The following is a 55,470-nucleotide window of genomic DNA, read 5'->3' as shown; positions in this document are numbered from 1 at the left end:
TGCGTCGTCGGCGATGACATCAGCATGGCCGCCGCCGGCAGTGTCGGCGGCGTGGCCGCCCGCGTGGCCGCCAACCTCGATGCGGGTTGCGACCTCGTACTCGCCTGTTTTCCCGATGTCGTTCCCGAGGCGATCGCGGCGGTGCAGCACCGTCGCCCTTCACCGGTCGAACGTATCGCCCCGCTGCGCGGTGCGATCGGTTCCACCTGGGAAGGCCTCGTCCACAATCCCCAGCGCGATCGATTCATCGCGCGCGTGACCGCCCTGGAGCCCTGACCCGATCATGACCACCACCACCGCCTCGCTCGACCATGCGCTTGCGCACTCCGACATCCTCTTCAATCGCGAACAGCTCGACACCGAGATCGCCCGCATGGGCCGCGAGATCGACCACGCGCTCGACGGCGAAGTGCCGGTGTTCCTCACCGTGATGCACGGCGCGCTGGTGTTCGCCGGGCAGCTGGCGCTGTCGATACGCACGGACCTCGAGTTCGACTACGTGCACGCCACGCGTTACCGCGGGGAAACCAGCGGCAGCGACCTGCACTGGCTGCGTCGTCCGGAAGTGCCGCTGCACGAGCGCACGGTGCTGCTGGTGGACGACATCCTCGATGAAGGCCATACGCTGAAGGCCGTGCGCGATGCGTGCGTGGAGATGGGCGCGAAGCGGGTGTTGCTGGCCGTGCTTTGCACCAAGCGCCACGATCGCCGCGCGCATGGCATCGAGGCCGATTTCAACGGCGTGGACCTGCCCGATCGCTACGTGTTCGGGTACGGCATGGATTACCACGAGCAGGCGCGTAACCTGCCGGCCATCCACGCGTTGAAGGACTGATTCCGATGAGCATCGACCTCGCCGTGATCGGTGGCAGTGGCCTCTATCAGTTCGAAGGCCTGGAAAACACCGAGCGGCACGCCGTGCAGACACCGTTCGGCCCGGCCTCGGGTGACGTCGTGACGGGCGACTTCCGCGGCAGGCGGCTCGCCTTCCTCGCCCGTCATGGGGAGAGCCACACCGTACCGCCGCATCGGGTGAACTACCGCGCCAACCTGTGGGCCCTGCACGCGTTGGGCGCGCGGCGCGTGGTGGCCGTCAACGCCGTGGGCGGCATCCGCGACGACATGGGTCCGCGAACGCTGGTGGTGCCCGACCAGATCATCGACTACACGCACGGCCGCTACACCAGCTTCAACGATGTCGAGGGTGCCGAGGTACGGCATATCGATTTCAGCGAGCCCTACAGTACCGCGCTGCGCCAGGCCCTGCTGGCCGCGGCGCGTGCCGAGGGCCTGGCGATCATCGATGGCGGTTGCCACGGCGTGACCCAAGGGCCGCGCCTGGAAACGCGTGCGGAGATCGCGCGGATGAAGCGGGACGGCTGCGACCTGGTCGGCATGACCGGCATGCCCGAGGCCGTGCTTGCCCGCGAGCTGGACCTGGAATTCGCCTGCCTGGCCCTGGTGGCCAACTTCGCCGCCGGTGCCGGCGACGAGGCGGAGATCAGCATCGAGGAAATCTTCGCCCACCTGGCCGCTGCTACGGCCAACGTTCCGCCTATCCTGGGGCGTTTGCTGGCAGTCTTGTAGGTACTTCGCGGACATCGTCCGCTCCTACATGGCGGATTGCGGACATCGTCCGCTCTTACATCGCGGATGGCGGACATCGTCTGATCCTGCACCTCGTATCGCGGACATCGTCCGCTCCTACATGGCGCCATGTAGGAGCGGACGATGTCCGCGATACGCGAACCCCACGCCCGTTGCCATCCTGCGGTGCCATGACGTACGCCAAAACCAGGCATGACGCTGCGGCCGATGCCGTGCGTCGCCCTGCGGCAACGTTGCGCGCGGGCTGCGGTGCATAGCCGACGCGATAGCCCACCGTTGACCCGCAGCGGGCAGGGCGTGACTGGCTCACGCTAGGTCCATGAAACCTCACTGCCACGGCGCTTCACTGATTGAATCACTGACTGCCTTGTCGGTGTTTGCCGTCGGCAGCGCGGCCAGCGGGGCGTGGTTCCATGCGTCGATGGCCATGGATGCGGCGGCATCGCGCACGATGGCCACCGTGACTGCCATCGCCGATCTGCGCGAGCGCATGCGCGCCAATCCGCTCGGTGTGTCAGGTGGTTCCTACAACGCCACCACGCCATCGATCGCCGATTGCGCGGCTGGCTGCACGCCTGTCCAGCTTGCCGCCGACGACCTCGCCCGGTTCCGTGCCAGCCTGCGTCGGCACGTCGGATCGTCCACGGTGTCTGTCGTCCGTTGCGAGGACATCTCGGGCTGCGTCGTGCGTGTCACGCTCGGCCGCCATGTCGTCGCCGCCACATCGTTCCGGCCGTGAGCCAGCACGGGTCTAGCCTCGTGGAACTGCTGGTCTCGCTCGCCGTGGCGGGCATGGTGGCAGCGGTCGTCGCGACGGGGGCAGGGGCGGCCGGTATGGCGTCGCGTCGTCATCTCGATCGGGTCCAGCGCGAGGATGCCGCGCGTATGGCGCTGGCCGTGCTCGCGGAGGATCTTGCCAACTCGTCCCGGTGGCTTGCCTGCACGGAGGCAAGGGACTGCGATGTCACCGTCAGGCATCGCCCGTATCGGTCGTATCTGCTGCACACGGACGTCGCGGACTGGTTGGTCGGTGACGGGCTGCGACGGTGCGTGAAGCAGTGCGAGTCACTGCTCGAGGGGATCGTTCGCCTCGATGTCGTGGCCGACCTGCCCGATGCTGCCGGGCAGGTGAGACGCCTTCCGTTCCAGGAACGTCACAGGGACACGGCACGCCTGCTGGAGGTAGGCGTGGTCCTCGCCGATGGCACGCGTTTTTCTCGCGTCGTGGCGAAACGCCAATGAAGCGTCCGCGTGGTTGCGTACTGGTCTTCGTCTTGGTCATGCTGGCCGCTCTCAGCCTGATCGGTGCAGGCTTGTCACGCGGTGCGGCCTCGCGGCGCCTGGCCGCCGCCGAATACCGGGACCGCGTCTGCGTCGCTGACGGATATGACCGGGCTCGCTGGCAGGAGGATGTCGCCGCATGCGACCATCGGTAAAGGCGCAACCGGCGCGTCGTCGTACATGAGGGTTCCATGGATCGCAGACGGTTTCTTCAGGGGGCGACGGTCGCTTCGGGCATGGCGTTGACTGCCAAGGGTTTGGCGGCGGATGTGGCGGGTACGGCGAAGCAGTCTCCGGCCGGCGGCACACTGCCGCGCGTGTGCTCCACCTGGGACTTCGGCGTGGCCGCCAACCAGGCCGCGTGGAAGGTGCTTGCCGCCGGCGGTCGCTCGCTCGATGCAGTCGAAGCCGGCGCACGCGTGCCCGAGGCCGACCTGCGCAACCACAGCGTGGGTCGCGCCGGCTACCCCGACCGCGACGGCAAGGTCACGCTCGATGCCAGCATCATGGACGAGAACGGCAACTGCGGCGCCGTCGCGGCCATCGAGCACATCGCGCACCCCATCTCCGTCGCGCGCCGCGTCATGGAGCGCACGCCGCACGTGCTGCTGGTCGGCGACGGCGCACTGCAATTCGCGCTCGAGCAGGGCTTTCCCCGCGAGGAACTGCTTACGCCCGAGTCGGACAAGGCCTGGCACGAGTGGCTGAAGTCGGCGAAGTACAAGCCGGTGGCCAACAGCGAAGTGAAGAGTTACAACGCCGGTCCAGGCGGCACGCCGGGCGACGCCAGCAATCACGACACCATCGGCATGCTGGCCATCGATGCCAAGGGCAATCTTTCCGGGGCCTGCACCACCAGCGGCATGGCGTGGAAGCTGCACGGCCGTGTCGGCGACAGCCCGATCATCGGCGCAGGCCTGTATGTCGACAACGACGTCGGCGGAGCCACCTCCACCGGCGTGGGCGAGGAAGTCATCCGTAATGTCGGCAGCTTCCTGGTCGTCGAACTGATGCGCCAGGGCCGCTCACCGGAGGACGCCTGCCGCGAGGCCGTGGAACGTATCCTCCGGCGCAAGCCGCAGGCGAAGGATCTCCAGGTCGGGTTCCTCGCGCTGGACAAGAAGGGCAACGTCGGCGCGTGGTCGATCCAGAAGGGGTTCTCTTACGCGGTGTGCGACGCAGCGAAGCAAGATGCCCTTTATCCCGGCAAGAGCACCTACTGAGATGGCCTTGCTCGAAGTGGCAGCCAATTCCGTCGCCTCGGCGTTCGCCGCACAGGAAGGCGGCGCCGGGCGCATCGAACTGTGCGCCAGCCTGGACGAGGGTGGCGTAACCCCCTCGCACGGCACCATCGTCCTCGCGCGCGAGGGCCTGACCATCCCGCTTTATGTCCTCATCCGGCCGCGCGGGGGCGACTTCCTCTACGAGAACATCGAGATCGAGTGCATGCTCGACGACATCGAGCACTGCCGCGACCTGGGCTGCGACGGCGTCGTCGTGGGGGCACTGACCGCGGAGGGCGACGTGGATACCGAGGCGTGCGCCTTGTTCGTGCGTGCGGCGGGCAGGATGGGTGTCACCTTCCATCGTGCCTTCGACCTGGTGCCCGATCGCCGGGAAGCCCTGGAAACCATCATCGATCTCGGCTTCGAGCGGGTGCTCACATCAGGCGGCATGCAGAGTGCCGTGGCGGGCGCGTCGTCGATCGCCAAGCTGGTTACGCAGGCCGGCGATCGCATCGTGGTGATGCCCGGTGCAGGCATCGAGCCAGGTAACGCCGCCAACCTGCGGGCGGCGACGCGTGCGCGGGAATTCCATGCGTCGGCGAAGCAGCGCCTGCCTTCCGGCATGCGGTCGCCGACCGACGCACTGGGCATGGGCGCAGGCGAGACGCGTACCGACGTGGACACGGTAAGGGCCATCGTCACCGCGCTGGCGTAGGAGCCCACGATGTGGGCGGGCGAAGGAGCCCACGATGTGGGCGAACCCTCAGCCCACCTACAGCGAACGAGGCCATGCACAACATCTCCAGGCCAGCGCTCTAGACCTTGACCGGCAAAAGTCCACCCGGCGTCACCGCGACGATGCGGCGGCCGGGCGCGGGTGGCGTCTCGTGCAGGCCGGTGAGGGTGCCGAAGGCGGGCAGCATGCCGACGTGGCGGTCGAAGACGAAGGCGGGCAGGCGATGCTTGCGCCAGCCGTCGCGCACCACGACGCCTGGGTGCACGTGGCCTGATAGCGTGTATCCGTCGGCATGCGGCTCGGGATGGTGGGCCAGCACGAACGGCGGCGCATGCATGCGATCCGGCCGCACCTCCACGCCCAGCGTGCCCACGTCGAAGTGCCGGTCATGGTTGCCGGCAACAAGGATCATCGCCACCCCGGCATGTGCCTCGCGCCAGGCGCGCACACGCGACACCCACGCGCTGCGTTCCGTCGCGGCGCCGTGCACCATGTCGCCCAGTACGACCAGGGTATCGGGCTGGAACGTGGCGATCAGCGCGTCCAGGCGTGCCAGGTCGTCGTCGGTGTCGCCGCTGGGTACCGCGATGCCGGCGCGGCGGAACACCGCGCCCTTGCCGAAATGCACGTCGGTGACCATCAGCATGCGCCGTGCCGACCAGTGGATCGCACGTTCGCCATGCAACGTCAGCCTTTCGCCGGCCACCTCGATGTCCAGTGTGTTCATGGTCCGGCCCCGGCTTCCAGCTTGGCCAGCATGCGTTCGACACGGCTCTTCCAGTCGTCCGCGGCGATACCGCCACGCAGTCGCTCCACCCACAGCGGAAACGCCAGTGGGCTGAGCCGCCTGGGCTCGTTAAACAACAGCTGCGAGCGCGCAATTCGCACCAGGCAATGGCGCAGGCGCGTGTAATCGAGCTGCTGGTCGAGCACTTCGCGCTCGGCCTGCCAGAGCAAGGGATGCTGCGGATCGTGGCGGCGCAGCACGTCGTAGAGCAGTCCGCTGGATGCCTGCAACTGGCGCATCGTCTTGTTGTGCGCCGGATAGCCGTTGAAGACCAGCCCGGCGACGCGGGCAATCTCGCGGAACTGTCGCTTTGCCAGCTCAGACAGGTTGACGCTGGCACGGATGTCACTGCGCAGGCCTTGCGGATGGAGCAGGATGCGCATCGCTTCCGCATCCAGTGCGGGCATGCGCGCGGCCGTGATCGTGAGCCCGTAGTCGTTGACGGCGTAGCCGTAGTCGCCCGGCTGGATGCGGGCGAGGCGCAGCGCGAGCACGGCGGCCAGGCCCTCGTGCGCCAGCCGGCCCGCGAAGGGGTAGACGAACAGGTAGTCGCCCTCGCGTGTACGTGTGCGCTCGCACAGGGTGGCATCCATGGACGGCACGCTGGATTGCCGGCGCTGGATGTCCAGCAAGGGGGCAAGGGCGCGCATCTCGGCTTCCCGTCCTTCGCCGGCCAGCGTGCGGCGCAGTTCGTCGGAAAGCTCGCCCGACAGCGGCAGCCGACCGCCCATCCAGCGCGGTACGCCACCGCGGCGATTGGGTGCGGGGCGCACGTAGGCGGTCATGTCGCGTACGCGCACCAGTTCGAGGTGACGGCCGGCGAAGAGGAAGCGATCGCCGGGACGCAGGCGGGAGAGGAAACTTTCCTCGACGGTGCCCAGACGCGCGCCCTTCATGTAGCGCACGGCCAGGCTGCCGTCGGAGGTGATCGTGCCGATGGACAGCCGGTGCATGCGCGCGACGCGTCCGCTCTCGACGTGGAAGCGGCCTTCCTTATCGGCCAGCTTGCGGTACTCCGGATAACTGGCCAGCGCCGAGCCGCCGGTGCGCAGGTAGGCCAGCACGGCGTCGAAACGCTCGCGTGGCAGCGAGGCGTAGGCCAGCGACGAGGTGATCTCCGCGTAGGCCTCGTCGGCCGTGAAGCCTCCGCCCAGCGCCATCGTCAGCAGGTGCTGGGCCAGCACGTCCAGGCAGCCGCGCATCGGGTGCCGCGGCTCCAGGTGACCTTCGGCCAGTGCGCGTCGCGCGGCGGCGATCTCGGCCAGCTCGAGCAGGTGGGTGGGTACGCACAGAATCTTCGAAGGCAGCCCCGGCCGGTGGCCGCTGCGCCCGGCGCGCTGGAGAAGGCGGGCGACGCTTTTCGGGCTGCCGATCTGGATCACACGTTCCACGCTGGCAAAATCCACGCCCAAGTCGAGGCTGGACGTGGCGACCACGCAACGCAGTGCGCCCTGGCGCAGGTTTTCCTCGGTGGCCAGGCGCAGCTTCGGATCGATCGAGCCGTGATGAAGCGCCAGCGATTCGGGTGCCTCCGGCCATACCGAGGCCAGCGCTTCGTGCCACAGCTCCGCCTGCGAGCGCGTATTGGCGAAGACCAGGCTGCTGCGGGCGTCCAGCACGGCTTTCAACACACGCGGCAGTTGGGACAGGCCGAGGTGTCCAGCCCACGGGAAGCGCTCGCCGCCTTCCGGCAGGGCGGTCTCGATCACGGTCTTCTTGCGGCCACCGCCACCGATCAGCACGCCGTCGCCGGACAGCGCGTGCAGGGCTTCGTCCAGGTTGCCGAGCGTGGCCGACAGGCCCCAGGTGCGCAGCTGCGGCAGCCAGTGGCGCAGGCGCGTGAGCCCCAGTTGCAGCAGGATGCCGCGCTTGTTGCCGAGCAGTTCATGCCATTCGTCCACCACGATGCCGCGCAGCGAGGCGAACCGTTCGCGCGCATCCGGGTAGCTGAGCAGCAGGGCGAGGCTTTCCGGCGTGGTCACCAGCAGCTCGCAGGCCCCCCGGCGCAGGCGGGCACGCTCGGCACTGCCGCTGTCGCCGGTGCGGCGAAGCACGCGCCACGGCAGCTCCATCGCCTCGACGGCGGCGGTGAGATGCTGCGCGGTGTCGGTGGCCAGCGACCGCAGCGGCGTGATCCACAGCAGTTGCAGCCCGGTCTGCGGCCGCAGCACCGCGTCGATCAGCGGACCGCCGGCCGCGGCCAGGGTCTTGCCGGTGCCGGTGGGTGCATGGATCAGGCCGTTACGGCCTTCGGCCCATGCGCGCCATGCCGCGCGCTGGAAGGCGGCGGGTTTTCGCTCCTGCGTGGCGAACCACGCGACGAGGCGCGCCTCAGCCCGCCGCCAGGCGGCGGAGGTCGTCGAGTTTATCGGCATCGCGGATTGCCAGATCGGTGCGCCAGCGGAGGATGCGCGGGAAGCGCACGGCCACGCCGGCCTTGTGACGGCCGGAGGCCTGGATCGCCTCGAAGGCGAGTTCGAAGACATGCGTGGGTTCGACCGAGCGTACGGGGCCGAAACGGTCGATGGTGTGGGCGCGGATCCAGCGATCGAGCCGGCCGATCTCGGCGTCGTCCAGGCCGGAATAGGCTTTCGCGACAGGGACCAGCGTCTCGCCATCCCACACGCCGAAGGTGTAGTCGGTGAACAGGCCTGAGCGTCGGCCATGGCCTGGCTGGGCATAGAGCAGCACGGCGTCCACCGTGTATGGCTCCACCTTCCACTTCCACCAGTCGCCTCGCTTGCGGCCGACGCGATAGGGCGAGTCGCGCCGCTTCAGCATCAGGCCCTCCGTGCGCCGCTCGCGCGATTCGGTGCGCCATTGCGCCAGTGTCGTCCAGTCGCTTGCGCGCACTTCGGGCGACAGCGCCAGCGTGGGGCCATGCGATGCGATGAGGCGTTCGAGCAGCAAACGTCGCTCCGCCAGCGGACGCTCGCGCAGGTCCTGCCCGTCGAGTTCCAGCAGGTCGTACGCCATCAGGCGCACCGGCGTGTCGGCCAGCAGCTTCGGGCCGGGCTTGAGCTTGCCGATACGTTTCTGCAGGGCGGCGAACAAAAGCGGATGGTCCTCGTCCGGCGCCCAGGCCAGGATCTCGCCATCGATGACGCAGCCATCGGGCAGGGCGGCCGCAGCCAGCTCCAGTTCCGGAAAGCGGCCATCCATGCGCTCCTCGCCGCGCGACCAGATAAGTGCACCTTCGGCACGGCGCATGAGCTGCGCGCGGATACCGTCCCACTTCCATTCGGCCAGCCAGCCGTCGATCGCACCGAGCGCATCGACGTCCTGTTCCAGCGGCGAGGCCAGGAAAAAGGGGTAAGGACGTTCACCCGCGTGTTCGTCGTCGCGCTCGGGTCCGGCCAGTGCACGAAACGCGTCCGCACTGGGTTTCCACGTGCCGCTCATGCGGTGGGCGATGAGGTCGGTTGCAAGCTCCGACCACTGCGCCAGCGCCTGCACGACCAGTCGTTGCGACACACCGACACGCAGCGACCCGGTGAGCAGCTTGTTGACGAGGAAGATCTGTTCCTTCGGGGTGGACCGCCACCACTCGCGCAGCATGGCGATCCGCTCACCGGCCTCCAGCTTGCCCAGCGAGGGCAGGCGCGCCTCCATCCATACGTGCAGGGCGGTGTCCTCGCCTTCGTCGTCGTCGGTACCGGGCAACATCAACGCGATGGTCTCGGCCAGGTCGCCCACATGCTGGTAACTGTCGTCGATCAACCAGTCGGCATACCCGGTCTCGATCGCCAGCGCGGTGCGCATCTCGGTCGAGCTGGCGGTGCGCTTCAGCTTGCCGCCGCCCAGCACGTACACCGCCCATGCCGCGTCTTCCGCGGGCGCATCGGCGAAGTAGGCCGCCATGGCCTCGCGCTTGGCGGTCGTGGATGCCGTCCGGTCCAGCGCCTCGAACAACCGGGCGAAGCGGCGCATCAGTCGCCTTCCTCGCTGCTGCGCTCGTCGGGCATGCTGCCGCCCAGGGAGCGCAGCGCACGCGCGTCGTGACCCTTGTCGCGCAGGTAACGGATCAACGCCTCGCCGTCGCCGTGGGTCACGTAGATACGCTTCGCGCCGCAATCCTCGACGCTGCGGATGAGCCCCGGCCAGTCGGCGTGATCGGAGACGATGAAGCCGCGATCGTAGCCACGCCGGCGCCGCGCCCCGCGCACCTGCATCCACCCCGAGGCAAACCCCGTGGACGCTTTACCGAAGCGTTTCATCCAGGGGGCGCCAGCCGCGGAGGGCGGCGCCATCACCAGTTCACCCGCGAAGTCGCGGCCCTTGGCCGAGTCGCTGACCGGCTGGGTGGGGACCATGCGGACACCCGCGTCGCGATAGGCCTCGACCAGTCGTACCATGGCACCGTGCAGGTGCACCGTGCGATCCGTGCGCAGGGCCAGTTCGGCGAGGATGCGCTGGGCCTTGCCCAGGGCGTAGCAGAACAGTACCGCGGGCACGCCGCGTGCCGCGCACTCGTCCAGCCAGGCCAGCATCTCGTCGATGACACGGGACATCGGCGGCCAGCGGTAGATCGGCAGGCCGAACGTGGATTCGGTGACGAATATGTCGCACGGCACCGGCTCGAACGGTACGCAGGTCGGGTCGGGATCGCGCTTGTAGTCGCCGGAGACCACCGCAATCAGGTCGGGCGTCTCGATGCGGATCTGCGCGGCGCCCAGCACGTGGCCTGACGGATGCAGCGAAATCACAGTGTTGCCGAGCGTGAAACGCTCGCCGTAGGCATATTCCTGGATGACCGACGCGGCACCAAGCCGCTCACGCATCAGTCCGCCGCCGGCTCGCGCCACGTGGTAGAGGCCGCTGCCGGAGCGCGCATGGTCGCCGTGGGCGTGCGTCACCACCGCCCGCGGCACCGGCTGCATCGGATCGATGTAGAAATCGCCGGCAGGGCAATACAGGCCCTGGGGGCGGGGTAGCAGCACGTCGCTGTCCATCCGCCGACGTTAGGTAGCCGCGCGTCAACGCGACGTGCGCACGCCGGAAACGCGATGGCTCAGGTGACGAACTGCAACCGCGCCAGTTCCGCGTAGAGGCCACCCTCGCGCAGCAGCGATTCATGCGTGCCTTGCGCGATGATGCGGCCACCGTCCATCACCACGATGCGGTCGGCACGCTGCACGGTGGCCAGGCGATGCGCGATCACCAGGGTGGTGCGGCCCTTTTCCAGTCGTTCCAGCGCCTGCTGGATGGCCGCTTCCGACTGTGCGTCGAGGGCGGAGGTGGCCTCGTCCAGCAGCAGCAACGGCGCATCGCGCAGGATCGCCCGCGCGATGGCGATGCGCTGCTTCTGTCCACCGGACAGCCGCACCCCGCGCTCGCCCAGCGCCGCGTCGTAGCCGTCGGGCAGGGCGGCAAGGAAGCCGTCGGCTTCGGCAAGGCGTGCGGCCTCGCGCACTTCGTCGTCGGTCGCGTCCTCGCGGCCGAAACGGATGTTGTCGGCGGCGCTGCCGCCGAAGATCACGGTCTCCTGCGGCACCAGGGCGATGGCGCCGCGCAGTTCCGGCAAGGCCAGTGCGCGCAGGTCGACGCCATCCAGGCGGATGGACCCGGACACCGGGTCGTGGAAGCGCAGCAACAGGCTCAGCACGGTGCTCTTGCCCGCACCCGACGGCCCCACCAGCGCCACGGTTTCGCCCGGCGCGATGCTCAGGTCGAAATCCGACAGCGCCGCCACGTCGGGACGTGACGGATAGCGGAACTGCACGTGGTCGAAACGCAAGGCGCCGGTGACGGGCGTGGGCAGCGGTTCCGGCGCGGCGGGCGTGGCGATGGTAGCGGTTTCGGCGAACAGCTCGCCGATACGCTCCATCGCGCCGGCGGCACGCAGCACGTCGCCCCACACCTCGGAAAGCCCGGCCACGGACCCGGCAGCGAAGATCGCATAGAGCACGAACTGGCTGAGCACGCCTGGGGCGAGCTCGCCCGCGATGACGTCGCGCGCGCCGGCCCAGAGCACCAGCGTGATCGCGCCGAAGATCAGCACGATCACCGCCGCCGTGAGCAGCGAGCGCATGCCGATACGGCGACGCGCCGTGGCGAGCGCCAGGGCGATCGCCTCCGAGTAGCGCCGGCTTTCGGTGGGCTCGCGCGCATAGGCCTTGACCGCCTGGGCCGCGTTGAGGGTTTCGTTGGCGACGGCCGCCGCATCCGCGATGCGATCCTGGCTGGAGCGTGACAGCTTCTGCACGCGACGACCGAACACCAGGATGGGCAGCATCACGGCAGGAATGACCAGGGCGGTGAGCCCTGCCAGGCGCGGGCTGGTCCAGGCCATGGCCACGGCGGCGCCGATCAGCATGACCGCGCTGCGCAGCGCCACGGAAATGCCGGAGCCGATCAGGGTCTGCACCACCTCGGTATCCGTACCCAGGCGCGAGGTGAGTTCGCCCACGCGGGTGCTTTCGAAGAATCCGACGTCCAGGCCGATGACGTGGCGGTACAGGGAGCTGCGCAGTTCGGCCAGCGAACGCTCGCCCAGCAGCGCGATGCAGTAGTAGCGGGCCGCCGTGGCGATGGCCAGTACGATGGCGACGCCGAACAGGCCCAGGAAGGTGCCGTTGATGGAGGCCAGGTTGGAGGCAAGGAAGCCGTGGTCGATGATGTGTCGCACGGCGACGGGCAGGGTGAGCGACGCGCCGGAGGATATCCCCAGGAACACCAGCCAGCCGATGGCCAACCCCTTGTGCGGACGGAGGAATGGCCAGAGGTTGCGGAGCACGCCGACCTTCTTCGACTTTTCCCTGCGCTCGACCGTCATGCGTGATCCATTCTGTGAGTCATCCGCCACCGGATGGGGCCGGGCGAGGGCGTATTCAACGTGCGGGCGCGGCTCAGTCGACGCGCCTCGGCGCGATCCGGCCGCGCGAGAGGTCCACGATACGCGCCGCGAGCGCATCCAGGCGATCCAGCGGCGCACTCACGACCAGGTCGGCACCGTCGGCCACGAAGGTTTCGTCCTCGACCGTTCCTTCCATGTCGCGTATCCGTGCCGTGACCAGGGCCAGCTCGGCAAAGTCGCAGTGCAGGCCCAGCCGGCCGACCGGGACGATCGGCGTGCGCGGGGCCAATCGCAGGCACTCGGCCGCGCTGCCGCCGTAGGCACGGGCGAGGCCGCCCGCGCCCAGCTTGATGCCGCCGTACCAGCGCGTCACCAGCACGGCCACGCGGTCGCAGCCCTGTCCGTCGATCGCCTGCAGGATGGGACGTCCGGCCGTGCCGCCGGGTTCGCCATCGTCATGGAAGCGGTAGGCGTCGCCCACCCGGTAGGCCCAGCAGTTGTGCGTGGCGTTCGCATCACCGGCGGTCGCGAACCAGGCGAGAGCATCTTCCGCCGACGCCACGGGGGCGGCCTGGGCGAGGAAACGGCTTTTCCTGATGTCTTCCTCATGCCGCCACGATGCGGCGAGGGTATCCAACGGCACACTCATGGGTGGATATCGAGCAGGTCCTGGGGCAGGTCGTAACGGGGGTGCTGGCGACGGAGGTCACGCAGCTGGCGCAAGGCCTCGGCGCGTTCACCGCGCCCGAGCAGCCGGCGGATCTCGCCGACGGCATCGTCCGGTGGCAGCACGGGTGTCGCAGGATACCGCGCTTTGTCCCGCGGCGTGCCATCGCCCGCCCGCGTTGCGCTGCGGGGTGAAAGGCCGGACAAGGGTGCCGCGCTGGAAGGTGGCGGCGTGCCGGCCGCAGGCGCGCCGCCGACAGGGGCGCGGCTTTCGACGGCGGGTGTCGCCCGCGGCGGCACGCTTCCCGCCGGTGAGATGCCGGGCGATCCCGACAAGGCCCCCTCGGGACGCAGCTCCAGCGGTCGGGCATCGCGCGTGCGCCAGGCGAGGCCCCCCACGAGGGTCAGCACGAGCACGATGCCCGCACCGGCGATCCAGAGCCAGCGTCGCGACATGCGTCAGGCCCGCGAGGTGGCAGGGCGGGGTTCGACGGCGCCGCCGACACGGTTGCGCCCGGCTTCCTTGGCCCGGTACAGGGCGCGATCCGCGGCATTGAGCAGATCGAGCGGACCGCTGTTCGCGGTCGGATGCATCGCCGCTGCGCCGATCGTGATGGTCAATATCCCGAAGGGACTGGTCGGGTGCAGGATCGCCTGGGCCTCCACCTGGGAACGAAGATCCTCGGCGAGCGCCAGCGCATCGTCCAGCCGCGTGCCGGGGGCCACGACCGCGAACTCCTCGCCGCCGAAGCGGGCGATGAAGTCGCTGGGACGCAGGCCGCGTGCGGTCAGCGTGTCCGCCAGCGCACGCAGGCAGTCGTCTCCGGCGAGGTGGCCGTAGCGGTCGTTGTATTCCTTGAAATAGTCGACGTCCATCATCAGCAGGGCGATGGGTTCGCGCTGGCCGGGGCGGTGCCACTCGCGCAACAGCCGCTCGTCCAGCGCGCGCCGGTTGGCCAGGCCGGTAAGACTGTCGATGAATACCAGCCCCTGCAGTTCCTCGCGGCTGCGTGAGAGTCGGTACTCTTCTTCCACCAGGTCCACCTGCGCCAGGGTGCCGCGCAGGCCGATGCCGATGACCGCGGCGATCGCCCCCGCGATGCCCAGCGAGGGATAACCGGGAATGACCATCAGGCCGAAGCCGAGCACGCTCATGGCCAGGAAGGTGGGGCTGGCGCTCTGCACGAAGCGGACGAGGTAGACCGGCGCGTGCCAGTGCCTTTGCGGCAGGCGGGCCGCCATCGTCGTCACGAGCGCAAGGAAGGGCACGTCGAGCAGGACATCCCACAGGGACGTGCCGAAATTCGGGTTGCCGCCGAGTGCGACGAAGTGGTTGTAGAAGAAGCCGGCTAGCGCATAGGTGACGAAGAAGGCGGTGACCGAACGGAAGAAGGCGTGGTCGTCGGCGCGGTCCGTGGCCAGGAAGCGCAACGATGCCGCCACCGCGAGGCAGGCGTTCTCGAAGTCGAGCATGTAGGCCACGTCGATGGCTTGTTGCGGCCCTATGGCGCCCTGGAGGGAAACGATGGAGAAGGTGCGCACGTAGAACAGCACGCCCAGCAGGGCCGCCAGTACCAGGTCGATGCCCAGCGCCCAGTACTTGCGGGCCGCCACCGGCGCGGACGATACCGCCACCAGCACCGGCAGTACGTAGAGGATGTAGAAGAACATGCTGTCGCCGGGTGCCAGGTTGGCGTTGTCCAGCGTGTAGTCCTGCCGGGCGGACAATCCCATGCCGATGGTCCAAAGCAGCAGGCTGGCCGTGAGCAGCCACCAGCGGCGGTCGCCGGGCGTGCCCGAACGCCGGAACGCGCGCACTGTGCCAGCCACGGCCAGCGACGCCACGGCGAAAAAGAACACGTAGGACACGGTCATGCCGCGCGAGGGCATCAGCGCAAGGCCGGCAACGTGGGCCGCGACGATGAGGACCGCGGCGATGAGCGCTTTCATTGGCGTGCTTCTCCCGGCCTGCGACGCAGTAGTGGTAACGGCAGGCATGAGGGAAGATTGAGCGCCTGCGGGTGGCTACGCCGCGCGAATGGCGCCCTTGGCGATGACCGGGCCCGTGGGCTGGCCGGTGGGCGAGCCGCCCGACGGTTCCAGCGAAACGGCCAGGGCGGCCGTGGGGCCGAGTCGGTCGAGCAACGACTTGTCCAGGTGGATGCGCTTGGGATCGGAGGGTGCGAAGACGCCCACCGATATGGGCTTGCCGCCTTCGGGGATCAGCCAGAGTTCGGTGCTGCGATCGGCGGCGATCGCCTCGGGTGTCGCGGGCACGAGCAACAGTTCGCTACGTTCGATGTCCATGGTGGCTGTCCACCCGGCCACGCCATGGTCGGTGGCGATGGTGGCGACCATCAGCGTGGCCGGTGCCGGTGCCGTCGTCGCCACCGGCGCCGTGGTCGGCACGCCGGGACGGGTGAGGGTCAGCACCAGCAGGCAGGCGGCCACGGCCGTGGCGCCCATGCCGAGCCAGCGCCACAGTGCCACGCTGTCCCAGGCACGGTCGGGCTTGCGCGATGGCGCAGCATCCAGGCCCAGGCGCCTGCGGATCGCGGCCCACACGTGGGCCGGCGGTGCCTCGTCGGCGATCTCCAGCGCGAGCGGCGTGAGATGTCGCTGCCAGAGGCCCACGGCGACGGCGGCCTCCGGGCTGGTTTCCACCTCCCTGGCGACCGCGGCGCGCGCGTCCGCATCCAGCAGGCCGAGTACGTACTCGGCATACCGCAGGTTGTCCTTGTCCGATTCGAAAGTACTGTTCATGGATTGAGGCAAGCCCTGAGCTGCAGGAGACCGCGGCGGACCCAGCTTTTCATGGTGCCCAGGGGCACCTTTGCGCGTTCCGCCAGCTCGTTATACGTAGCGCCACCGAAAAAGGCTTCACGGATCGAGCGACGCTGCTGTTGTTCGAGCTCGGACAGGCAGGCGCGCAGGCGGCGGTACTCCTGGTCGCTTTCCGCGTCATGGGCGGGTCCGGGGCGATCGTCGACCAGGGCGTCGAAGTCGACATCGTGCGCCTGGCGCAGGTCCGGGCGTTGGCGCAGGCGGTCGATCGCCTTGTTGCGGGCCACGGTCAGCAGCCAGGTAACCGCGCTGGCCAGGGCCGGATCGAAACTCCCGGATCGCTTCCATACGGTGACGAAGGCCTCCTGGAGCACTTCTTCCGCTTCGTCGCGATCGTTCATCACCCGCAGGCAGACGCCGAACAGGCGCGGCGAGGTACGGCGGTAGAGCTCGGCGAAGGCGCGTTCGTCCCCTTCGGCGGTGCGTAGCAGCAATCGGTTCAGCTCGTCGCGCTCGGCGGGGCTGGTGGCGGGCATGCGTCGGGTTTCCTTGGTCGGACGGGGCCGGTCAACGGTGCACCACGATCTATAGCATGAACCGGGTGTCGGGGGCAGCGTAGCCGGGCATGTGCATCCTTTTGCGGCACCATCCCGTATATATCCGGAAACCCAAGGAGCCCCTGTCCCCATGCCCATCGACGCCACCCGCAACGTCCCCCTGCCGCGTCGCAAGGCAGCGTGGCGCCGCTGGTTCGACACCTCGGTCGCGGATGCCGGCGACGATGCCCGTGCCGATCGGATCGACTGGCTGCGCGCCTCGCCGTTCGTGGTGATGCACCTGGCGTGTTTCGGGGCGATCTGGACGGGTGTGTCGACGGTGGCGGTAGGGGTCGCGCTGGCGCTGTACGCCGTGCGGATGTTCGCGTTGACCGGTTTCTACCACCGCTATTTCTCCCATCGCACCTTCCGCACATCCCGGGCGGTGCAGTTCGTCTTCGCCCTCATCGGTGCCAGTTGTGTGCAGCGTGGTCCCCTCTGGTGGGCGGCCCATCATCGCAACCATCACCGGCACACGGACACGACGCTGGACCCGCATTCGCCCTCCGTGCACGGCTTCCTCTGGAGCCATGCGGGCTGGTTCCTGACGCCCCGTGGCTTCCGCACCGAGATCGAGCGCGTGCCCGACCTGGCCGTGTATCCGGAACTGCGCTGGCTCGATCGCTTCGATACCGCCATTCCCGTCGTGCTGGCCATCGCCCTGTTCGGGCTGGGCAAGCTGCTCCAGCACGTGGCGCCGGGCCTGGGTACGGATGGCTGGCAGATGCTGGTGTGGGGGTTCTTCATTTCCACCACCGTGCTGTTCCACGCCACGGTGACCATCAACTCGCTGGCCCACCGGTACGGCAAGCGGCGTTTCGATACACGTGACGACAGCCGCAACAATGTGTGGCTGGCCCTCATCACGTTCGGCGAGGGCTGGCACAACAACCATCACTTCTTCCCCGGCACCGTTCGCCAGGGTTTTCGCTGGTGGGAGATCGACATGACCTACTACGGCCTGGTGGTGATGTCGTGGCTGGGGCTGGTGCATGACCTGAAGCCGATCCCCGCCTGGGTATCCGTCAAGGCAAGGGGTTGAGCATGCGCATTGCGGTCGTCGGCTCGGGCATTGCCGGACTTGCCTCCGCGTGGCTGCTGTCGAGGCACCACGACGTCACCCTGTTCGAAGCCAACGATTATCCCGGCGGACACACGCACACCCATCGCGTGGTCCAGGGCGGGCGCGAGTATGCCGTGGACACCGGTTTCATCGTGCACAACCGGGCGCACTATCCGCTGCTGTCCGCGTTTTTCGACGAACTGGGCGTGGCGACGAAGCCGACCACCATGAGTTTCTCGGTGCGCAGCGAGGCCAGTGGCCTGGAGTACAACGCCGCCACGCTGGACACGCTGTTCTGCCAGCGACGCAACCTGGTCTCGCCGCGCTTCCTGGGCATGCTGCGCGACCTGTTCCGTTTCTATCGCGAGGCACCGGCGCTGCTGGACGTCGACGGGCAGGGACCGTCGCTGGGCGATTACCTCCAGGCCCACGGTTACGGCGCGGCCTTTCGCGACGAACACCTGGTGCCGATGGCCTGCGCGTTATGGTCGTCGCCGTCGTCGTCGATCCTCGGCTTTCCGGCGAAGTACCTGGTTCGCTTCATGGCCAACCACCATATGCTGCGTATCGCGGGCCGCCCCGAATGGCGCGTGGTGGAGGGTGGCTCCCGCACCTACGTGGATGCGCTGCGCGCTCGCTGGCACGTGACCGAGCGGCTGAATACGCCGGTGGTGGGCGTGCGGCGCCACGCGGACTCCGTCGAGGTGGTAACGCACGGCGGCACCCACGCGTTCGACGAACTCGTGCTGGCCTGCCACAGCGACCAGGCGCTGGCGCTGCTGGGGGATGCCGATGGCGCCGAGCGCTCCGTCCTAGGCGCCATGACCTACCAGCCCAACGAGACCGTGTTGCATACCGATGCCTCGTTGCTGCCGCGCTCGCGCAAGGCATGGGCCGCATGGAACGCCTTCATTCCGGCCCGGCCGGGCGCGGCCTGTACGGTCAGCTATTGCATGAACCTGCTGCAGGGTATCCAGGCGCCCGAACCGTTCGTGGTGACGCTGAACCGCACCGAGGCCATCGATCCGTCGCGCATCCTGCGTCGCATGACCTACCACCATCCGGTCTATACCCACGCATCGGTAGCGGCACAGGCGCGCCGGAACGAGATCCAGGGCCGGCGGCGCACGTGGTTCGCCGGCGCGTACTGGGGCTGGGGATTCCACGAGGACGGCATGCGCAGCGCCGTCGAACTGGCGCACGACTTCGATGCCGTGGTCGCCCGTCGTGCCGAGGTCGTGGCGTGAACACGTCTCTTGCCAGTGCGGTGTACGAGGGCGTGGTGACGCACCATCGCCATGCGCCGCATGAGCATGCGTTCCGTTATCGCATGGCCCAGCTGTTCCTGGACCTGGACGAAGTGGACCGGGTGTTCGCCGGTCGCTGGCTGTGGTCGACGAACCGGCGCAACGTGGCCGAGTTTCGTCGGTCGGATTACTACGGCGACCCGGCCACGTCGCTGGCCGACGCGGTACGCGACCGGGCTGGCGAGGTGACCGGCCGCCGGCCCGCCGGCCCCGTGCGCGTGCTGACCCACCTGCGCTATGCGGGTATCGTGTTCAACCCGGTCACGTTCTACTACTGCTATGCGGTGGACGGCACGACGCTGGAATGCGTGGTCGCCGAGATCACCAACACGCCGTGGCGCGAGCGCCATACCTATGTGCTGCCCGTCACGGCATCCGGTGGCCACGCCATCGACGCCGACTTCGACAAGGTCTTCCACGTGTCACCGTTCATGCCGATGGACCGCACCTACCGCTGGCGCTTCACCGCGCCGGATGTACGGTTGAGCGTCCACATGGACGTACTGCGGGACGGCGAGCGTGAATTCGACGCGCACCTGTCCCTGCATAGGCGGCCGCTTTGTGCCGCCTCGCTGGCTCGCGTGCTCTGGCGCTATCCCCTGATGACCGCGCAGGTGGTCGGCGCCATCCATTTCCAGGCCCTGCGCCTGTGGCTCAAGCGCAACCCCGTTCACGACCACCCGATGAAGCAAGGCTCACCACCATGAACCGCATCGCCCGCACGGAAGAATTCATCGCCGACTCGCGCAGCCACCGCTTCCTGCGGCGCATGCTGCTGTCACGCATGGCGGGCCTCCGGCATGGCCGCCTCACCATCCTTGACGCGCTCGGGGGCACCACCTTGGGGGAGTTCGTCGAGGGTGCGCCCGATGTCAGGCTGGACGTGAAGGACATGGCCTTCTACCGGGCCGTGGCGGCCAACGGCAGTGTCGGCGCCGGCGAAGCCTTCATGGATGGCCTGTGGACCTGCGACGACCTCGTCGGCCTGATCCGGTTGCTGGTGCGCAACCGGGATCGTCTCGATGGCATGGAAACCGGACTCGCGCGCGTGGGCGGCCTGGCGATGAAGGCATGGCACGCGCTGCGCGAAAACACGCGCGTGGGCAGCCGGCGCAACATCGCCGCCCATTACGACCTCGGCAATGATTTCTTCCGCCTGTTCCTGTCCGCCGACCTGATGTATTCCTCGGCGCTGTGGGAGGGTGAAGACGACGACCTGGAAACGGCGTCCACCCGCAAGCTGGACCGCATCTGCCAGTGGCTGGACCTGAAGCCCGGCGACCGGGTGCTGGAGATCGGCACAGGCTGGGGCGGCTTCGCCATCCATGCCGCCCGTCACTACGGCTGCCACGTGACCACCACGACCATCTCGCGCGAGCAGTTCGCGCTGGCCGGCACGCGCGTGGCCGAGGCCGGGCTGGGCGACCGCGTGACCCTGCTGCTGGAGGATTACCGCGACCTGACCGGCAGCTACGACAAGGTGGTGTCGATCGAGATGATCGAGGCCATCGGCGCGGCCTACCAGGAAACCTATTTCGCCAAGATCGCCAGCCTGCTGCGTCCCGGCGGGCGTGTGCTGCTCCAGGCCATCACCATCGAGGACCACCGTTACGCGCAGGCCCTGCGTTCGGTGGACTTCATCAAGCGATTCATCTTCCCGGGCAGTTTCATCCCGTCGGTGCAGGGCATGCTGGCGGCGAAGACACGCGCATCCGATCTCGCGCTGGTGCGGCTGGAGGACTTCGGCGCCTCCTACGCACGCACGCTGCATGCCTGGCGCGTGCGGTTCATGGCGCGCCTGGCCGACGTGCGCGAGCAGGGCTTCGACACGCGATTCATGCGCATGTGGGAGTTCTACCTCGCCTACTGCGAAGGCGGTTTCATCGAGCGATCCATCGGCGTGTCGCACCTGCTCCTCGAAAAGCCGAGGCTCGCATGAGCGTCTGGCATACCTTCCTGGTGATCTGGCTGGTCGCCGCCTGGGTGATGACCGCGGGCTGGGCATGGCAGTGGCGGAAGAAGAACGCCGGCATCGTCGACGTACTGTGGTCGGTCGGCGTGGGCGGGTCGGCCGTGTGGGCTGCCCTGGCCGGCGCCGGTGCACCGCTTACCCGTGCGGTGCTGGCCGTGCTCGGCGGCGCCTGGGGTGTCCGCCTGGCATGGCACCTGTGGAAACGTGTCCGGGGTGAGCCGGAGGACGGCCGCTACCGCGCCTTGCGCGAACACTGGCAGGGTCACCAGGGCAAGTTCTTCGGTTTCTTCCAGTTCCAGGCGTTCCTGGTGGCGATGTTCGCCGTGCCCTTCACGGCCGTGGCCGCCAACCCGGAGGCCAACCTGCCGATGATCGTCGTGGCGATCGCGATATGGGTGATCGGCGTAGCGGGCGAGTCGCTCGCCGATCGCCAGCTGGCCCGCTTCCGCGCCGAACCGACGCACCGGGGAAAGACCTGTCGCGACGGCCTCTGGCGCTATTCGCGGCATCCGAACTATTTCTTCGAGTGGCTGCACTGGTTTGCCTACGTGGTGCTGGCGGTCGGCTCGCCCGTGTGGTGGCTTGCCCTCAGTGGTCCGGTGGTGATGTTCCTGTTCCTGCGTTTCGTCAGCGGCGTGCCGTATACGGAAACCCAGGCGCTGCGTTCGCGCGGCGAGGAATACCGCCGCTACCAGCGCGACACGCCCATGTTCTTCCCCTGGTTTCCTTCCCGAAAGAGCGACGACGCATGAACACGACAGCCGAAGCCAACGGTTACTCCCGCGAGGATCGCGCTGCCGGCGGCCTGCTCGGTCTTGCCGAGCGGGGCATGCTGCCTGACGCCCTGATTCGCCGCGGTATCCGTAGCCTTTGCGCGGCGCGCCTGCGCGAGGAAGGCGAGGGCGGGCTGTCCGCCGTGGCCGCGCGCTACCAGAAGCGTATCGACGCGTTGCGGCAGAGCCCTGTCGCCGTGCATACCGATGCGGCCAACGGCCAGCACTACGAGCTTCCCGCACGTTTCTTCGAGCTGTGCCTGGGGCCGCGCCTGAAGTATTCCGGCTGCCTGTATCCGTCCGGTGCGGAAAGCCTGGCGCAGGCAGAGGAGGCGATGCTGGAGGTGTACGGACGCCGCGCGGAACTGGCCGACGGCCAGTCGATCCTGGAGCTGGGCTGCGGCTGGGGCTCGCTCACGCTGTGGATGGCGCGGCGCTATCCGAACGCGCGCATCACCGCGGTATCCAACTCCAGCGGCCAGCGCCGGCATATCGAGGCACGTTGTGCGGAGCTGGGCCTGGACAACGTCAAGGTCATCACCAACGACGTGAACACGCTGGAGCTGGACGCGAACGGCTACGACCGTTGCGTGTCGGTAGAGATGTTCGAGCACATGCGCAATTACGAGACGCTGCTCTCGCGCGTAGCCACGTGGCTACGTCCGGGCGGCAAGCTGTTCGTGCACATCTTCGCCCACCGCCAGTTCATGTACCCGTTCGAGACGGATGGTGACAACGACTGGATGGGTCGGCACTTCTTCACGGGTGGACTGATGCCCGCGTCGGACACGCTGTTGTGGTTCCAGCGCGACCTGCGCATCGAGGACCGCTGGCACGTGGACGGCACCCACTACGAGCGCACGGCCAACCACTGGCTGGCCAACCAGGATGCCGCGCGCGACGAGGTGATGACCGTGTTGCGCGAGGCGTATGGTGATGCGGCCGGGTTGTGGTTCCAGCGCTGGCGGATCTTCTGGATGTCGTGCGCCGAACTGTTCGGTTACGACCGCGGGCAGGAATGGCTGGTGGCTCACTACCGGTTCGTGAGGGGCTAGTCGACCGTTGCGCCTGCAGCGCGAAGCTGGCGAATGACGCCGTCTACGCCGCGTTCGATCATGTCGAACGCGTGCGTGAAATCCTTCGCCGAGCCGTACCACGGGTCTGGCACATCGATACCGTCCGCGTTGCCGGCAAAATCCATCAGCAGGCCGATCCTGTCCTCGGCGGCGTCCGGCGCCAGGCGACGCAGGGCCTGCACGTGACCCGCAGTCATGCCCAGAACCAGGTCGTAGTCGGTGAAATCCCTGGGTGTGACACGTCGGGCGCGGTGCGGCGGCATGGCGACGCCACGGCGCTTCAGTTCGGTCAGGGCGCGTGGGTCCGGCGGATTGCCGATTTCCTCGCCGGTGACGGCGGCGCTGTCCACGCGGACATCCCAGGACAACGCGGCGGCCTTGTGCACCAGCAGCGCATGGGCCGTGGGTGAGCGGCAGATGTTGCCCGTGCAGACGAACAGGACGGCAGGTGTATTTTTCATCGGGCGACCTTAATGCAAAGGGCGGTCGGGCACGAGGTCGGTCGGCACGTGCACGCCACGCCGTGCGATCTTCTCGGTCATGATCGTGTGCTGCATCAGCAGGCCGGAGACGAGATAGGCCGCCACGCTCGCCGCGAGCAGTGGCAGCAACGCGTGGGGCTGCATGGTGGTCTCGAACACGAACACCGCAGCGGTCAACATGGCGCGTGCCGCCCCGGCGAAAAGCGCCGCCATGCCCACGAGCGCCGCCATGCGCGGATCGACCTGGGCGATGGGCCAGTGGGCGAGGGCGATGCCGAGCAATCCGCCGAGTGCGCCACCGATGGTGAACAAGGGTGCGAGCGTGCCGCCCGACGTACCGCTGCCCAGCGCGATCGACCACGACACCAGCTTGGCGAAGGCGAGCAGGGCCAACGCGCCGAGACCGAGGTGACCGCCGATCACGGCGACGATGTTCTCGTAGCCCACGCCCAGCGTGGAGGGCACCAGGTAACCCACCACACCCACGGCGATACCGCCGATGGCCGGCCACCACATCCAGTGAATCGGCAGGCGCTCGAAGAGGTCTTCCAGACCGTATACCAGCCGGGTCACGCCGACGCCGATCACGCCGAACAGCAGGCCCAGCAGGGTGTAGACCGCCAGCGCCGTGACCGAGGCGGGCAGCAGCGCCGCCATCGGGAACACGGGGCCCGGGCCTTCGAGTGCGAAGCGGACGGCGGTGCCGGTCGCCGCAGCCATGGCGACCGGTACCAGCGAGCGCGCGCGACGCTCGAACAGCAGCATCTCGATGCTGAGCAGCACGGCGGCGAGGGGCGCGGCGAAGATGGCAGCCATACCCGCCGCGGCACCGGCCGCAAGCAGCGTCTTGCGTTCATCCGCGGTCACCGGCAGCAACTGCCCGATGAAGGAACCGAGGGCACCACCGGTGGCGATGATCGGGCCCTCCGCACCGAACGGGCCGCCGGTACCGATGGCGATGGCCGAGGACACCGGCTTCAGCCAGATCATGCGGGCGGGAATCCGGCTTTCGTTGGTCAGCACCTGCTCCATGGCTTCGGGGATACCGTGCCCGCGGATGGCTCGCGAGCCCCAGCGCGCCATGGCGCCGACGAGCAAGCCACCGATGACGGGAATCAGGATGACCCAGACGCCGCGGTGGTTGTGCGCCGGGCTCACCCAGGTCGTGCTCCAGTCGCCGAAGAACGCCACATGCGTGACCAGTGCGATCAGCCGCGTCAGCGCATGGGCGATGAGCGCGACGAAGGCAGCCAGGGCCATGGCGATCAGCGTGGTGGCGACCAGGCGTCGGCGGACGCGCGGCAGCCGGCTGCGCATGTGTTCCTGCGCGAGCGTGGGGTCGAGCGAGGGCGCAAGTGGGATGGCCGCCCGGTCATGGGGCGGATGCAGGGGATCGGTCATGGTGGGTAGCCGAACAGGGATGCGACAAGGCTACGCGTTACCGCGCTTTGTAGCTGGCTGGCAGATGAACGACCTGTCTGAAATGAAAAAAGCACGCGGTGAAGGACACCGCGTGCTTTTGTCTGGAATGACATGGTGGAGCGGAGGAGGATCGAACTCCCGACCTTCGCATTGCGAACGCGACGCTCTCCCGGCTGAGCTACCGCCCCACGTCCGGCGAATGATATCAGCCATCTCCGTGACTGCCAACAGTCGATTTGAAAGGGCGTGGGAGGCTCAAAATGCCCAACGCAGCCGAACACGGCAGCGACCCAGTGCTCCGTACAGGGACACGCCGGTCAGTTCCTCGGTCCGCAGCACCAGGATTTCATGGGAGCACGGACGCCAGCAGGATCCATCATTGAGATGGCTTTCCGCTCTTTGGAAGCAGTTCTCTCGCCATGTCCATCGCCTGCTCGTGTGAAGCAGCAAGAAGTAGCGGGTAGCCCCAGAACTTGGCAAAGACGACCGAAAAGGCCCTGAAACCCAGGCGCTTCGCCGGGTTGGCTTCGATCAGGATCATTGCCAGGACGAGCCTTCGCAATTCGACCTTGTTCTTTTTCATCCAGAGTGCGGTGCGTTTCTTTTCTTCCGGAGAATGCTCATGGTCTTCGGCAGGTGCGGAATCGGTCAAGAGCACGAAGGGCTCTCCACGCTGCAAATTGGCCTCGAATTCGGCGAAGTCCTTCTCGTGGTCGTGTCCTGGCTCGTCCGTGAGCTTCATCCAGACCAACGGGAAATTGGAACTATCGATCGACATGGCCGTTTCCTTTGCTTTTCACGCGAAGCCAGGTGGCTACCACGGCGAAAACGCCGGGCAGCGTAATGAAGAGCACTGCCGAGAATCCAACGTACCAGCCGTCGCGCAACCCGTCGGAGATACCGCCAAGGGTATTCAGGACAACAAGCAGGCTACCGAGGACCAGGGCCATCCACTGAGCCGTTCGGGTTCCGATCAGCGTGAGAAGCACCGTGACGATCCAGCAACCGTAGTACGCGGAAAACATCCACAGGATGCCCGGCTCGAACGTTATCGCCGGTGTCAATCCATGCGCCCTCACGAAGCCGTTGACGTAGAAGAACAACTGGAAGGCTACAAAAAGCACGGCGCCCACGGCCGTCGTCAGCCAGAACAAGGTCACCTTGTTCTGATCGACCATGGGCAGGTCTGGCGCGGTGGATAAGCGGGACTGAAGGGGCATGGCGGTTTTCTCCGTAATCGATGGTGATATGTCTGCGAATGTGCAACCGGTGCAGCATTCGAGTGCGCGCAACTCAATACCTGTAGTCAAACGTCACCATGACGTTGCGTGGCGCGCCGTAACTTACGGTGTCGAAATCGCCCTTTTGCAAGGCGTATTTCCTGTCAAGCACGTTGTTGAGGTTGACGGTCACGTTTGTCTTCTGCGTCACGGCATAGCGCCCCATGAGCGATACCAGGGCATAAGACTTCTGTTCTCCGCCCAACGAACTCGTGCCGGTGTTGGGCGCCTGGTAGAAGCGGCTTTGCCATTTGACGCCTCCGCCTAGCGTCAACTTGTTCCACTCTCCAGGCATTCGGTAGGTGGTGAAGACCTGGGCGGTAGTACGCGGTATTTGCGAATTCAGACGGACGCCATCGCCGTCCTGGGCCGTGAAGTGGGCGATACCCGCGTAGACGTTCCAGCCACGCGCCAGTTCTCCCTGCAAGTCCAGTTCGATCCCGCGCGACTTGGTTCCATCCGCGCCTTGATAGGCCTGGGCGCCGCCGGGGGTGTACGTTCCGGCGATCATCTGTGCCGCGTTGTCCAGCCTGGTGTCGAACAGGGCCACCGACGCATTCAGTCGACCGTCCATGTAGGCGGCTTTGAGGCCGATTTCTTCGGTTTTTCCCTTTGACGGCGTGAGCACGTTGCCTTTGTTGTCCCGATAGTCGGTTTGCGGATTGAAGATGCCCGTGTAGCTGACGTAGGCCGAATACGTCGTGTCGATGTCGTAGATCAAACCGGCATACGGGGTGAACTCGCCGCTCTTCTTGTAGTGCAACGACGAGCTACCGACTTGGTCATCGATGTCGTAGTTGCTGAGGCGGCCGCCGATGATGAGTTTCAGAGGTTCGGCCAGTGAAAACCGGGCCGCGGTATAGATGCCGCTCTGCTTGACTCGGGTACGAGTCGGTATCGACGCCATGGCATCGAAATCAGGGCGGGGGTAGGGCGTGCTCAAATCATAGACGTCGACCGGCGCAACACCCGCATAGAACGGTGCGATGTCTTCCTGGCTGGCCGTGCGGTGCGAACTCGTCGCACCGATCACCAGGTCATGCTGGCGACCGAACAGTTCGAAGGGGCCGCTCGCCATAAGGTCAACCGTGTTCTGACGGCTGTGACCGTCGGACGCCAGCGCTACCGGGTAAGCCCCATAGGGATAGAAACCCAGTCCCGTGGCACGATCGGGGCGGCCGACCAGGCCGAGTAGCTCGGCATCGTATTCCGTGCGGTATTGGTTAGCGATGGCCCGGAGGTTCCAGCCGTTGCCGAAGCGGTGTTCGATCTCGGCAAACGCCGTCTTGAGGGTGTTGTCCCAATGGCTCCAGCTCTGCGCATAGTTCTTTGAGGGGGAGTATTGCGCCTGCGTGCCGTCGCTGAACCATAGCGGTAAACCGCCCCACGTAGAGTCCTTCGGCGTGATGTCCTGATAGTCATAGCCCAGGCTCACCGTCGTGTCTGGCGTCAGGTCGGCCTCGATGATTCCGTAGAAGGCTTTCCGATGCGGCTTATAACCGTCGATATACGAGTTTCCGTCCTGGTAGGTTCCCACCACGCGCGCACGGACGCGGCCGTCCTCGGTCAACGGAGTCGATACGTCAGCCACGCCCCGCTGCGTATCCCAGCTTCCCGCGCCGAGCGAGGCAGACGCCGAGAAGTCACGGGTCGGTCGTTTGCGCACCAGGTTGATGGCCGCCGACGGATTGCCGGTGCCGGTCAGCAACCCGGATCCGCCGCGCACGACCTCGACGCGATCGTAAAACGCGGTGTCGATGGCACCGATACCGCTCCCGTTGACGGGGCTGCCGATGACGGTCGGTATGCCGTCGTATTGAACGTTGTTTATCAGGAAACCACGGGAATAGAAGCTTGTTCGTTCGCTATCGGCCTGGTCCGACGTGACGCCCGTGGTGTTGTCCAGCACGCCCTGAACCGAATTCAACTGCTGGTCGTCCATGCGCTGACGCGTGATCACCGTCACCGATTGTGGTGTTTCCTGAAGCGATAGCGGCAGGTGCGTGGCCACCGTCGTCTTGCCCGTGGTGTAAGAGCCCGTGCCTTCGGTGGTAGCCGGCTTTATGCGTCCGGTGACGGTGATCGCCGGCAGGGCCGTTTCCTCCTGCGACGTTTCCCCCGTCTTGGTTTGAGTCTGAGCTGACTCGGCGGCGAATGCGCCCGGCGCACTGATGAGTGCGGCTGCCGCTACGGCGGAGCCAAACATGGCGCGGTGCCGGAGCCCGATGGCGGCATGGCATGGCGCATCCCGCTGAGGATAGGCGACGGCTTCCGTATGCCTGTCGATTGATCTACGGGGACGCCCAGACGTTTCGCGGTCGTACATTAATAATACTCATTTGCATTTAGATGCCTTATTTAACAATGGCGACCAGGGGAAGTGATGGCGAAACCAGGCCAAGTTGTTATTCGATTCGGCCAACGCACGATCGTTTCCAGCGCTCTGGCCGTCTTGCGAAACATGCTGGCCGGATCTCGCAATGCTTAGCTGGTCAGCGTGAGTAGGCTGCGCTCCACTGTGGTCATCCATGTCGGCCCATCGCATGTGGCCGAGCGAGCACTTTGTTCTTACGGGAGGAGGCCGCCTCAGGGCTGCACCTTGCGCTTGAACCGAGCCCAACATAAGCCAGGCTGCCTCCCGTTGTGACGAACAACTGAGGTCAGGCATAGCGTAGGAATAAGGACATGGCGCCATGTGATGACTCGCCTCGGATCGTTGACTTGATTGCGTCATTCGGCAGCAAGAAGCCGTTGCCGCGCAAACGCAAACACGCCGCGACGACCGGTGCCGAAACTGGATTGCCGATGTCGTCCCAGGAGCATCGCCTGGCGGCGAGCAGGTTACGGCCGACGATCGTTCGTTCAACTGTATTGAATGCCTTGGAGCAGGCAACACCGAGCTGTCTCGATGCCAGTCAGATGTATCGCGTTCTCAGCAGGCAAATCGACAGCCTCACGCCGGGATCGGTCTACCGAGCCCTGAATGATTTATGGACTGCTGGCTTGTTGATTCGCGCGGAAGGCGCACGTGGGCGGGCATTTTATACAATCAAGCCGGCGGCGCTGAATCGGTACGACACGCTGCGGTGCCACTGTGGCGCGCGACTGGTTTTCCTAGAAGACCCGGTGTTGCTTGGGCAGTTGCGATCGCTGGCATCGAAGAACGGTTTCGTTTTCGATGAGGAGTCGGTTTTTACAATAACCACGACGTGTTCGAAGTGTCAGCATCTTCGCAAGGAAACGAAGTTCACGGTCGAGGGCAGTCGATAGTGTTCTGCCAACAACGTGGTTCAATCAAGGGGTGATTTCATCAGGGAGCATGATGCCGGGAGTACGTTCGGCACTGCTCGTGCGGTCCGAAAGGTATCGTGCCGGGGGCTTGCCCACTGCCTTGCGGAACATGGTGACGAACCCACTGGCATTTTCATACCCCAGATCCAATGCCACCTTCTGCACCGTTTCACCCTTGGTCAAACGCTGCAGCGCAAGGATCACATGCAGCTGCCGACGCCAGCGCCCGAAGCTCATGCCAATTTCATGCAGCAGAAGACGACTCATGCTTCGCTCGCTCATGCCAATACGGGTAGCCCATTCGGCCTTCGACGTCTTGTCCGTGGGGTCGGCCAGCATCATTTCGGCGAGGCGCCGCAATCGGGGATCGCGTGGCATGGGTAGGTGCAAGTCTTCCACCGGTGCCGCTACCAACTCGTCGAGTAACGCGGCAATCAGGCGCTCCTCCCGTCCACCCAGCGCATACACTTCAGGAAAACCGGCCACCTTCAGGAGCAACTCGCGTAGCAATGGCGATACTGAAATCGTGCAACAGGTTTCCGGAAGGCCCGGTGCAGCGTCGGGCTCGACGAACAGGCAATAGCATTCCGTATCACCCGCCCCGCGTGCCGCATGGGGCAAGTCTCCTGGTATCCATATGGCGCACTGAGGCGGCACGATCCAGACGCCCTCTTCGATTTCGCAGTTGAGGATGCCTCTTACGGAGTAGATCAGCTGTGCCTTACGGTGACGGTGCCTCGCATTTTCCCAGCCCTTTGTCACCGACGTGGCACTCAAGGCCACCACGGACCGCATGATGCTATCGACGTCCCTCGACGCGGTTAGATCGGTGATGGCAATGCTTGACATGATCTACCCAGCTTAGACGAAGGCGCGACTTTGGCCTAATTGAAAAATATGATCCATAAATGTCGCGATAAAGTCTAGCCAATACGCTCGGATCGATCATTGGCATGTCAGCCTCGCCTTTAGTGACGCTGGCCATGCCGCACTCAGGTTGGGGCGGCGGGATAAAAGCATGCCGATGCGCGCGCGCTCACCCGTCTGGCAAACGTCATATCCGTGATCAAGCAGCCATGTCGCGGCCTGCGGCTGACCGCTGACGAGGGCGGCTTCCAGTGCGCCTCGCGGGACGTTGTCGACATGATCGGGAGTGGAACCGGCTTCAATATTCGCTCCGTTGGTCAGGAGTGCGGCCATAGCCTCGGTCTGCCCGCATTGAGCCGCCAACACGATGGGCGGCGAAGCAGTTAGTGGCGTGGTTGCGTCAGGATCTACCCGGGCCGAGAGCAGGGCGGATAGCGCGTGCGCGTTGCCGATCCAGGCAGCGCCCGCTAGTGCCTGTTTGAGCGCGTTGGTTGACGTCTCATCAGTCCGGTCAACGAGTTCGCCCAAGGCGGAATCAAATGCGGCGTCATTTCTCGAGAGGACTGCCGAGCGAAGCCTGGCCGCGCTGTCTCCATGAGACGCCTGTGAGATCGCGTCTTGCGCGGCGGCCTGTTGGGTCGATAGGCAGGCCGGTGTGAATGCGTGTGCAGTGTTTTCCGCGGCAGCGATAAGTAGGGCACAGATCAGTGGCGTCTTGAAGGTTCTATCCATGACTTGCTCCTTACGTTTTTTACTTAAGGGGGCGACCGACACGGTTCACTCTCTACCTCACCAGCCGCTTAAATACGATTCGTCATACGTTTGCGCTTTGTCATCCACGACCCGAACAGAAAAAAAGCAAACGAGACAACCCAGCAGTAGAAGCCCAAAAGTGCCTTTGGTTGATTCATGACGTCGTCGATGCCCGAGAACAACACGGGCATGGGGTGGGACAGAGATAACCAGAAAAAAAAGACAGCGATGGCTATAGAAATAGCACTTAGAACCATCGACCGTTCATACCGGGATTCGGCATGGCAAAAGATCGCCGCAATGAAGGTGATGTTCGCTAGCCAACCCATGGCGGCTGGCTTGAGAAATAGCGTACCGATCCATCCGAAGCCGGCAAGGTACCAGCCAGGGTAGGTGACGACATGGCCGATGGCATGATCGGGAGGCACGTGGGTGATGAAAGTCACAGCGGGTAAGAAAAGACTCGTGGCATATAACGCGATGGCAACGGCGATAATCGTCCATCGGCAATTTCTTTCGCTCATGAAGCCGCGTGCTCGGTAGGCTAATGTAGCTGTAAGAATCAGTTACCGTCGCGCCACAAGCAATGGATGACACCTGTCAGATGCTAGCGCCGCACGTGCTGGGGACAATGCATCCGCAGCCAGATAATTGACTAACGGAGCAAGTGTAATGAATTCGATCCTCGGCGTAGCGACACTCGCAATGGTCCTCGGCGGGTTCCTGATCTGGGAATGCGCCAGCTGGGTCGGTGCACGCGCGGAACTCGCAAAACAGCAGGCCCGCAAGTTGAGGCTGGAAAACGATCAGCTTGAAGCGATGCGGGGCGCGCAAACATCTTCAAGGACGCAAGCCCGGTTCTGATCGGTACGCATGGTGCGTCCTGCACAGCCCTACGGTGGAGCCCCGAACATGCCTGACCGTCCGAAAAGGACGGTTTTCATCAGGCGAACGCGGTGCAGCCACTAAGGCGAACGACTACGACCCACGAATCGTTCGATGCCTGGTTGGATGCCTAGCCGCGATCCGGCAACAGCGCGCAAAGACGATCGTGCAACACCTCGCGGCGCCAGCCCTCCAGGGCCTCGGGCCACACACCACCGCTCATCACCAGTTCTTCCATCGAGCGCCGTGCGCAGAGCAGGCCCGGCGGGACATCCAGCTGCGTGGCCAGGGTGTCGATGGCGCTGCGCATCTCGTTGATCGCGCGTTTGGCGTCACCGACCGGGTGGCCGATGATGGCGGCGGTGCTTTCCACCTCGTCCGCCGTGACCGGCTGGCGCACCAGGTCGAACAACTCCTGGCGCTGTGCCGAGCGCAGGGCGCGGGTACCGCGTACGCGTTCATCCAGCTCGGCGGGGGTTTTCGGTATCGACGCGACCAGATCGAGGGCGTGGTTGTCTTCCAGCAGCCAGGAGCGGGGTTTGTCCAGCGTACGTGCCGAGGCCTCCCGCCAGCGCAGGATCCGGCGCAGCAAGGCCTGCTGTTCTGGCGCCCATTCGCTGGCCGCCTTGAAGCCACGCTGGGGCTGGGCATCGCCATGGCGCTGGCTGGCGCGCCGCTTCATCCGTGCGCAGTCTTCCGCGTGCCAGTGGGCCCGGCCACGTTCGGCCAGGCGTTCCGAGAGGATCGCGTGGACGGGGTGCAGATGGACGACGTCGAGCGTGGCGTAAAGCTTCTGCGACTCGGTGAGCGGACGCTGCAGCCAGTCGCTGCGCGTTTCGCCCTTGTCCAGTTCTTCGCCGACCAGTTCCGCCACCAGGGCGCGGTAGCTGATGCCCAGGCCCATGCCGACGAAGGCCGCGGCGATCTGCGTGTCGAACAGGGTGTGCGGGCCGTCCGGAAGGAACGGGGCCATCGCTTCCAGGTCTTCCCCGGCGCTGTGCATCACCGTGACGACCGGTTGCGCGGCGAACACCGGCGCCAGGGCGTCGTCCAGCGGCACCGCCAGCGGGTCGATAAGGGCGTATCGGCCTTCGTGCGCGAGCTGGAGCAAGGCCAGCTGCGGGTAGAAGGTGTTGCGACGCATGAACTCGGTATCGAGCCCCACGACGGCGGTGGGTGCGATGGGGGCGAGCCACGCGTCGAGCCCCTCGCGATGGTCGATCCAGGGGGCGGGATGAGCGAGGTCGCTCGTTGTCATGCAAGATCCTTGGGGTCGGTCAGGAGTCGCGGCGACGTATCGTGTTGCCCTGCCGGGCGCGATTCCCTATGGTTGCAGCGCACGATAGCAGGCTCGCACGGAACCGCCCACCATGCCCAATACCGAGACCGTTCGACGACAGCGCGCCATGGGCGGCGCGTTGGGCGTGGCCTTGCTCGGTTTTGCGCTGTTCTACCACTTCTTCCCGCAGCTGCTGCACGTCCAGACCACGCAGAACACGCCGCGGTCGCCCATGCGCGGTCAACCGACCACGATGGGCTTCGACCAGCGTCCGCAGGCGGCGGCCGGGGCCGTGGTTTCCGAACTCGATGCCGGGCCGCCGATCATGCTGGCGCCGACCGCCGTGATCGCGGCGCGGCGGCGTGAAAAATCCCCGGAACGGGTGCTGCCGGCGCAGACGAGTCCGGACACCCCCGAATTGACGGCCTTGCTCGATCGGGGCGACAAGGCCCTGGCGGCCGATCGCCTGGTCGGCGGCAAGGACAGCGCGGCCGCACTGTTCGGTGCCGTGCTCAAGGAGAAGGCGGACAGCCAGCGTGCCCTGGCCGGCATGGACGAGGTGCGCGCGCGCATGGCCGCCGAGATCGAGCAGGACATCGCGCTGGGGGACGCCGATGCGGCGCGCGAATCGCTGGCTGCGCTGAAGGCCTTGCCCGCCAGCGCCGCGGATGTCGCGCCGCTCCAACAGAAACTGGGTGTGCTGGAAAAGGTCCGGCCCCTGCTGGGCAAGGCGGCGGCGCAGCTGCAGGAAGGCAAGGCCGACCTGCCGCACGGCGACAGCGCGCTGGATACCTATCGCCAGGTGCTGCAGATGGACGAGGGCAACGCCGTGGCGGAGCAGGGCATCACGCAGGTGCAACGCACGGTGCTCGACAAGGCGCTGGCGGCGGTGGCCCAGAACGACTTCGCAGCAGCGGACACGGCCCTGGCGGCCGCCGCGGTCATCCAGCCGGAATCGCAGGCGCTGCAGGATACGCGTGGTCGTATCGAGGGCATGCGTCGGCAGAGCGCCACGGCGATGCTGGCCCAGGCCCGCTCCGCCCTGGATGCCGGCAATCTCGAGCTTGCCCGGCAACTCGCCGACAAGGCGCAGCAGACCAGCGCCGACCTCGCCGGCCTGGACGACTTCAACGAGCGGCTGACCAACGCCCGCCTGTACGCCAGTTACAAACCCGGACAGGTCTTCGCCGACCGCTTCGTCGACTCCACCGGACAGGCGCCGGCGATGGTGGTGGTGCCCACGGGCCGGTTCCTCATGGGCTCGCCCGACGGTGAGCGTGGCCACGACGCCAACGAAGCACCGGTGCACGAGGTGCAGGTGGACAAGGGCTTCGCCATGGCGCGCAGCGCGGTCACCATCGGGCAGTTCCGTGACTTTGTCCGCGCCACGGGCTATGTGCCGCAGTCGGTGTCGATGCAGGGCGGCAGTGTCTACGACGAGCAGAGCGGCGGCCTGCGCGACGACTCCAACGCCAACTGGCAGGACGACTACGCCGGCAAGCCCGGCCAGGACCGCCTGCCGGTCATCAACGTGTCGTGGAACGACGCCAAGGCCTACGCCGACTGGCTCTCGCAACGCACGGGCAAGAAATACCGGCTGGCCAGCGAGGCTGAATTCGAATACGGCCTGCGTGCCGGCACCACCACGCGCTACTGGTGGGGCGATGGCTCGCCCGGCTCGCGCGTGGAGAACCTGACCGGCGGCAACGACCGTTCGGGCTCGGGCCGCCGCTGGAGCAATGCGTTCAACGGCTACAAGGACGGTTTCTGGGGGCCGGCCCCCGTCATGAGTTTCACGCCGAACGCCTTCGGTCTCTACGACATGGGCGGCAACGTGTCCGAGTGGGTGGCCGATTGCTGGCACGACAACTACATCCGGGCACCGCGTTCCGCGGAAGCGTGGGTCAACCCGGGCTGCGGGCGGCGGGTCATCCGCGGCGGCTCCTGGGGCAGCGCGCCGGACATGGTGCGATCGGCTTACCGCCAGGGCGCGACGTCCGATCTGCGCAGCGCGCGTGTGGGCTTTCGCGTCGTCCGCGAGTTGTGAAGCCACTCGCTGCCGGATACGCCTAGCGGATCACTTGACGCTGACGAGCCTCGCGAAACAATCTCCGGAAAAGCCGCGCACGGCATCAGGGGAAATCATCTTGGCCACTTCCATCATCGTCGGGTACCGTCCCTTTCCCGGTCGTACCGATCTGGTCGTCAGCATCCTCCTGGAGACCTACGCGGTGATGCAGCGCGCCGGGCTGATCACCGCGCGTCGCCCCTGGATCATGCGCAGCGAGGAGGGCAACGTCGTGGCGGCCTTCGACATGACCGACGAATACTCCTTCGCCGCTTCTGAGAAAATCCGTGAGGTGAGCATGCTGCGCGCCCGCCTGATGGGCGTGGCCGAGCGCGTGCCGCTGTCCGGGCTGCGCGAGAGCAACGACCCCTACGCCGAGTTCGAGACCAGCAACGATTACCCGGCGGTCGACACGCCGCGCATCGCCGATGCGCAGGGCTGACGGTCAGATGTTGCCGTAGACCGCTTCCAGTTGCGCCACCGCCTGGTTGACCCGCTGGATGCCGGAGGACTGTGCCACGGCACTTTCGCTGATCGTGCTGGTCACCTGGGTCACGTTGGCGATGGAAGCGACGATCTCGTCCATCGTTCGACCCGCCGTGCCGACCAGGCTCGCGCCTTCCTCGACGCGCCCGCGGGCATCGCCGATCAGCTGGTGGATCTGCCTGGATGCGCTGGCGCTGCGCACGGCCAGCTGGCGCACTTCGTCCGCCACCACGGCGAAGGCCTTGCCACTCTCGCCGGCGCGCGCGGCCTCGATGGAGGCGTTGAGCGAAAGCAGGTTGGTCTGGAACGAAAGCGCGTCGATCAGTTCGAGGATGTCCTCGATCGACCGCGTGCCTTCCTGGATGCCGCCCATGGTGCGGACCACGTCGCGCATGACCTCGCCGCCACGCTCGGCGGCCTGCCGGGCGCCGGAAGCCAGTTGCTCGGCGTTGCCGGCCTTGCTGGCGTTGTCGACCACGGCGCCGGACAGTGACACCACCTCGCGTTGCAGCGTCTGCGCGGCCAGGGTCTGCGCGGTGATGTCGGTGGCGTACTTGATGACCTTCATCGGCACGCCGTTGAAGTCGAGGATGGGGTTGTAGGTTGCCTGGATCCACACCACGCGACCGTCGCGGCCGAGCCGCCGGTACAGGGCCGCGGCATGGCGCCCCTCGCGCAGCCGCGCCCAGAAGGCCGCGTAGCCGGGCGACGACGCTTCATCGGATTCGACGAACATGCGGTGATGTCGCCCGACCACCTCGTCACGCGCATAGCCCATGGCGCTAAGGAAGTTCTCGTTGGCGTCGAGGATGGTGCCGTCCAGGTCGAACTCGATAGTGGCCTGGGCCCGGTCGATCGCCTGCAGGCGGCCGTCCATGTCGGCCGCCGCGATGCGCTGCGCCGTGACATCGGTGGCGTACTTGATCACGCTGACGACCTGACCGCCCCGATCGAACAGCGGGTTGTACGACGATTGCAGCCACACGTCGCTGCCATCCTTGCGCCGGCGTCGATACAGCCCTGTATCGCTGCGGCCGGTGCGCAGGGCGGCCCAGAAGGCCGTGTACGCATCCGTGTCGGCTTCGTCACCGGCGACGAACATGCGGTGATGGGCACCGCGGATCTCGTCCAGCCGGTAGCCCATCGTCTCGAGGAAGAGCGCATTGGCGTGACGCACGTGGCCGTCGGGGGTGAATTCGATGACGGCCTGGACCTTGTCCAGTGCGGCGAGCTTGCCCTGGGAGGCGCGATGTCTCTCGAACCAATGGCGAATCATCGAAAAGCCTGAAGTGTGACTTGCGTCACTTATCGGCGGTACATGGGCTTACTTAAGAATAAAAGTGATGGAATCGGTAGGTTCGCTACCTTTTCGTTCAGGTTCGGAGCGTCGTCGGCATCCGGAACATGAAGCAGGTGCCCGCCTCCTTCGACGAGGTCACCGTGAGCGTCGCGCCATGGCCGCGGGCGATTTCCGAGGCGATGTACAGGCCCAGACCCAGGCCGGGCCGGGGCTGTGAACTATCCGGCCGGAAGAACGGATGGAACAGGCGATCCAGCGTCTGCGGATCGATCGGGTCACCGAAGTTAGTGACCGCCAGCGTCACCGCGCAACCCTCGTCCTTGCCTTCGACCAGGATGGGCCGACGGGTATCGCCATGGGTGATCGCGTTGTTGACCAGGTTGGCGATGAGCTGCTGCATGCGCTTGAGGTCGAAGCGGAGCGGACGGTTCACGCTCCAGCTCGCGCGGATATCCGCCTCGGGATGCGCCTGGCGAATCTCCGCCAGCACGCGCTCCGCGGCCTCGGCCAAGTCGTCGCGTACCTGCGTCGTCACGGGGATGCCCGCCGCCAGCCGCGCGCGGGCGAAATCCATCACGTCGTCGATGAGGTCCGCCATGCGGCGCGTGCTGGCCGCAATGAGCCCGGCCAGGCGTTGCGCGCGTGGCGGCAGGTTCATCGACTGCAGCGACTCGGCAGCCATGCCGGCGGCCTGCACCGGGCTGCGCAGGTCGTGCCCGACCACGGCAAGGAACTGCTCCCGTAGCACGCCGTCGTCCACCTCTTCCCGCAGCGCCTGTTCCGCGTCATTCACCCGGTCCTCCAGCGCCAGCTGGGCGGCGATCAACTCGCCGAACAGGGTCATCTCGGCGGCAAGACCTTTCTCGTCGAGGGTGACCGGGCGCGAATCGATGGCGCACAGGGTGCCGAAGAACTGGCCATCCACCGTGAAGATCGGCACCGAGGCATAGCTTTCGAGCTTGTAGAAGCGTGGCGTGTGGTGGTCGGCGTAAACCGGATGGGCGCTGGCATGGCCGAACACCACCGGCTCATGGTGCTGGCGGATCTCGTCGCAGATGGTGCTGCCCAGTGCGAGATCGTCGCCGGCGCCGAGGCCGAAACCGAGGTCGTCGCGAACGGCGCAGGCCGTCCAACGGTTGTCCGTGACCCGTGCCACCGCGGCGAAACGCATGCCCGTGCGGCGGACCACGGCGTCGAGGATACGGGGCACGACCGACAGGCGCGCCACCGCCCCGATCAGGGGATCGTCCAGGGTGGCAAGGGAGGAGCGAACCTGAGGCATGACTCGATTCTACCAGTATGAACAAGCGTTAAGCTCATTCACCCGCCAGCGCGTTTCCTTGCGATGGCTTGCCTTGCCTGGTCCAGCGCATCCGCCGACACCTCGTCGGCGTCACGCGTAGCATCGATGAGGGCCGTATGCGGCAAGGCCATATCGCGGAAGATCGCACGGCAGCGGTCGAGGTTGTCCGCCGTCTCGAAGTGATTCGGCTTATCGCCGCGCAGGCGTATGCGCGCCAGTCCAACCTCCGGAGCAAGGTCGAGCAGCAGCAGAAGGTCGGGGCGGGGTGCGAAGGCGTTGGCCTGCATCAGGGCATCGATGCCGAGGCCGGCAGCACCCTGGTACGCCACGTTGGACGGAAAGTAGCGATCCAGGATGACGATCTCGCCACGGGCCAGCGCGGGGCCGACCAGTTCATCCACGTGTTGCCGGCGGTCCAGGATCAGCAGTCGCAGCTCTTCCTCGGGCGTAAGCCGGCCGGTGGATGCCGAGGCGCGCATCTGCATGCCCCAGGGGCCGTTGGTCGGCTCCTTGCTGAGGTTGACCGTGCAACCGTCGACCGAAAGGGTATCGCGAAGGGTATGGGCGAGCGTCGTCTTACCGGCGCCGTCGATACCTTCGATGGCGATCAGCAGACCGCCGGGGATAGGGAGAGGTGCCATGGCCGGGATTTTAGCCGATCGGCCGGCGACTTTCACCGCACGCTAACGGATTTCCCCAGTCGCTCGAACGTCTTCTTGCCCGAGGGTGTGACGCTCCAGTAGCCCAGCTCGTCCTGGACGGCGAGACCGCGGCGCAACAGCGCCACGCACGCGGACTCATTCAGGCTGCTGACTGCCAGGTAGGCGGTCGAGCACAATTGCTGCAGGGCAAAGCGCGTCTGCTCGTCGAGCTGCGCCTCGTGCCGGGTCGTGTCATCCACTGCCATGCCTGATGTCCCCTTCGGTGTCACCGAAGGCGATTCTTGCCTCCGCTCGAGTTAAAACCTCGTGAGGAAATACTTAGGTAGCCGGCGAGCATCAGTGGAAGCCATTGACCAGGCCGCTCGCCTTGTCCTTCGTCAGGTTCAGCCCCTGGCCGCTGAAAGTTGCCAGGCTGGTCATCCGGTCGGCGATATCGACGCCGACCAGGCCCGCGGTATCCGGGTCCACGCTCAGCGCGAAAGGCACGGACGGGAACTGCACGTAGTCACGGCTGGCATTCCATTGGGGATGGCCACCCAACGCCGCCATCAGGCCGTCGATCTTCGTTCCGGCCGGTTGTCCCAGCAGGGCGAACGGCAAGGGCGCCTTGGCATTGGCAAACGTCGAAATGGCAGTGACCTTGTCCTGCTGGATGCGGACGCGGAGCTGGCTGTAGGCGATCTGGTCGGCGGTCACCGGCTTTCGGGCCAGCTGCGCGTTGAGGTCGCGGGGATAGACATAAAGCAGGTCGGCGGTGCCGGGATGATCCTTCGCGGTGCGCTCTTTGTCCGGCGCACCCATGGCGGCCAGGACCTGGCTGCGGGTCATGCCGAGCGCCAGTGGGCCGAGGTGCGTGCACGCATCGGGCAGGGTGGCGTGGGCGCTGGTATCGACGGTGTCGTTCGCGGTCGCGAATTCATGGTGGAGGGCGCCGACGCAATCGTCCGCCATGCCGTTGGCATGCACCGGGAAGGCGACGATGCCGAGGACGAGCAGACCGTACAGGGGGATGATGTGGCTTCTCACGCGAATCTCCAGGCGGCGTATCGGAAGGGAGGGGCCGGAAACGGTTCCCGGCCCCGGCGAACTCAGTTCCCGTGCCAGCCTTCACGATGCCCGTAGGCCGTGATGAAGGCATTCTGCTGCGCACCGGTCAGGGAACTCCACTGCGCGGAGGGCGACAGGCCCGAGTTGTTCGTGATGGTCGTGATCATCTCGGCCGTGGGGTTCTCGCTAGGCGGAGACCACGTGGTGATGATCTGGCTGAGGGTAGCCGTACCACCCGCATTGTTGTTGATACGGTCCATGTTGGCTACGGCGGCATCCAGACCTGCCTGCGGGCTGGCGAAGATGGCGAAGCCACGATCGTCGCCGAGTGAACCGTTGTTCGTCGCGACCGTGCCCGAACGGATGTCGAGCGGGTTGTTGTCGCGGTTGGGGTGGGTCCCCGTGATGGACTGCGTGGAACCGTCGGCGGCCGTGTAGGTTACGGTCGTGCCGGACGCCGATGCGGCTGTGGCCGGGTTGGCATTGCTGCCGGCGCCACCGTCGCCTTCGCCGCCGTCGCCATCGCCACCATCACCGTCGCCGCCGTCACCCTCGCCACCATCTCCCTCGCCGCCTTCGCCGCCTTCACCTCCCTCACCGCCTTCTCCACCCTCACCACCTTCACCACCTTCGCCGCCTTCGCCACCCTCACCGCCTTCGCCACCCTCAGCGATCGGCTCCTCGTACTCGTTGGTGGTGTGCACCGCACCGGCCTTGTGGATCGTCGCATGGTGGTGCGCCTTCTTGGCGTGGTGCACTTTCTTGTGCGCCTTGGCGTGATGGATGGATGTGGACAGCGGATGGGCGCCGATGGATGCGCGCATACCGCCTGCCACCATATCGATTTCAATGATGTCGAGCGTTCTCATGGTGATCCCTTGATACATGGTTGCGGGGAAAGAGCCGTCCTCGCGTCGGCTGACCCGTGTCACGCCGCGCAGGGGCAGCGCCACACGGGTCGGTTTCCTCGACCGGGTAGCGCGCTACGACACGGCACGCAGATCGTGTGGCTGCGTGCCTTGCACGGCATCGTCCGGACGCTCGAAGGCATAGAGGTGGTTCATATAGGTCGAGACGAAGATGCGCCGACCGTCGGGCGAAACCGCTACGCCGTTGGTCACCGCATCCGGAAGTTGCAGGATGCCTTTCACCTGCAACGTGTCGATGTCGATCTCGTAGACCTTGCCGCCGTTGCTGCCTACGATGATCCGGTTGCCGATCCGCCGCGGCGAGGCATAGACGCGCGAGCGCAGGTTGATCTTCGCCACCAGCTGCATGGTGTCGACATCGATCACGTACAGGTGCCGGTCGCCCGAGCCGCAGAACAGCTTGTTGCCGGCGAACAGGGGCGTCGTGTAGCAGATTTCGTCCGTTTTCCACTCGCCACGTTTTTCACCGGTTTCGACATCCAGGATGTAGATCGATTTGTCGAACGAGGCAAAGGCGGTGAGCTTGCGCGCCTCGTCCACGGCGGGCGCGTATTTCACGGAGCGGCGCGTGGGGAAACGCCAGACGATGCGGCCCGTCCTGGCTTCCAGCGCCAGCGTCTCGTGATCGGCGCTGCCCCAGATGACCAGGTCGCCGCCTTGCCAGTAGCCGGGGGAGCCGTGTTGCAGTTTCTCGACCTGGTGTTCCCAGATCTTCTCGCCGGTATCCATGTCGTAGGCACCCAGGCTGCCCTGGGCCCAGGGGCGCACGTATTCCACGCCGACACAGATCAGGTTGTGCCGGGCCACGACCAGCGGCGATGCACCGACCCACTCCCCGTCGGGGTGAGTCCAGATTTCCTCGCCGCTGTGCGCGTCCAGGCAATAGACCGTGCCGTTGTAGGCGCCGAAATAAAGCCGGCCGTCGTGGTAGGCGGGGCAGGACCATATGCCTTTTTTCGTGTACGCGGCACCGGTGACCGCGTACTCCCAGACCAGGCCGCCCGTCTCGGCGGAAAACGCCTGCATCTTCGCGGCGTCGCAGCCGCGGAAGATGAGGTTGTCGACCAGCAGCGGCGCCGATTTGGGAACGACGTGGAACGCGAAGCCTCCGGGTGTCGCGGTTCGCCACAGTTCGCGATAGGTCTGGGTGGGAAAGGGCGCGCGCACGTCGTCGGGAAGGTCGAAGTCCTTCAGCGTGAACAAGGTCTGCACCGTGATGCCGTGGGTGTCGCGCCAGGCCAGGCCCGCCCGGGAGACGAAATCCACCACCACGAACATCTCCGCGAGACGGTGCCCCGCCATGCCGATCACGGTACGCGCTTTTTCCGCACTGCTGCCGGAGTTGAGCGAATCGTCCACCAGGATGATCGGCAGGTCGAGCACGTCGCCTTCGATCGCGTTACCCATGCCGGTGGTCTTGCGATCCTTGCGGATGATGAAGCCGTTGACCGGGCCCCGTTCCGCGGGTGCGGTGAGCATCAGCGCCGTGAGCAACGGGATGGCCGCGGTTTCCAGGCCGCCAAGCTGGAACGGCTCGCGCGCGGCGTTGCGCTCCCAGAACGCATGCGCGATCTGGAGCAGGGTGTCGCGTTGCATGAACACACGACGCAGGTCGAACAGCCAGGTATAGGCGCCGCCCTTCTTCGTGATCAGCGGAATGTTTTCCGCCTGCGTGTGCAGTCCGATCGCCTGGATGGTGTTCCTGATCGCCTCGATGGTCATCGTCGATTCCGCGGTGGGTGTAACGAGGGGTGTCATGGCGAAGCCGACGCGTTAGACGTGGCGAGGAAGGCCTCGATGGGAGGCCCCCACGTGGCCGAGCCACCGCGCCCGAAGAACAGGTGATGCCCGTCGTCGCCATACGCGGCGGGCATGATGCGCTGCGCCTTGCCGCCCGCCTGGGTGAATGCCTGGTACATCGACGTCACCAGTTCCGGGTTGAAATAGCTGTCGTTGGGCGTGTAGATCCACAGCACCGGCGTGCTGGCCGTCGTCCCGAAGCGACGCGCGGCCTCCACCAGCCTGTCGGCATGGCAGTTGGTGTTCGGCGTGCCGTGAAAGTGACCGCCGCGCCCACCGGCCATGTCGATGAAGGCGGCCACCTGCGGATGCGGCATGCTGTCGTAGGCCAGGGTGCCCCAACCGCCGGCGGACTGGCCCACCACGACCACGCCGCTGGGCGCATACCCAGGCAGTGCCGTCACGAAATCGACGATGGTCTTGATCTGGCGCGCGGTCTCCATGCCTGCTTTGTAGTAATCGGCGTTGTCACAACCATCGTAGCCTTCCGTCCACGGGCCGCCCGTCGCGCCATAGCCCAGCCGCAGCGCAAGCACGACCGCGTAATGCCGTTGCATGAACCACTGCACGGATTCCGCCCGGCAGTTGGCCAGCGTCATGTGGGGACGATCCGCCGCATCGGGGGGCGATCCATGGTTGATGACCACCAGCCGTGGACGCGTCACGCCTTCCGGACGGCACAGGCGTCCCTGCATCGTCCACGCCTGGCCGGTGTCGTCGCGTATCGGAATGTGCAGCGCATCGCCCTCGTCGCCATGCAGCGAAGCGATGTGTTCCGCCGCCGCCGCCGCCGGCCCCGATGCGACGCCGAGCCAAAGTGTCGCGAGCAGCAGCGAAAGGGTGCATGGACTGTGTCGCATCGTCGTGTTCATCCTGGAGGGCATCCCGCCGGTCAGCGGCGGATGCGTCGCATATGGAACGACAACGTCGTGCATAACGTGGGGCACTCCCGCGCGGGCGCCCGCGAAGCACGCACGATCGATCCGTCGAACAGCAGCAGCCGACCGGGCCGCGGGCGGACGGAAATGCATTCGCGCGCCGCATCGTAGAAGACCGTTTCACCCGCCCAGCCGTCCTTCCATTCCGCATTGGTATAGACCAGCGCGACCAGTTCGTGGTCGGACGGCTTCGCGGTGTGATGTGCCTCACCGTCCATGCCGTACGTATGGCCGTTGGCATAGGCCCGCACCAGGCCGTAGTCCGGCGCCAGCTCTTCGCGGATGTGCACCCATATCTCGTTGAGCGCCTGCAGGCCTGGCGTGGCGTTGAGCACGTCGTCGTGGATCGCCCGTTCCAGCGGATTGCGGCTACCGCACAGGTGCGTGTGCCACGACGGATGGGTGTCTCCCAGCAGGCCTGGGTAGATGCCGTACGACCAGCTGGCCTGGCCCGGCATGAGCGCCGGCACCTGCGCCACGTCGAGGAAGTGGTTGACGACCTTCAGGGATGACGGTTCCGGCGACGACACCATGGTTACCTCGTGGATTCGTGGATGAAGCGGGCGGGCGGCGCAACGGCCGCGTCGCGTGGGCGTATTGCGCCGTCGACGAGTTCCAGGACACGATCGGCGTGGGCGATGGTCTCCGGACGATGCGCGATGACGATGCGCGTGATGTTCAAGGCCTTGATCGCCTGGTTGAGCTGGCGCTCCATGGCCACGTCGAGGTGGCTGGTCGCCTCGTCCAGCACCAGGATCTGCGGACGACGATAGAGGGCGCGCGCGAGGAAGAGCCGTTGCTGTTGCCCGCCTGACAGGGACGAGCCCATGTCGCCGACCAGGCTGTGGTAGCCCATCGGCATCGCGACGATATCGTCGTGCACGCCGGCGATGCGCGCCGCGGCTTCGATGTCGTCCTGCGTGGCGAGGGCATCGAACAGGCTGATGTTCTCGGCGATGGAGCCGGTGAACAGCTGGTCGTCCTGCATGACGCTGCTGGTCATCGAGCGATACGTGGCCTTGCCCAGCCGGCGCAGGTCCATGCCACCGATCTCGATACTGCCTTGCTGTGGATCGAGCAAGCCAAGGAGCAGGCGGATCAGGGTGCTCTTGCCGCAGCCCGAGGGTCCGACGATGGCCACCGATTCGCCCGGCCGCACCTCGAAGCTGCACTCGCGCAGTATCCACGGTTCGCCTTCGGCGTAGCGAAAGCCCACCTTCTGGAAAGCGACCCCCGCCGTGGGCAAGGGGCCTACGTGTTCGCTGGTGGCATAGGCCTCGGGCGCGGTGAGGACGATGTCGGCAAGTCGCTCCGCCTGCAGCCGCAGCATGCGCAACTCGATGGTGTAGTCGATCAGGCTGGCGACGCGGCTGCTGAACTGGTCGCCATAGGCTACGAAGGCCGTCAGCATGCCCACGGTGAACTGGCCCTTGAGCCCCAGCCATGCACCGATCCAGAGCACGCCCAGCCGCTGGCCACCCGTGGCCAATCCTTGCAGGGCGGTGAAAAGCATGTCCAGGCGCTGCACGGCGATCGACGTGTTGAGCGTTTCCGCCGCCGCGTTGAGGTAACGCGAGGTCTGCGCCGCTTCCTGGTTGTGCAGGCGGATGGTTTGTACGCCGCGTACCGCTTCGAGGAACCGGCTGTGCTGCCGGGCGCTCACGGTGATCTGGCTGAGGTTGGCCTCGCGATAGATCCTGAAATACAGCAGGCGCAGGCCCGCGTAGATGGCCGCGGCGCCGATGGTGACCGCCGCCAGCAACGGGCTGTAGATGAACAGCACCACCAGCGTGACGCTGGCCAGCAGGCCGTCCAGCATGATCTCGACGAAGCGCGTGGTCAGGGTCTGCTGGATGGTGTCGATGGCGCCGAAGCGCGAGACGATGTCACCCAGGTGGCGCGAACCGAAATACGCTTGCGGCAGGCGGATGAGGTGCGCGAAGACGTTGCCGGTCCAGCCCAGGTTGAAGTGCGTGCTCAACCACATCACCGTCCAGCTGCGCAGCGCGGAGACCAGCGTCTCGAGCACGATCAGCAGGGCGAAACTCAAGCCGAGAAACGTGAGCAGGTCATGGTCGCCGTCGGCGATCACCTGGTCCACGACCAACTGCATGAACAGCGGCGCCAGCAGGGCGAACAATTCCAGCACCAGCGCCAGACCGAAGATCTGAACCAGGCCGCGCCCCAACCCGCGGACCGAGCCAGCCAGCGAGCGCAGGGATACCGGCGGGGGCGCCTGTTGCCTCTGGAACGTCGGGCCCCGGGAAAACTCGATCGCCACGCCGGTGAAGTGCCGCGCCACATCGGCCGCACTGAGCGTGCGCACGCCCACGGCCGGATCGTGGATCACGACCTTCCGCTTGCCCACATGGCGCAGCACGACGAAGTGGTCCATGTCCCAATGCAGCACGCAAGGCGTCTGCAACTGGGCCAGTTCTTCCATCTCCAGTTGCAGCGGTCGGCATTGCAGGCCCAGGGTGTGGGCGATGTCGAGCAGGCGGCGCGCGGTCATGCCCTTGAGCGACAACGTGAACCGTCGGCGCATGGCTGGAAGGTCGGTCTGGTGCCCGTGGTACGCCGCGATCATGACCAGGCAGGCCAGGCCGCACTCGGCCGACTCCGCCTGTAGCACGCTGGGCAGCGCGCGTTCGCGCCCGAAGTGCAGCCCGTCGCTCACGCGCCGTTGCTCCAGCGATGGCCCATGCCGTAAAGCGGCTCGAAGATCCATTCGACGATGCGTCGTCGGTCCAGCAGCATGTCGGCTTCCAGCGCCATGCCCGGGCGCAGGGGTTCGTCGTGGCCGTAGGCGTTGACGCTCTGCGATTTCAGGTCCACGTGGGCCAGGTACAGGGAATCAGGCGAGGGCGACGTGCCGCCGCCCAGCAGCAGCGTGACTTCCGAGGGCGTGAGCGCGCTGCGCGACACGCTGGTCACCACGCCATGCTGCAGGCCGAACTTCTGGTAGGGAAACGACGGGTAGTGGAGCGTGACATCGGTGCCGGGGTGCACGAAACCGACCGCCTGGCTTGGCACGAGGATCTGCGCCTGGAGGTTGGAGCCGTCCGGCACGATCGACAGCAACGGTTGCCCCATGGCCACGGACGCGCCGGGCTTGACCGTTACCGACGACACGATGCCGCTGGAGGGTGCACGCAATTCACTGGCGCGACTGGCCTCGTTTTGCGCCAGGGCCTGTTCGATCTGCGACAGCTGTCGGCGCAGTTCGTTGAGTTTGGCCGACACGGCCAGCGGCAACTGGGTGAGCTGGTCGTCCAGCGCGGTCACCTGCTGCTGTGTACTGTAGCGTTGCTGCTGCAACGACTTCAGCTGGGATTCGTCGGCCAGCAGCGCGGATTGTTCCTGCTCCACCTGCAACGAGGAGATATAGCCTTTCGATACCAGGCCCGACCATTTGGTCACGAGTTCCTGGACGAGTGCCATCTGTTTTTTCTGGATGACGATCTGCGCATCGATCTGCGCCAGCTGGCCCTTCAGCAAACCCTGCTGCGTACGATTGTCGTCGGCCTGCTTGCCTTGCAGCGTGAGCGTGTCACGGATGTCCTGCGACAGGCTGACGGCTTCGTGCTGCAATTGCAGGCTTACGCCGGCCGCGGTATTGCCGAGCGATTTGCTGGTGCGCTCCCCGGACAGGGCGACCAACAGCTGGCCCTTCGTCACGCGGTCGCCTTCCACCACCGCCACGCGATCCACGATGCCGACGCTGTTCGCCGTGATGCCGATCAGGCCGGCCCGCGGGACCAGAAGGCCTGTCACGTGGACACGCTGCGTGTAATGACCGGTGAACAACCACGTCAGGATGGCAGCCCCGAGCACCAGGGCGAACACCGTCCATACCTGGGTAGAAACTGGCGTGGCCAGGCGCACGACACCCAACCACTCCTGGCTGCCCGCGTCGGTCAGTTGCTTGCGAAAAAGCGAGGTTTCCATGTCCCATCCATCCCTTCGGTCTTCGCGCAAGCACGGATAATCGCTGGCGGAATCGATCCCCTTTTTTCGATGATGCCGCGACTTCCTGACGGGATTCTGACGCGAATCTTTCTTGAATCTGTCGGTGTCGAATTTACGATTTGCTGCGCTATGCTGCGGCCCTCGACGATGTCTTGCGGGCGGGGGCCTGATGCGAATTCTTTTGGTCGACGACGACGAGACGTTCGCGGTTGCCATGCGCCGCGGCCTGACCGACGAAGGATTTACCGTGGAACATGTCGTTTCCGCGGAGCAGGCGAGGGCATCGCTGGCGGTAGGCGATTTCGATCTGGCGGTGGTCGATACAGGCCTGCCTGGAGACGGTGGCAACGGTTTCCTCAAGGCACTACGCAAATCCGGCAATATGTTGCCGGTGGTGATGGTGGCTGCACGCGACTGCGTTTCCGATCGCATCGTGACGTTGGATCTGGGCGCCGACGATGTCCTCGTCAAGCCGTTTTCCCTGCTGGAACTGGCGGCGCGCTGTCGTGTGGTGGTCCGGCGCGTGCGTACGCTGGCCAGCTCCGAGCTGCGCGTGGGCGGACTTCACATGGATCTTTCCGGACGCATGGCATCCGTGGACAAGGTGCCGGTCGAACTGACCCGTCGCGAATGGTGCGTCCTGGAATCGCTGGCGTTGCGGGTGGGTCATGTCGTGAGCAAGGAAAAACTGCTGCACGCTATCGCATCGTGGGACTGCGACTCGTCCATCAACGCCGTGGAGATGCAGGTGTCGCGCCTGCGCGTCAAGCTGGGCGCCAGCGTGATGGTGCGTACCGTGCGCGGCGAAGGCTATCGCCTCGAACACGCGAACTGACGAAAAAAAACCACCCCCGCAAGACGGAAGTGGTTTTCATGTTTGGTGCCCGAGGCCGGAATCGAACCGGCACGCCTTGCGGCGGGGGATTTTCGTACCACTTCGGCTTTCGCCGCCGACACTTCCTTGCGAAAGCGACGTTCGTGGTCTGGAGCACGCCTTCACCGTAGCGCCGCGTTGAACCGCTTTGCCTTAGGTGCCCGCCGTCTGCTCTCTACACCTTCCGCCGGACCTTTCGATGCCGGGGCTTGGCTCGGTATTAGCTCGGACTTGCGTCCAGGGCCTTCGCCGAGTTTGACGGGCTTCACCTCGGGGGTTTCCCCCTGAGGGCTCAATTTATGGTCTGAGTCCCCTGCGTCTACCAGTTTCACCACTCGGGCCGACGCAAAACGTTACAACACGTGGATTATGCGGGATTCAATGGATCTGGTCGAGACCCAGCTTGCGCTCGTTACGCTGGTACCAGTTGTCGCCCTCGGGATTGAACACCGCGCACTGGGTCATGCGGCCGGAGTAGATATGCAGGCTGACGGCGACGGCATCGTCACTGGGATTGCGGATGGTGTGGTATTCGTGCGGCGGGATCAGGCTGCCGGCGGAGCCCGGGCCGGCCTGGATCGAGCCCACGGGCCGGAATTGATAGCGCTCCGCCTCATGGCCGAGCAGTTCGTACTGGACGATTTCCAGCGCGCCGTTCCAGACGCCCTCCACGCACCACATGCCGCTGTGGTCGTGGATCAGGGTGCCCTGGCCGGGCCCCCAGGTCATGGCGACCACGCTGTAACCGTGTTCGTCGCTGCGGTAGAGCTCGCGGCGGGCGTAGTGGTCGCCGGCGGCTTCGAAAACGCAGGCGGGCAGGATGACCTCCTGCGAGCGGATCAGCCGGCACAGCGCATTGCGCAGGGTGTCGGTGATGGCCGGGGTATCCGGCTGCACGACGGACGCGTCGATCGCATCGATGAGCTTGCGGCTGCCGGGGAAGTCGACCGTGATCATGCGTTTTACCTCTGGCGGCGGATAGGGCGTGGCGGTGCCCGACACCTTCCATGATAGCAGGGCGCGTTGCGCGCCAGCGTCACGAAGCCTCAGAGGGTTCCCAGGAAACCACCGATGGCCTGGCTGTAGCTGGCGATGTCCACAAGGAACGCATCGTGGCCCTGGGGCGAATCCAGCGCCACGAATTCAACCGCGGCACCGGCCGCCTCCAGCCCACGGGCGATGGTTTCCTGTTGCTCCAGCGGAAACAGGATGTCGGTGCTGACGCCGATCACCAGCGCGCGCTGCACATGGATGCGGGCCAGACCGCGCATGACGTCGCCTTCGCCGTGCTCGGCCATGTCGAACCAGTCGCTGGCGCGCGACAGGTAGAGGTAGCTGTTGGGATCGAACTGGCGATTGAAACGCCGGGCATGGCCTTCGAGGTAGGACTCGACCTGGAACTCGAAACCGAACGGCTCGTTTTCCTCGCGCTGCTCGGCATCCAGGCGGATGCGCGCGAAGCGGCCGTTCCATTCCATCGCGGAACGGTAAGTGATGACGCCGAGCTTGCGCGCGATGCTCATGCCGTGTTCCGGCCAGGCTTCATCGTCGTAGTTGCCGCCGTTCCAGTGCGGATCGAGGCGGATGGCCTCGCGCTGCAACGAGCGGATGGCGATGGCGAACGGCTGTGCCTGCGGGGCCGTGTCCACGCTGATGTGCGTGCGCACCGTGCCCGGGTGCAGCAGCATGTACGCCAGCGCGCTCATGCCGCCCATGGAGCAGCCGACCAGGCAGGCCAGGCGTTCGATGCCCAGCCCGGCGACGACGACCTCGTGCGCGGCGTTGGCGACGTCCTCCAGCGAAAGCTCGGGGAAGGTCAGGCGATAGGGCTGCCCGGTGGCGGGGTCGATCGACGCGGGACAGGTGGAGCCCTTGTCGCTGCCCAGCGAGTTGACGCAGACGACGAACCAGCGGTCGGTGTCGAACGCCTTGCCGGGGCCGATCATCTCCTGCCACCAGCCCGGGGAGGGATCGTCGTCGTTGGACGTGGCATGCGCGCTGGGCGAGAGGCCGGTGAGGATGAGGATGGCGTTGTCGCGTGCCGCGGCCAGCGTGCCCCAGGTTTCGTAGGCAACGCACGCGCCGTGCAGTTCGCCGCCGCGCTTCATGCGGAACGGTGAGGAAAGTGCGTGGTAGCGGCGGGCGTCACCCATGGGTCGTTCCTTCGTTGGAGGCAGTCGATGCTGCCATGGTCACCGTTGGCGCCAGGTCAGCGTGACGAGGCGGGTGCCGGTGCGACATCACCGGCGCCGGCGCGCTTGTCGGCCTCGGCGATCTGCTGGGCCACGGCGTGGGCGACGTTGGAGTCCGGGTCCAGCAGCGGTTGCAGGCTGCGCCAGGTGGCAGCGGCTTCGGCGAAACGCTGTTGCTGGAACTGGGCGATGCCGAGCAGCCAGAGCGCCTTCTGGTTCTGCGGATCGGCGGACACGGCCGCCTGCAGCAGGTCGAAGCCGCGGCCGACGATGCGGTGATCGTCGCGCAGCAGCGAATCCGCTTCCGCCCAGCCGACCATGGCCGCGCCGTTATGGGCATCGGTATCCAGGGCATGCCCATAAGCATCGCGTGCCTGCGCAGGTTGCTTGAGCATGGCGTAGGTCTGGCCCAGCAGGAGCCAGCCCGGTACATCGTCCGGGTGCGCCTTCAGGCGGGCCTGCAACGCGGCGATGGCCTCGTTGACGTCCATGTCCCGGGGCGGCGCCACGCCGTCCAGCGTCGAGGGGGTTCCCACCAGCCGGTAAAGGCCGGCGCTGGCCAGCGGCAGCAGCACGGCCAGCGCGAGCACCAGCGCGAAGATGCCACGCGATCGCCCGTGCAGGCGGCCCTGGCGAACCAGTGGAACGAGGATCAGCGCCAGGGCGACGAGCAGCATCGCGGCGGCGAGGAGATAGAACACGGTGCTCACCAGTCGTCCCCGGTATCGTGGGCCGGCATCTCGCCGCCGGCATGCTGGCGTGCGCGGCGGCGCACCTGGACGGCGACCAGCGTGCCGCCCAGGGCGAGCACCAGCAACGGGCCGAACCAGAGTAGCCAGGTCTTCGGCGACACCGGCGGTTCGTAGAGCACGAAATCCGAATAGCGCTCGACCAGGAAGGCCTTGATCTGCGCGTCGGTCTTGCCGGCCTGCATCATCTCGAAGATCTGCCGGCGCAGGTCGTGCGCGATGGGCGCGTTGGAGTCGGCCAGGGTTTCGTTCTGGCACATCGGGCAGCGCAGTTCCGCGCTCAGTGTCTGGAAGCGTACTTCTTCGGCGCGATCGCGGAAGGGGAGGGGCTGGATGGCCTGGGCCAGGGTGGGGAGGGTGAGGAGCAACAAAAGCAGGGTTAGCGTGGCCTTGGATAGTGAGGCACGGAGCCATCGCGCACATCGTGCGCTCCTACCGAGCGAGTGCGGGTGCGGGCTTGGGGTCATGGGGCGGTCTCGTGGGAGAGCGCCTGCAGGGCGGGGCGGAATTCGTGGGTGACGACATCGGCGGTGATGGGCCCGACGTGCTTGTAGCGGATCACGCCCTTGCCGTCGATCAGGAAGGTTTCCGGTGCGCCGTAGACGCCGAAGTCGATGCCGACGCGACCGTCGCGGTCGGCGATCACCATGTCGAACGGGTTGCCGTGCTCGCCGAGCCACGCCGTCGCGTCGGCCGGGTCGTCCTTGTAGTTGAGGCCGACCAGGGGCAGGCCCAGGGCCTTCACCTCGCTGGACAGGACCGGGTGCTCGTGCACGCACTCGATGCACCAGCTGCCGAACACGTTGAGGAAATACGGCTTGCCCAGCAACGAGGCCTTGTCGACGTGGCGATCGGGCTCGCCCAGCACGGGCAACGAGAACGCGGGCGCGGGCTTGTCGATCAGCGGCGAGACGATCTCGTGCTGGTCGTGCTGCGTGTTCCACCAGATGCCGAAGCCGAACAGGCCGCATAGCGCCAGGAAGACGAACAGGGGCATCAGGCGACTCATGCCGGCGACCCCGTGCCCGGCAACGCGGCAGGCGATTTCTTCGCACGGAAACGGCGGTCGCCGGCGGCCAGGAAGCCGCCCAGCATCATGATCAGTCCGCCCAGCCAGATCCAGCGCACGAACGGCTTGTAGTACAGCCGCAGCGCCCACGCGCCTTCGACGTCGGTGACCTGCATCGGCTCGCCCAGGGCGACGTAGATGTCACGGAACAGGCCGGCATCGATGGCCGATTCCGTCTGCACCTGCCCGCGCGAGTAGGTGCGCTTCTGCGGTCGCACCGTGGCCAGCGTGGCGCCGTCGCGCTGGATGGTGACCGTGCCTTCGTCGGCGCGCCAGTTCGGGCCCTGCGTCTCGTGCACGCCGTCGAAGCGGAAGACATAGCCGGCGATGGACTGGGTGTCGCCCGGTGCCATGCGTACGTCGCGCTCCACGCTCAGCGATTCGGAGAGCATGACGCCGATCAGGAACACGGCGACGCCGGTGTGTGCCACCAGCATGCCGGCCATCTCGGCGGGATAGCGGCGACCGCGCGGCATCTCGCGCCAGCGCTTGATCACGTAGGACAGCGTGCCCACGGCCACCCAGGTGGCCCCGGCCACGCCGGCGATCGCCCGTGCGTGTCCCGCCGCGAACACGGCGGCGACGATCGCGCAGACCACCGCGGCGACGGCGGCGCGCGCGGCCATCGCGGTCAGCTGGCGACCTTCGGCGCGACCCCAGCGCAGGTACGGCCCGAACGGCAACAGCAAAATCGCCGGGGCCATCAGCGCGACGAAAAGGAAACCGAAGTACGGCGGCCCGACCGAGATGCGCCCCAGGTTCAGTGCATCGCCGATCAGGGGAAACAGCGTGCCCAGCAGCACCATGGCCGCCGCCGTGGTGAACAGCAGGTTGGCGACCATGATGCCGGTCTCGCGCGACAGCGCGGCAAACGGCTTGCCCGTCGCCACCTTGGGCGCACGCACTGCGTACAGCAGCAGCGAGCCGCCGATCACCACGATCAGGAAACCGAGGATGTAGAGGCCGCGGCGTGGATCGGAGGCGAAGGCGTGCACCGAGGTGAGCACGCCGGAGCGGACCAGGAAGGTACCCAGCAACGACAGGGAAAACGCGAACAGCGACAGCAGGATCGTCCACGCAGGCAGCGACCCGCGTTTCTCGGTCACGGCCTGGGCGTGGATCAGCGCGACGCCCACCAGCCAGGGCATGAACGAGGCGTTCTCGACGGGGTCCCAGAACCACCAGCCACCCCAGCCCAGTTCCGCGTAGGCCCACCAGCTGCCGGCGACGATACCCATGGTGAGGAATGCCCAGGACACGTTGGTCCACGGGCGCGCCCAGCGCACCCAGCCTTGTTCCAGCTCACCGCCAAGCAAGGCGGCAATGGAGAAAGCGAAGGCCACCGAGAAACCGACGTAGCCCATGTACAAAACGGGCGGGTGGAAGGTCATCCCCGGGTCCTGCAGCACCGGGTTCAGGTCGCCGCCGTCGCCGGGCATCGGCAGCTCGCGCAGGAACGGGTTGGAGGTGAACAGGATGAAGGCGAGGAAGCCGACGCCGATCAGGCCCAGTACGCCGATCACCCGGGAGACGAAGGGCGTGGGCAGGTGGCGGCTGAGCAAGGCCAGCGCCAGCGACCACACGTTGAGGATGAACACCCACAGCAGCATCGAGCCCTCGTGCGCACCCCAGACCGCGGTGACGCGGTAGTACCAGGGCAGGGCGAGGTTGGAGTTGTCCGCCACGTAGGCGACCGAGAAATCGAACGCCAGGAACGCGTGGATCAGCACGCCCATGGCGAGGAAGACGAACAACGCCTGCCCCACCGCGGCCGGGCGGGCCACGGCCATCAGCGCCGCGTTGCCGCGCCAGGCGCCCACGATCGGCAGGATGCCCTGGGCCAGCGCCAGCAGCAGCGCGAGGACGAGCGCGAACTGGCCCAGCTCCGGGATCATTCCGGCGTACCCGGTGCCATGGCCTTGTCGCCCATGGCCTTGTCGTCGATCTTGCGGTTCTCGTGTGCCTTGGCCATGGCGTCCTTCAGTTCCTTCGGCATGTAGTTCTCGTCGTGCTTGGCCAGCACTTCACTGGCGATGAAGCGCGCGTCGTCCATGCGGCCCGTGGCGATCACCGACTGGTTGTCGCGGAACAGGTCGGGAAGGATGCCGGTGTATTCCACGGGCATGGCGCCATCGGCGTCGACCACGATGAAACTGACCTTGAGGCTGTCCTTCGCCCGCTGGATGGAGCCGGCCTTGACCATGCCGCCGAGGCGGAAGTTGCCGTACTGGGTGGCCTGGCCCTGCTGCACCTGGCTGGGAGTGAAGAGGTAGTTCATGTTCCGCTGCAAGGCGAACACGGTGAGTCCCACGGCCACGATGGCGGCGAGGAGCACCGACACGACGATGGCGAGACGACGTTTACGGGTGGGGTTCATTACGGGGAGCGGTTCCGGGACGGCGGCGGTTTTCCTGGCGCGCGAGACGCGCGCGCAGGTCGCGCAGGTTGCGTCGACGCCTGGCCAGCGGGGCCAGGGTGTCGAACAGGAGGATCAGGAGGAAGACGGCGAGGGATGTCCACACGTAGACGCCGTAGGCGCCCATCGACAGGTCCGGTGTCATGCGGTGGCATCCTGCGTGGTGGTGCCCAGGGCGATGTCGCGCACCCAGGCCTTGCCGCCTTCCGCCACGACCAGTTCGGCGCGAACACGTGCGAACAGGCTGGCGACGTAGTAGAGCTTGGTGGCGGCCATCATGGTCAGCAACGGCCAGAGCATGCTGGCGTCGATATGCGAGGGGCCGAGCAGGCGGATGGTGGCGCCCTGGTGCAGCGTGTTCCACCAGTTCACCGAGAAATGCACGATGGGTACGTTCACCGCACCCACCAGCACCAGGAAGGACGCGGCACGCGCGCCCTGGCGCCGATCTTCGAACGAGCGATAGAGCCCGACGATACCCAGGTAGATGAACAGCAGCACCAGTTCCGAGGTGAGCCGCGCGTCCCAGGTCCACCACGTGCCCCACATCGGCTTGCCCCAGAGCGAGCCGGTGACCAGGGTGATGAGGGTGAATGCCGCGCCGACGGGCGCGGATTCCATCGCCACGGTTTCGGCCAGCTTGATCCGCCAGACCAGGCCGATGAACGCGGCAAGGGTCATGACGCCGTAGATGAAGAGGCTCATCCATGCGCTGGGCACGTGGATGAAGATGATGCG

Annotated in this window: 58 protein-coding genes and 1 tRNA gene (2 of these 59 running past the window's edge); 19 read left to right on the top strand and 40 right to left on the bottom strand. The window is 66.3% G+C overall.

The genetic code is table 11. The features are described from left to right. The 8 genes from nagZ to ACVKN3_RS02605 form a co-directional block, all read left to right on the top strand. On the top strand, positions 1–276 hold the final stretch of the coding sequence (nagZ, locus tag ACVKN3_RS02640) for a beta-N-acetylhexosaminidase (RefSeq protein WP_354512631.1). The gene continues 726 nt to the left of window position 1, outside the view; the window shows 276 of its 1,002 coding nt (coding positions 727–1,002); its start codon lies off the left edge, out of view; it ends in the stop codon at positions 274–276. Positions 277–283: 7 nt separating this feature from the next. After that, entirely contained in the window at positions 284–835 is a 552-nt protein-coding gene (locus ACVKN3_RS02635; RefSeq protein WP_036140860.1) for a hypoxanthine-guanine phosphoribosyltransferase, read from the top strand. A gap of 5 nt (positions 836–840) precedes the next feature. After that, positions 841–1,587 carry an S-methyl-5'-thioinosine phosphorylase gene (locus ACVKN3_RS02630; RefSeq protein ID WP_354512633.1) on the top strand — a complete coding sequence of 249 codons (747 nt, stop codon included), beginning with the start codon at positions 841–843 and terminating at the stop codon, positions 1,585–1,587. Between the two features lie 340 nt (positions 1,588–1,927). Continuing rightward, complete coding sequence (locus ACVKN3_RS02625; RefSeq protein ID WP_354512635.1) at positions 1,928–2,347, top strand: hypothetical protein; 420 nt, start codon at positions 1,928–1,930, stop codon at positions 2,345–2,347. Beyond that, on the top strand, positions 2,344–2,850 hold the full coding sequence (locus ACVKN3_RS02620) for a prepilin-type N-terminal cleavage/methylation domain-containing protein (protein WP_285401482.1): 507 nt from the start codon (positions 2,344–2,346) through the stop codon (positions 2,848–2,850). Before ACVKN3_RS02625 ends, ACVKN3_RS02620 begins: the two co-directional genes overlap by 4 nt. Then, entirely contained in the window at positions 2,847–3,044 is a 198-nt protein-coding gene (locus tag ACVKN3_RS02615) for a hypothetical protein (RefSeq protein WP_354512638.1), read from the top strand. The genes ACVKN3_RS02620 and ACVKN3_RS02615 overlap by 4 nt, the downstream gene beginning before the upstream one ends. Before the next feature lie 36 nt (positions 3,045–3,080). Further along, positions 3,081–4,112, top strand: a complete 1,032-nt coding sequence (locus ACVKN3_RS02610; RefSeq protein WP_354512640.1) for a N(4)-(beta-N-acetylglucosaminyl)-L-asparaginase — start codon at positions 3,081–3,083, stop codon at positions 4,110–4,112. A 1-nt stretch (position 4,113) separates the two neighbouring features. Further along, positions 4,114–4,830 (top strand): copper homeostasis protein CutC, encoded by a 717-nt coding sequence (locus ACVKN3_RS02605; protein ID WP_354512642.1) that lies wholly within the window; start codon positions 4,114–4,116, stop codon positions 4,828–4,830. Between the two features lie 100 nt (positions 4,831–4,930). Here the strand turns inward: ACVKN3_RS02605 and pdeM are convergent, their stop codons facing one another. The 10 genes from pdeM to ACVKN3_RS02555 all read right to left on the bottom strand — a co-directional run bounded on the left by pdeM (position 4,931) and on the right by ACVKN3_RS02555 (position 16,420). Next, entirely contained in the window at positions 4,931–5,578 is a 648-nt protein-coding gene (gene pdeM, locus ACVKN3_RS02600) for a ligase-associated DNA damage response endonuclease PdeM (protein WP_354512644.1), read from the bottom strand. Then, positions 5,575–8,013 carry a ligase-associated DNA damage response DEXH box helicase gene (locus tag ACVKN3_RS02595; RefSeq protein ID WP_354512646.1) on the bottom strand — a complete coding sequence of 813 codons (2,439 nt, stop codon included), beginning with the start codon at positions 8,011–8,013 and terminating at the stop codon, positions 5,575–5,577. The genes pdeM and ACVKN3_RS02595 overlap by 4 nt, the downstream gene beginning before the upstream one ends. Continuing rightward, positions 7,970–9,568, bottom strand: a complete 1,599-nt coding sequence (locus ACVKN3_RS02590) for an ATP-dependent DNA ligase (RefSeq protein ID WP_354512648.1) — start codon at positions 9,566–9,568, stop codon at positions 7,970–7,972. Before ACVKN3_RS02590 ends, ACVKN3_RS02595 begins: the two co-directional genes overlap by 44 nt. Continuing rightward, positions 9,568–10,590 (bottom strand): ligase-associated DNA damage response exonuclease, encoded by a 1,023-nt coding sequence (locus ACVKN3_RS02585; RefSeq protein WP_354512650.1) that lies wholly within the window; start codon positions 10,588–10,590, stop codon positions 9,568–9,570. The genes ACVKN3_RS02590 and ACVKN3_RS02585 overlap by 1 nt, the downstream gene beginning before the upstream one ends. A gap of 59 nt (positions 10,591–10,649) precedes the next feature. After that, positions 10,650–12,413, bottom strand: coding sequence for an ABC transporter transmembrane domain-containing protein (locus ACVKN3_RS02580; protein WP_354512652.1), 1,764 nt, complete (start codon positions 12,411–12,413; stop codon positions 10,650–10,652). 73 nt (positions 12,414–12,486) lie between these two features. Further along, entirely contained in the window at positions 12,487–13,083 is a 597-nt protein-coding gene (locus ACVKN3_RS02575; protein ID WP_285401491.1) for an IMPACT family protein, read from the bottom strand. Beyond that, positions 13,080–13,556 carry a hypothetical protein gene (locus ACVKN3_RS02570; RefSeq protein ID WP_354512654.1) on the bottom strand — a complete coding sequence of 159 codons (477 nt, stop codon included), beginning with the start codon at positions 13,554–13,556 and terminating at the stop codon, positions 13,080–13,082. Before ACVKN3_RS02570 ends, ACVKN3_RS02575 begins: the two co-directional genes overlap by 4 nt. Positions 13,557–13,559: 3 nt before the next feature. After that, entirely contained in the window at positions 13,560–15,050 is a 1,491-nt protein-coding gene (locus tag ACVKN3_RS02565) for a GGDEF domain-containing protein (RefSeq protein ID WP_354512656.1), read from the bottom strand. 75 nt (positions 15,051–15,125) lie between these two features. Further along, on the bottom strand, positions 15,126–15,863 hold the full coding sequence (locus tag ACVKN3_RS02560) for an anti-sigma factor (protein ID WP_285401494.1): 738 nt from the start codon (positions 15,861–15,863) through the stop codon (positions 15,126–15,128). Further along, positions 15,860–16,420, bottom strand: coding sequence for a sigma-70 family RNA polymerase sigma factor (locus tag ACVKN3_RS02555; RefSeq protein WP_285401495.1), 561 nt, complete (start codon positions 16,418–16,420; stop codon positions 15,860–15,862). The genes ACVKN3_RS02560 and ACVKN3_RS02555 overlap by 4 nt, the downstream gene beginning before the upstream one ends. 151 nt (positions 16,421–16,571) lie before the next feature. Here ACVKN3_RS02555 and ACVKN3_RS02550 point away from each other — a divergent pair, with 151 nt between their 5' ends. The 6 genes from ACVKN3_RS02550 to ACVKN3_RS02525 are packed head-to-tail and all read left to right on the top strand — an operon-like array spanning position 16,572 to position 22,650. Then, on the top strand, positions 16,572–17,522 hold the full coding sequence (locus tag ACVKN3_RS02550) for an acyl-CoA desaturase (RefSeq protein ID WP_354512658.1): 951 nt from the start codon (positions 16,572–16,574) through the stop codon (positions 17,520–17,522). A 2-nt stretch (positions 17,523–17,524) separates the two neighbouring features. After that, entirely contained in the window at positions 17,525–18,790 is a 1,266-nt protein-coding gene (locus ACVKN3_RS02545; RefSeq protein WP_285401497.1) for an NAD(P)/FAD-dependent oxidoreductase, read from the top strand. Then, a complete protein-coding gene (locus ACVKN3_RS02540; RefSeq protein ID WP_354512661.1) occupies positions 18,787–19,557 on the top strand; it encodes a DUF1365 domain-containing protein in 771 nt (256 codons plus the stop codon). Before ACVKN3_RS02545 ends, ACVKN3_RS02540 begins: the two co-directional genes overlap by 4 nt. Further along, entirely contained in the window at positions 19,554–20,789 is a 1,236-nt protein-coding gene (locus ACVKN3_RS02535; protein ID WP_354512663.1) for a cyclopropane-fatty-acyl-phospholipid synthase family protein, read from the top strand. Before ACVKN3_RS02540 ends, ACVKN3_RS02535 begins: the two co-directional genes overlap by 4 nt. Then, entirely contained in the window at positions 20,786–21,574 is a 789-nt protein-coding gene (locus ACVKN3_RS02530; protein WP_354512665.1) for a DUF1295 domain-containing protein, read from the top strand. The genes ACVKN3_RS02535 and ACVKN3_RS02530 overlap by 4 nt, the downstream gene beginning before the upstream one ends. After that, positions 21,571–22,650 (top strand): SAM-dependent methyltransferase, encoded by a 1,080-nt coding sequence (locus tag ACVKN3_RS02525; RefSeq protein ID WP_354512667.1) that lies wholly within the window; start codon positions 21,571–21,573, stop codon positions 22,648–22,650. The genes ACVKN3_RS02530 and ACVKN3_RS02525 overlap by 4 nt, the downstream gene beginning before the upstream one ends. Here ACVKN3_RS02525 and ACVKN3_RS02520 read toward each other — a convergent pair. From ACVKN3_RS02520 to ACVKN3_RS02495, 6 genes are all read right to left on the bottom strand, one after another. Then, complete coding sequence (locus tag ACVKN3_RS02520) at positions 22,647–23,132, bottom strand: low molecular weight protein-tyrosine-phosphatase (protein WP_354512669.1); 486 nt, start codon at positions 23,130–23,132, stop codon at positions 22,647–22,649. The genes ACVKN3_RS02525 and ACVKN3_RS02520 overlap by 4 nt on opposite strands. 9 nt (positions 23,133–23,141) lie before the next feature. Then, positions 23,142–24,554: a chloride channel protein gene (locus ACVKN3_RS02515; protein ID WP_354512671.1), complete on the bottom strand. Its 1,413-nt coding sequence runs from the start codon at positions 24,552–24,554 to the stop codon at positions 23,142–23,144. Positions 24,555–24,687: 133 nt separating this feature from the next. Next, positions 24,688–24,763 (bottom strand) — tRNA-Ala (locus tag ACVKN3_RS02510). 188 nt (positions 24,764–24,951) lie between these two features. After that, positions 24,952–25,353 (bottom strand): hypothetical protein, encoded by a 402-nt coding sequence (locus ACVKN3_RS02505; RefSeq protein WP_354512673.1) that lies wholly within the window; start codon positions 25,351–25,353, stop codon positions 24,952–24,954. Further along, entirely contained in the window at positions 25,340–25,795 is a 456-nt protein-coding gene (locus ACVKN3_RS02500) for a hypothetical protein (protein ID WP_354512675.1), read from the bottom strand. The genes ACVKN3_RS02505 and ACVKN3_RS02500 overlap by 14 nt, the downstream gene beginning before the upstream one ends. A 73-nt stretch (positions 25,796–25,868) precedes the next feature. Beyond that, positions 25,869–28,061 (bottom strand): TonB-dependent siderophore receptor, encoded by a 2,193-nt coding sequence (locus ACVKN3_RS02495; RefSeq protein WP_354512677.1) that lies wholly within the window; start codon positions 28,059–28,061, stop codon positions 25,869–25,871. Positions 28,062–28,576: 515 nt separating this feature from the next. Here ACVKN3_RS02495 and ACVKN3_RS02490 point away from each other — a divergent pair. Next, positions 28,577–29,125 (top strand): Fur family transcriptional regulator, encoded by a 549-nt coding sequence (locus ACVKN3_RS02490; RefSeq protein ID WP_354512679.1) that lies wholly within the window; start codon positions 28,577–28,579, stop codon positions 29,123–29,125. A gap of 24 nt (positions 29,126–29,149) precedes the next feature. Here the strand turns inward: ACVKN3_RS02490 and ACVKN3_RS02485 are convergent, their stop codons facing one another. The 3 genes from ACVKN3_RS02485 to ACVKN3_RS02475 form a co-directional block, all read right to left on the bottom strand. Then, on the bottom strand, positions 29,150–29,995 hold the full coding sequence (locus ACVKN3_RS02485; protein WP_354512681.1) for an AraC family transcriptional regulator: 846 nt from the start codon (positions 29,993–29,995) through the stop codon (positions 29,150–29,152). Between the two features lie 96 nt (positions 29,996–30,091). After that, positions 30,092–30,745: an ankyrin repeat domain-containing protein gene (locus ACVKN3_RS02480; RefSeq protein ID WP_354512683.1), complete on the bottom strand. Its 654-nt coding sequence runs from the start codon at positions 30,743–30,745 to the stop codon at positions 30,092–30,094. 68 nt (positions 30,746–30,813) lie between these two features. Further along, positions 30,814–31,290, bottom strand: a complete 477-nt coding sequence (locus ACVKN3_RS02475) for a hypothetical protein (protein ID WP_354512685.1) — start codon at positions 31,288–31,290, stop codon at positions 30,814–30,816. A gap of 148 nt (positions 31,291–31,438) precedes the next feature. Here ACVKN3_RS02475 and ACVKN3_RS02470 point away from each other — a divergent pair, with 148 nt between their 5' ends. Next, positions 31,439–31,630, top strand: coding sequence for a hypothetical protein (locus tag ACVKN3_RS02470; protein ID WP_354512687.1), 192 nt, complete (start codon positions 31,439–31,441; stop codon positions 31,628–31,630). Positions 31,631–31,781: 151 nt separating this feature from the next. On the opposite strand, the gene rnd is transcribed toward ACVKN3_RS02470, so the two are convergent. Next, positions 31,782–32,909 (bottom strand): ribonuclease D, encoded by a 1,128-nt coding sequence (gene rnd / locus ACVKN3_RS02465; protein WP_354512689.1) that lies wholly within the window; start codon positions 32,907–32,909, stop codon positions 31,782–31,784. Positions 32,910–33,021: 112 nt separating this feature from the next. Here rnd and ACVKN3_RS02460 point away from each other — a divergent pair, with 112 nt between their 5' ends. Both ACVKN3_RS02460 and ACVKN3_RS02455 read left to right on the top strand, forming a co-directional pair. Beyond that, positions 33,022–34,977 carry a formylglycine-generating enzyme family protein gene (locus ACVKN3_RS02460; protein WP_354512691.1) on the top strand — a complete coding sequence of 652 codons (1,956 nt, stop codon included), beginning with the start codon at positions 33,022–33,024 and terminating at the stop codon, positions 34,975–34,977. 100 nt (positions 34,978–35,077) lie between these two features. After that, a complete protein-coding gene (locus ACVKN3_RS02455; RefSeq protein ID WP_354512693.1) occupies positions 35,078–35,440 on the top strand; it encodes a hypothetical protein in 363 nt (120 codons plus the stop codon). 3 nt (positions 35,441–35,443) lie between these two features. On the opposite strand, the gene ACVKN3_RS02450 is transcribed toward ACVKN3_RS02455, so the two are convergent. The 11 genes from ACVKN3_RS02450 to ACVKN3_RS02400 form a co-directional block, all read right to left on the bottom strand. Next, positions 35,444–36,760 carry a methyl-accepting chemotaxis protein gene (locus ACVKN3_RS02450; protein ID WP_354512695.1) on the bottom strand — a complete coding sequence of 439 codons (1,317 nt, stop codon included), beginning with the start codon at positions 36,758–36,760 and terminating at the stop codon, positions 35,444–35,446. Between the two features lie 97 nt (positions 36,761–36,857). Further along, positions 36,858–38,066: a GAF domain-containing sensor histidine kinase gene (locus ACVKN3_RS02445; RefSeq protein ID WP_285401518.1), complete on the bottom strand. Its 1,209-nt coding sequence runs from the start codon at positions 38,064–38,066 to the stop codon at positions 36,858–36,860. Between the two features lie 38 nt (positions 38,067–38,104). Next, entirely contained in the window at positions 38,105–38,728 is a 624-nt protein-coding gene (tmk, locus tag ACVKN3_RS02440; RefSeq protein ID WP_354512697.1) for a dTMP kinase, read from the bottom strand. A gap of 32 nt (positions 38,729–38,760) precedes the next feature. Continuing rightward, the gene (locus tag ACVKN3_RS02435; RefSeq protein WP_285401519.1) at positions 38,761–38,994 is read right to left on the bottom strand and encodes a hypothetical protein; all 234 of its coding nucleotides are present in this window, start codon (positions 38,992–38,994) and stop codon (positions 38,761–38,763) included. A gap of 91 nt (positions 38,995–39,085) precedes the next feature. Then, entirely contained in the window at positions 39,086–39,775 is a 690-nt protein-coding gene (locus ACVKN3_RS02430; protein ID WP_285401520.1) for a secreted signal peptide protein, read from the bottom strand. 62 nt (positions 39,776–39,837) lie between these two features. Continuing rightward, the gene (locus ACVKN3_RS02425) at positions 39,838–40,749 is read right to left on the bottom strand and encodes a hypothetical protein (protein WP_354512700.1); all 912 of its coding nucleotides are present in this window, start codon (positions 40,747–40,749) and stop codon (positions 39,838–39,840) included. A gap of 30 nt (positions 40,750–40,779) precedes the next feature. Next, on the bottom strand, positions 40,780–42,483 hold the full coding sequence (locus ACVKN3_RS02420) for an outer membrane protein assembly factor BamB family protein (protein ID WP_285401523.1): 1,704 nt from the start codon (positions 42,481–42,483) through the stop codon (positions 40,780–40,782). Continuing rightward, entirely contained in the window at positions 42,480–43,385 is a 906-nt protein-coding gene (locus ACVKN3_RS02415; RefSeq protein WP_285401525.1) for a dienelactone hydrolase family protein, read from the bottom strand. Before ACVKN3_RS02415 ends, ACVKN3_RS02420 begins: the two co-directional genes overlap by 4 nt. 32 nt (positions 43,386–43,417) lie before the next feature. Then, positions 43,418–43,996: a hypothetical protein gene (locus ACVKN3_RS02410; protein ID WP_285401527.1), complete on the bottom strand. Its 579-nt coding sequence runs from the start codon at positions 43,994–43,996 to the stop codon at positions 43,418–43,420. Between the two features lie 2 nt (positions 43,997–43,998). After that, on the bottom strand, positions 43,999–46,140 hold the full coding sequence (locus ACVKN3_RS02405; RefSeq protein WP_285401529.1) for a peptidase domain-containing ABC transporter: 2,142 nt from the start codon (positions 46,138–46,140) through the stop codon (positions 43,999–44,001). After that, entirely contained in the window at positions 46,137–47,411 is a 1,275-nt protein-coding gene (locus ACVKN3_RS02400) for an HlyD family efflux transporter periplasmic adaptor subunit (RefSeq protein ID WP_285401531.1), read from the bottom strand. The genes ACVKN3_RS02405 and ACVKN3_RS02400 overlap by 4 nt, the downstream gene beginning before the upstream one ends. Before the next feature lie 190 nt (positions 47,412–47,601). Here ACVKN3_RS02400 and ACVKN3_RS02395 point away from each other — a divergent pair, with 190 nt between their 5' ends. Continuing rightward, positions 47,602–48,267, top strand: a complete 666-nt coding sequence (locus ACVKN3_RS02395; RefSeq protein WP_285401533.1) for a response regulator — start codon at positions 47,602–47,604, stop codon at positions 48,265–48,267. Positions 48,268–48,684: 417 nt separating this feature from the next. On the opposite strand, the gene ACVKN3_RS02390 is transcribed toward ACVKN3_RS02395, so the two are convergent. The 9 genes from ACVKN3_RS02390 to ACVKN3_RS02350 all read right to left on the bottom strand — a co-directional run. Beyond that, complete coding sequence (locus ACVKN3_RS02390) at positions 48,685–49,263, bottom strand: cysteine dioxygenase family protein (RefSeq protein WP_354512703.1); 579 nt, start codon at positions 49,261–49,263, stop codon at positions 48,685–48,687. Positions 49,264–49,352: 89 nt separating this feature from the next. Beyond that, complete coding sequence (metX, locus tag ACVKN3_RS02385) at positions 49,353–50,459, bottom strand: homoserine O-acetyltransferase MetX (RefSeq protein WP_354512705.1); 1,107 nt, start codon at positions 50,457–50,459, stop codon at positions 49,353–49,355. Positions 50,460–50,515: 56 nt separating this feature from the next. Next, positions 50,516–51,208 (bottom strand): tetratricopeptide repeat protein, encoded by a 693-nt coding sequence (locus ACVKN3_RS02380; RefSeq protein ID WP_354512707.1) that lies wholly within the window; start codon positions 51,206–51,208, stop codon positions 50,516–50,518. Next, positions 51,205–51,714, bottom strand: coding sequence for a cytochrome c-type biogenesis protein (locus tag ACVKN3_RS02375; RefSeq protein ID WP_285401541.1), 510 nt, complete (start codon positions 51,712–51,714; stop codon positions 51,205–51,207). Before ACVKN3_RS02375 ends, ACVKN3_RS02380 begins: the two co-directional genes overlap by 4 nt. After that, entirely contained in the window at positions 51,711–52,256 is a 546-nt protein-coding gene (locus ACVKN3_RS02370; protein WP_354512709.1) for a DsbE family thiol:disulfide interchange protein, read from the bottom strand. Before ACVKN3_RS02370 ends, ACVKN3_RS02375 begins: the two co-directional genes overlap by 4 nt. Further along, positions 52,253–54,211: a heme lyase CcmF/NrfE family subunit gene (locus ACVKN3_RS02365; protein ID WP_354512711.1), complete on the bottom strand. Its 1,959-nt coding sequence runs from the start codon at positions 54,209–54,211 to the stop codon at positions 52,253–52,255. Before ACVKN3_RS02365 ends, ACVKN3_RS02370 begins: the two co-directional genes overlap by 4 nt. Next, positions 54,208–54,693 carry a cytochrome c maturation protein CcmE gene (ccmE, locus tag ACVKN3_RS02360; RefSeq protein ID WP_285401546.1) on the bottom strand — a complete coding sequence of 162 codons (486 nt, stop codon included), beginning with the start codon at positions 54,691–54,693 and terminating at the stop codon, positions 54,208–54,210. Before ccmE ends, ACVKN3_RS02365 begins: the two co-directional genes overlap by 4 nt. Next, entirely contained in the window at positions 54,677–54,877 is a 201-nt protein-coding gene (gene ccmD / locus ACVKN3_RS02355) for a heme exporter protein CcmD (protein WP_354512713.1), read from the bottom strand. Before ccmD ends, ccmE begins: the two co-directional genes overlap by 17 nt. Further along, positions 54,874–55,470, bottom strand: partial view of a heme ABC transporter permease gene (locus tag ACVKN3_RS02350; protein ID WP_354512715.1) — the 3' portion only. Its footprint extends 174 nt past the window's final position; the window shows 597 of its 771 coding nt (coding positions 175–771); its start codon lies beyond the right edge, outside the window; its stop codon occupies positions 54,874–54,876. Before ACVKN3_RS02350 ends, ccmD begins: the two co-directional genes overlap by 4 nt.

This window comes from Luteibacter sp. PvP120, assembly GCF_054055715.1.
This window is presented reverse-complemented; position numbering and strand designations above follow the sequence as displayed.

Coding starts and splice junctions, on each gene's coding strand:
- ACVKN3_RS02550 (WP_354512658.1), top strand. CDS start 16,572: ATGCCCATCGACGCCACCCGCAACGTCCCCCTGCCGCGTCGCAAGGCA.
- ACVKN3_RS02555 (WP_285401495.1), bottom strand. CDS start 16,420: ATGCCCGCCACCAGCCCCGCCGAGCGCGACGAGCTGAACCGATTGCTG.
- ACVKN3_RS02470 (WP_354512687.1), top strand. CDS start 31,439: ATGAATTCGATCCTCGGCGTAGCGACACTCGCAATGGTCCTCGGCGGG.
- ACVKN3_RS02545 (WP_285401497.1), top strand. CDS start 17,525: ATGCGCATTGCGGTCGTCGGCTCGGGCATTGCCGGACTTGCCTCCGCG.
- ACVKN3_RS02365 (WP_354512711.1), bottom strand. CDS start 54,211: ATGATCCCGGAGCTGGGCCAGTTCGCGCTCGTCCTCGCGCTGCTGCTG.
- ACVKN3_RS02625 (WP_354512635.1), top strand. CDS start 1,928: ATGAAACCTCACTGCCACGGCGCTTCACTGATTGAATCACTGACTGCC.
- ACVKN3_RS02530 (WP_354512665.1), top strand. CDS start 20,786: ATGAGCGTCTGGCATACCTTCCTGGTGATCTGGCTGGTCGCCGCCTGG.
- ACVKN3_RS02565 (WP_354512656.1), bottom strand. CDS start 15,050: ATGAAAGCGCTCATCGCCGCGGTCCTCATCGTCGCGGCCCACGTTGCC.
- ACVKN3_RS02460 (WP_354512691.1), top strand. CDS start 33,022: ATGCCCAATACCGAGACCGTTCGACGACAGCGCGCCATGGGCGGCGCG.
- ACVKN3_RS02615 (WP_354512638.1), top strand. CDS start 2,847: ATGAAGCGTCCGCGTGGTTGCGTACTGGTCTTCGTCTTGGTCATGCTG.
- ACVKN3_RS02580 (WP_354512652.1), bottom strand. CDS start 12,413: ATGACGGTCGAGCGCAGGGAAAAGTCGAAGAAGGTCGGCGTGCTCCGC.
- ACVKN3_RS02505 (WP_354512673.1), bottom strand. CDS start 25,353: ATGTCGATCGATAGTTCCAATTTCCCGTTGGTCTGGATGAAGCTCACG.
- ACVKN3_RS02495 (WP_354512677.1), bottom strand. CDS start 28,061: ATGTTTGGCTCCGCCGTAGCGGCAGCCGCACTCATCAGTGCGCCGGGC.
- ACVKN3_RS02410 (WP_285401527.1), bottom strand. CDS start 43,996: ATGGTGTCGTCGCCGGAACCGTCATCCCTGAAGGTCGTCAACCACTTC.
- ACVKN3_RS02450 (WP_354512695.1), bottom strand. CDS start 36,760: ATGATTCGCCATTGGTTCGAGAGACATCGCGCCTCCCAGGGCAAGCTC.
- ACVKN3_RS02635 (WP_036140860.1), top strand. CDS start 284: ATGACCACCACCACCGCCTCGCTCGACCATGCGCTTGCGCACTCCGAC.
- ACVKN3_RS02535 (WP_354512663.1), top strand. CDS start 19,554: ATGAACCGCATCGCCCGCACGGAAGAATTCATCGCCGACTCGCGCAGC.
- ACVKN3_RS02595 (WP_354512646.1), bottom strand. CDS start 8,013: ATGCCGATAAACTCGACGACCTCCGCCGCCTGGCGGCGGGCTGAGGCG.
- ACVKN3_RS02630 (WP_354512633.1), top strand. CDS start 841: ATGAGCATCGACCTCGCCGTGATCGGTGGCAGTGGCCTCTATCAGTTC.
- ACVKN3_RS02525 (WP_354512667.1), top strand. CDS start 21,571: ATGAACACGACAGCCGAAGCCAACGGTTACTCCCGCGAGGATCGCGCT.
- ccmE (WP_285401546.1), bottom strand. CDS start 54,693: ATGAACCCCACCCGTAAACGTCGTCTCGCCATCGTCGTGTCGGTGCTC.
- ACVKN3_RS02560 (WP_285401494.1), bottom strand. CDS start 15,863: ATGAACAGTACTTTCGAATCGGACAAGGACAACCTGCGGTATGCCGAG.
- ACVKN3_RS02610 (WP_354512640.1), top strand. CDS start 3,081: ATGGATCGCAGACGGTTTCTTCAGGGGGCGACGGTCGCTTCGGGCATG.
- ACVKN3_RS02375 (WP_285401541.1), bottom strand. CDS start 51,714: ATGACCCCAAGCCCGCACCCGCACTCGCTCGGTAGGAGCGCACGATGT.
- tmk (WP_354512697.1), bottom strand. CDS start 38,728: ATGGCACCTCTCCCTATCCCCGGCGGTCTGCTGATCGCCATCGAAGGT.
- ACVKN3_RS02480 (WP_354512683.1), bottom strand. CDS start 30,745: ATGGATAGAACCTTCAAGACGCCACTGATCTGTGCCCTACTTATCGCT.
- ccmD (WP_354512713.1), bottom strand. CDS start 54,877: ATGACACCGGACCTGTCGATGGGCGCCTACGGCGTCTACGTGTGGACA.
- ACVKN3_RS02520 (WP_354512669.1), bottom strand. CDS start 23,132: ATGAAAAATACACCTGCCGTCCTGTTCGTCTGCACGGGCAACATCTGC.
- ACVKN3_RS02575 (WP_285401491.1), bottom strand. CDS start 13,083: ATGAGTGTGCCGTTGGATACCCTCGCCGCATCGTGGCGGCATGAGGAA.
- ACVKN3_RS02475 (WP_354512685.1), bottom strand. CDS start 31,290: ATGAGCGAAAGAAATTGCCGATGGACGATTATCGCCGTTGCCATCGCG.
- ACVKN3_RS02485 (WP_354512681.1), bottom strand. CDS start 29,995: ATGTCAAGCATTGCCATCACCGATCTAACCGCGTCGAGGGACGTCGAT.
- ACVKN3_RS02370 (WP_354512709.1), bottom strand. CDS start 52,256: ATGAGTCGCCTGATGCCCCTGTTCGTCTTCCTGGCGCTATGCGGCCTG.
- ACVKN3_RS02420 (WP_285401523.1), bottom strand. CDS start 42,483: ATGACACCCCTCGTTACACCCACCGCGGAATCGACGATGACCATCGAG.
- ACVKN3_RS02500 (WP_354512675.1), bottom strand. CDS start 25,795: ATGCCCCTTCAGTCCCGCTTATCCACCGCGCCAGACCTGCCCATGGTC.
- ACVKN3_RS02445 (WP_285401518.1), bottom strand. CDS start 38,066: ATGCCTCAGGTTCGCTCCTCCCTTGCCACCCTGGACGATCCCCTGATC.
- ACVKN3_RS02415 (WP_285401525.1), bottom strand. CDS start 43,385: ATGCGACACAGTCCATGCACCCTTTCGCTGCTGCTCGCGACACTTTGG.
- rnd (WP_354512689.1), bottom strand. CDS start 32,909: ATGACAACGAGCGACCTCGCTCATCCCGCCCCCTGGATCGACCATCGC.
- ACVKN3_RS02435 (WP_285401519.1), bottom strand. CDS start 38,994: ATGGCAGTGGATGACACGACCCGGCACGAGGCGCAGCTCGACGAGCAG.
- ACVKN3_RS02605 (WP_354512642.1), top strand. CDS start 4,114: ATGGCCTTGCTCGAAGTGGCAGCCAATTCCGTCGCCTCGGCGTTCGCC.
- pdeM (WP_354512644.1), bottom strand. CDS start 5,578: ATGAACACACTGGACATCGAGGTGGCCGGCGAAAGGCTGACGTTGCAT.
- ACVKN3_RS02390 (WP_354512703.1), bottom strand. CDS start 49,263: ATGATCACGGTCGACTTCCCCGGCAGCCGCAAGCTCATCGATGCGATC.
- ACVKN3_RS02590 (WP_354512648.1), bottom strand. CDS start 9,568: ATGCGCCGCTTCGCCCGGTTGTTCGAGGCGCTGGACCGGACGGCATCC.
- ACVKN3_RS02395 (WP_285401533.1), top strand. CDS start 47,602: ATGCGAATTCTTTTGGTCGACGACGACGAGACGTTCGCGGTTGCCATG.
- ACVKN3_RS02585 (WP_354512650.1), bottom strand. CDS start 10,590: ATGGACAGCGACGTGCTGCTACCCCGCCCCCAGGGCCTGTATTGCCCT.
- metX (WP_354512705.1), bottom strand. CDS start 50,459: ATGGGTGACGCCCGCCGCTACCACGCACTTTCCTCACCGTTCCGCATG.
- ACVKN3_RS02570 (WP_354512654.1), bottom strand. CDS start 13,556: ATGTCGCGACGCTGGCTCTGGATCGCCGGTGCGGGCATCGTGCTCGTG.
- ACVKN3_RS02515 (WP_354512671.1), bottom strand. CDS start 24,554: ATGACCGATCCCCTGCATCCGCCCCATGACCGGGCGGCCATCCCACTT.
- ACVKN3_RS02400 (WP_285401531.1), bottom strand. CDS start 47,411: ATGGAAACCTCGCTTTTTCGCAAGCAACTGACCGACGCGGGCAGCCAG.